Consider the following 56510-nt stretch of genomic DNA (forward strand, 5'->3'; position numbering starts at 1 on the left):
GGTTGGGCGGGTTGTTCACCGCGTCGAACTCGTCGGCGCAGTGCTGCGACCACGGCGACCACGTGCCGTCGTCCCAGACCGTCGCCCCGCGATCGTGGACGTACTTGTCGGTTCCGCACCACACGATCTTCGGATCGTTCGGGTCCGCGTTCGGATCGGGTGCCGGCGCGTCCGTGTAGGGATTCGGACAGATGTCACCGACGCAGTCGAACGGGTTGGGATCGGGCACCGGCGCCGCAGCCGGTGGTGCCTCATCGACCGGTGCAGCTGCGGGAGGCGCGACTGCAGGAGGTGCGGCGACGGGCGGAGCCACTACCCCGCCCGGCTCACTCGGTGCCACATCGACGGCATTGTCCGCAGGTTCCCCGGCCTCGTCCTGATCCGCAGTGGATGTCCCTGCGACGCTGGTCGACGTCCCGGCTGCGACAGTTGTCGTCGCGGTCTCCGCAGCGTCGTTCGATGCGCCACCGTCGCCGCACCCTGCCACTACGAGTCCCAGAGCGACGAACACACCCGCAACGGTTCTTCTCATGTCCAACCCCCTCGAGTTCGGTTACCTCTCCCCCGACGCGCACCGTCGCGCGCTCGAGATGACCATCGGAGGGGTCCGAGGCCGTGTTACGGCCCTGTCAGCGAACTGTGTTGGAACACAATGACTTCGATCCATACGGACAAATCGGCATTCTCGGACGTGCCGTTCGTGGATCTGCCGGGTTGTGACAGGAAATGCCGGCGCTCGAAGGAACTAGGCTCACAGGCGTGTGGCGAACCTGGATCCTCTCCGCAGCGATGGTGGCCGTCGCAGCCGTCGTTCTGCTCACCGGCGCATTCGACGTGACCTCGGTGGTGACGGCAGTACTGCTGCTCGTCCTCGCCTGGGTCGCATCTTCCCTGTTCTTCCCTCACCACGTCGACGACGCGACCGCCCGTCGCGACGCCGCAACCTGCGGCGTTCCGGTGGTGTACTGGCGCCCGGGGTGTACGTTCTGCATCCGATTGCGCGCCACCCTGCGCACCCGCGCGCGTCGCGCGATCTGGGTGAACATCTGGCGGGATCCCACTGCGGCCGCTCGGGTCCGGGAAGTCAACGGCGGGAACGAGACGGTGCCGACGGTGTTCGTCGGCGATGTGTCGCATACCAATCCCGACCCACGTTGGCTTCGCGATCAACTGGTCTGACGAACCGACCCCCGACACGAACGAGGTCCCGGATCCGTGTGGATCCGGGACCTCGTTGATGCAGAGCGGTCAGCGGCGCACGCCCCGGCCGGTGACGGCCTTGACGAGGAACAGCAGGATGACCGCGCCGAGGAGGCAGGTCAGGAAGCTGAAGATCAGTCCGCCGCCTTCGACGTCCACCCCGAAGACCTTCAGCAGGAAACCGCCGATCAAGCCGCCGATGACGCCGACGACGATGTTGAGGAGAATGCCCTGCTGGGCGTCGGTGCCCATGATCTTGCTGCCGATCCAACCGGCGAGACCACCGATGATGATCCAACCGAGGATTCCCAGTCCGAGCATGTGCAGTCCTTTCGTGAACACTGGCTAGTTCGACCCAACTCAGATACCCAGTCGTCCCACCAGTCACACCTCTCACTTCTGACAAGTTCAGAGTGGCACGAATGCGACGCCCGGAAGGTCGGATTCGACGGCTCCGAGCGTGGCACGTGCCGTCTGCCCGACGGGTTCGGCTCGCGCTGGCACACTCGTGCGCATGACCCAGCCTCCCGTCACGATCACCGTCACCGGTCACGCCGAGCGCACCGTCGCACCCAACCGGTGCACGGTGGTGTTGCGGGTGCACGCCGACGGCTCGTCGCGCAAGCAGGCCGCCGAACCGGTGACCGCAGCCGTCGCCACCATCACCGATCTCGTCACCGAACTGCGCAGGCGCACCCCGAGCCCGGTGAAGCGGTGGACCTTCGATCGGGTGCGCCACAGCCGGCGGCGCCCGTTCAACCGCGAAGGCAAGAACCGCCCGTGGGTGTACAACTCGTCGGCGTCGATCACCGTCACCTTCCACGAGTTCGACGCTGTGGGTGCGTTCGTCGAGCAGGTCGCCGAACTCGAGGTGGTCACCGTCGCCGATCTCCAGTGGTGGATCACCCGCAAGGCGCGAAAGAAGCGACTCGCACAGGTCCGCGACCTCGCCGTCCGCGACGCCCTCGACAAGGCGAGGGCGTACACGACGTCATTGGGTCTCGACACCGTTCGTGCGGTGGCCATCGCCGATCCGGGCATGCTCGGCTCCCAGCCCTCACCCGTCCACACGGGCGGCGCTCCGATGATGCGCACAGCGATGCTGCGCTCGGATGCGATGAGCGCACCCGAGTCCGCCGAACCCGAGCTGGTCTTCGAACCCGACCGCGTCACCCTCACCGCCGACGTCGAGGCGCGGTTCGAAGCTTCCCCCTAGCACCGGTGAAACTTCGGTGTTCCGGACCCCGCCCAGCGACGTCGAGAACACCGAAACTCGAGCACCCCCGCTCGATTCCTTGCGCGCCTTGTACAGACGGTGGCACGATGCCAGCACGCCGCCGATCCGCGCGGCCACAATCGAATAAGGCCCGCCAGGAGTTGCAGCTCCCGACGGGCCGGATGTCCGACTAGTTGGGAGTCGAACGTGGGTCAGAATACCCTGGCCGGCGGGGTGCGTCGTGGACCGCGCCTTGCCGCCAACTTCACCGTCCTCAGCAATGCCGTCATCACCGACGAGCGTTTGTCCTTCCGCGCGCGGGGTGTGCTCGTCTGGTTGCTCTCCAAGCCCGACGACTGGCGCACCCGCGCCGACTCGATCGCGGCACAGTCACCAAGAGAAGGTCGCGACGCGATCCGATCCGCTCTGCGCGAGCTCGCCGACCTCGGCTACCTGGTACGCGAGAAGATCCAGAACGAGCTCGGCCAATGGATCACCATCCAGACCATCTACGAACGTCCCGCCACCGACCCGGCGCCTGAGAATCCGACCCGCGGCAGCGCGGACATCGCAGACCCAGGCGCTCTTTCAAGTACCGATAGACCAAGGACGGAAACCAACCGGACACCGCGCGTCGCGAAGACACCGCTCGGTCCGGCGGTGGTCGAGCTTGCGGCAGCCTGCAGGCAGGCCGGGCTCACCGCGACCTTCGTCTACCTCAAACCCGATGCGGCAGCGGTGATCGAAGCACTCGTCGCCACACACGGCGTGCCGACACTGGTCGCGGCGGCGAAATCCGTGCACCGACCGGGCAATCCGATGCGACTGGCGCACGGATGGTTGCCGTTGTGGCGGTCGCTGCCGACGCCCCGTGTCCTCCAACCGAAATGCGACGACTGCGACGAGTACGGGTGGCTTCCCGACGACGAGCAGGGGCGTGCCGTGCGGTGCGGATGTCGCGCGCCGGCTGCGGCCTGAGATCCGATGCAAAGGCGCTCGGCCGAATTCCGTTGACCGATCGGATGGATCGGTTGTCTCATGAGGGGTAGGTGACGTTCTGCGGTAGGCGGGCTCGCCGAGGTACCGACGGCGAGGGTGGTGATGATGTCGGGAACCCGTATCGAAGTGCCCGTCGACGACGGCGTGCTGTCGGGACTCGATTTCGGTGGCCGTGGGCCGGGTGCGCTGTTGGTCCACGGCAGCGGACACAACGCCGTCACTCGTGATCGCCTGGTGTTCATTCGTGCTCAGCAGAATGGCGTAAATTCCATTGCCCCAGTACTCGTCGAGGAGTACTACTGGGCGCTGGCGAGTTTCGAGATCCTCGAGGAGAAACACGGCGATGGCCACCACGATCGAACGGCCGGACGGCACGAGCATTCATGGTCAGGGCAAGCTGTCTGCGGAGCGCTTGCAGCACGAGCTGGCGTTGCGTCGACGTGCGCAACGGATACCGGGACGGCGACGTCACGACGGCAAAGGTGGGCGGCGGCGGCAGCGACGTGCCGCCGCAGGAGCATGGTAACTCCGCCCAGCATCGTCGAGGCTGCGGCGTGATCGATCAGCGGCTCAACAGCGGCGATTCCCGACGATACTGCGCGTCCAGGACGACCGCCCCGTCCTCGACGTGATCGACATCGGACCACGGAACCAGACAGGTACCGCGGTGCCGCCACCGGATCCACCGCGCGAGCAACACCGGTGCGTGCACATCGGTGCGTTCGAATCCGAGGTACGAGCCGCGCCGGCGAGGCGAGAGGAGAATCCCGACGACCTCCGGCGACGGCACTCCCCCACTGTCCGACGCGGTGGGTCGGTCAGGAATGCGGAAGCGCACATCGGACACCCATCCGACGCGGTCGCCGTTGTGATCGTGGACGGGAAGGTCGAGCAGATCAGTCAGGAGCATGACGGCCCCCGGGAATACGACTGATGATCTGGTCCCGCACCCATCGCTCGGGCCACGTCGCATCCAACGATTCGGACCGCACCCGTAGTCGGAGAGTGATGCCGATTTCGGCGACGTCGTCCCACGTGATTCGATGCAAGCGGCTTCGGGGCAGACGACCCCCGAAAATCCGGGTCATCAATGTGGAGCCGGTGAGGATCGTCTCGATACGCGGCGCCGACGAGGTGCCGCCCCCGTCGGATTCGATGCCGCTCAGTTCGATGTCGTCGACCGTGGCAACCGGTACGCCGTCGCAGTCGAGGATCTGCCGGTCCAACAGGTGCAGGCGGGCATCGATCAGCCGACCGCCTCGGTCGGTGCCGGTGGACGGGTGCTCGGATGTGCTCATTGGCCTGCTCCGGTGACGATCATCAACGGTATCGCCGCCGCCGAGGCAGCGACAATGATGACCAGGTAGACGGTACCGATCGCGTTGACGACCGGGCCGTTGACATGCTCGCCCATGTACTGCGGGTCGTTGGAGATGATCAGGACCGGGAGATACGTCAAGGGCAGGGCAATTGCGGAGAACACCACCGAGTACTCGGTGACCAGGATCGGGTCCACTCCCGTCATCAGCACACCGACGGCGACGATCAGCAACACCAGCATGGTCAGGTGGAATCGCGCCGCCTCCACCGGCCGTCGGAACTTGCCCCACGACCATCCCAGGAACTGCGCCAGGGTGTAGCCACCGGACAGCGCAGTTTCGAGCGCCGCGCCGAAGGTGGCCGCCACGATCCCGAGGATGATCACCGCCACCGCCAGTTTCCCTCCCGCCTCGGCCACCGGAATCAGCACCTGCGACAGGCTGGACACCTCTACCCCACTCGGCATCAGCACGATCGCCGACAGTGCGGCGATGGCCACCGAGAGGATGCCGCCGAGGGGAAATCCGACCAGAACGTTGAGCCGGGACTTCGCCAGATCTCGCACCGTCCACTTCTCTTCCACCGCCCCGGAGGAGAAGAAGAACACCTCGTACGGAGTCATCGCCGCACCGAACAACGCGATCGCGTAATACCAATATGCCGCCAGGTTTTCGCCGTCCGACAGGGATGGAGTGAACACCTGGTCCGCGAGCTGCCCCCAATCCGGGCCGAGAAGGAACACCGCCACCGCGAACATGACCAGGCACAGTCCGACCACCCCCGTGACGTTCTCCATCACCGAGAACTTCACCCGCCAGATCACCAGCCACACCGCCAGGGCGGCTACCGGAATCCACATCTTCGGGTTCACACTGCTCGCCAACTGCAACGCCAGCGCGATACCACCGACCTCGGCGGTCAACGTCAACAGGTTGATCAGAAACGACGCGCACAGATTCGCCACCGCCATGCGCGGGCCGAGACGTTCGCGAATGATCTCGAAAGTGGCTCGACCGCTGACAGCAGCAACGCGACCGGACATCTGCGCGAAAACACAGATTCCCAGTACGCCTACCGGCACCACCCAGGCCAGGGACAAGCCGAAACGCGCACCCACCACAGCATTGGTGACCAGATCACCGATGTCGAGAAATCCCCCGATCGCGGTGAGGATTCCGAGAGCGACGGCGAAGAGACGTTTCATCCGGCCGCCTCGAGACGGTCTCCGAGATCGAGCAACTCCGTACCTGCACGTCCGAGCTCGGCCGCAACCGCAGTCAGCTCGGTCTGCTCGCTGACTCCCGCAACGATGTCTCGTCCCCGGATGATCTGTCCGGTAACCGTGTTCGCCGCCTGCTGGACCTCGGCGCGCAGGGCGCCCTGCTCGGGGGTATCCACCTCTCGATCTGCAGTTGCCGAGACCGCCTGGTCGACCTCCTCGAGCATGTCCGACAGTGCGGTGTCCGTGGCAGCGGTGGTGTTGCGACCGTCGGCGAAAACCTGCAGGCTCAGCTGAGCTGAGACCGCCGCCGAACCGATCTGCTGCGCTGCCCGACCGAAATCGCCTTCCACCCCGCCGCGCATCGAAGCGCACCCGGATGCGAAGACACCCAGGAGCAGCGCTACAGCGACCACAGAAAGCAGCACACCCCTGCTCCGGCGTCCACCCGTCTCCTGCGAGACGCGCCGTGAAGACCACGCTTTCCTCACCAACCTCACGATAGAGGCCGCTTTCCGTCGCCGGTCGGTTTCGACAGCCGACACTCGTCGCGCTGTCGACCCGGCGCCTATCGTTGTTCCCATGGATCCGCCCGTGACGCGGTACATCCAGCGCGACGGCAACGCACTGGCGTATCAGGCCGTGGGCGAGGGGCCACATCCGATCGCGTGGTTCTTCGAAGACATGATGCATCCGGACCTGATGTGGACCGATCCGCACTTCCACTACAACTTCGAACGTTGCGCCCGCTTCGCGCGTTCGTTGTTCTTCCAGCGCCGCGGATTCGGACTGTCCGATCCCGTCGACCACGTCCCCACGCTCGAGGAGCAGGCCGACGACGTCGTCGCGGTGCTCGACGACGCCGAGGTCGCTCAGGCCGCGCTCGTCGGCGTGGCCAGCACCTGCGGGCCCCTCGCCTTGGTGGCCGCTCGGTACCCCGACCGTGTTTCCGGACTGGTCCTCGCCCAAGCCTGGTCCGACACCCTGCTGTCCGAGGAGGGCGATCCGCCCCCGGGATGGACCGCCCACGAGCGAGACCGATTCGTCGAGTCGTATCGGGATGCCTACGCATACTGGGGCCACTGGAAACTCACGCCTCTGACGCACCCGACCCTCGATGTCCCGCACAATCGACGCATCATGGCGCTGCTCGAACGCTGCTCCGCCACACCGAGAACTGCCCAGAAACATCTCGAGTGGGCCCTCCGCGCGAACTACTCCTCGGTTCTACCGGCAATCCAATGCCCGACGAAGGTCCTGCACCAGCCGGACACTCTGTTCGCCCGAGAGGCCGGCCGCAGAGTTGCCGAGCATATCCCGAACGGCCGCTTCTACGAGCTGCCACCGATCCCGGTCGGCGCAACGCTGGGTGAAGTGCTGATCCCTGTTCTCGACCACGTGGAGGAGCTCGTCAGCGGCACGGACCATCCGGTCGAGGCCGATCGGTTTCTGGGCGCGGTTCTGTTCACCGATGTCGTCCGCTCCACCGACCTGCTCGCGGAGGTCGGTGACAACCGGTTCGCGAGGTTGCTGGGCGCGCACGACCGTCTCGTGCGTGCGGAGGTCGAGGCCGGCGGAGGCACGCTGGTGGGCATCGCGGGCGATGGGACCCTCAGTGTGTTCGACGGTCCGGTGGCCGCACTGCAGTGCGCGCACCGGATCATCCGATCGACATCGACTCTCGGATTTTCCGTGCGGTCCGGCGTGCATGTCGGGTCGGTGACCCGCGCCGGTCCCGGGTTGACCGGAATGACGGTCCACGTCGGCGCGCGGATCGCTGCCTCCTCCGGGCCTGGCGAGGTGCGGTGCTCACAGGCGGTGCGCGAGCTTGCGGTCGGCGGAGATTTCGATTTCACCGACCTGGGCAGGCATCGGCTCAAGGGTGTGCCCGGTCAGGTGCAGGTGTTCAGGGCGACGGTCGGGGCCCGTCCTGCACAGCCTGCGCTGCCACCACGCCCGACCGTCTCGGACCGGGCAGTATTGACCATGGCGCGCCGGGCTCCCGGCATGCTTCGTGAGCTCGCCCGCCTCGCAGACCGTCGCAACAGAGCAGCGAGGCGTCCACAATGATCGTCGCCGACTAGGCTCGGCACCGTGAGCGTGCGTGCAGGAATCATCGTGACCGGGACCGAAGTGCTGACCGGGAGGATCTCCGACCTGAACGGACCGTGGTTGTCCGACCAACTCCTGAAACTCGGCGTCGACGTCGCCCACATCACGATCTGCGGTGACCGACCCGCCGACCTGACCGCACAGCTGCGTTTCCTCACCGAGCAGGGCGTCGATCTCATCGTCACCAGCGGGGGTCTCGGTCCCACCGCCGACGACCTCACCGTCCCCACCGTCGCCGAGTACTGCGATCGCGAACTGCTGCTCGACCCCGAACTCGAAGAACACATCGCAGGTGTCATCCGCCGGTTCCGCCCGGACACCCCCGATCTCGACACCGGGCCGACGCGTATCGGGATCCGGAAGCAGGCGCACGTGCCCGCCGGTGCCACCGCCCTGCCGCCCACCGGTACAGCGCCGGGCGTGGTCATCCCCGCGGTCGCCGGCGATCGGCCGGTACCGACCATCGTCATCCTGCCCGGCCCGCCCGGTGAGCTGCAGGCGATGTGGCCGAGCGCGGTCGCCTCCCCCGCGGTCGCCGACGTGTTGTCGCGAGCCGACGACCTGCAGCAGCACACCGTGCGCGCCTACGGATTGCACGAGGCACAACTCGCCGAGACGCTGCGCCGGGCCGAAGCAGAGATCGCCGGCCTCGAACGCCTCGAGATCACCACCTGCCTCCGACACGGCGAACTCGACATGGTCACGCGAGTCGCCTCCGGTGACGCGGACATCTACCATCGCCTTCTCGACGTCCTCACCGAACACCATGGACGCCAGATCTTCTCGACCGACGGTTCCACCATCGACGACCAGCTGATCGCCGCCCTCGACGGCCGGACGATCGCGACTGCGGAGTCGTGCACCGGCGGACTCGTCGCCGCGCGGCTCACCGACCGTCCCGGGTCGTCGGCCTATGTCATGGGTGGCGTCGTCTCGTACTCCAACGACGCGAAGTCCGATCTGATCGACGTACCGGCCGAGATGATCGCGGAGCACGGGGCGGTGAGCGAGCAGGTCGCCGCAGCCATGGCCGAGGGTGCCCGACGTCGCCTGAAGGTCGACGTCGCGGTCTCCACCACCGGGATCGCCGGCCCCGACGGTGGAACCGAGGCCAAGCCGGTGGGCACGGTGTGCTTCGGCGTCGCGATCGAGGGACGGCCGACGTACACGGTCACCCGCCGCTTCCCCGGAGACCGCGATCGGGTCCGGACTCTCACCACCACGGCGGCACTGCATCTGGTTGTCGGACAGCTCGGCCGGGACTGAGCCTGCACGCGCGCCCCTCGGCGGCCGTCAGTTCTCCCCCGCCGCCTTCAGCTGAGCCCGAAGAGAATCCACTTCGGCTCGGAGGTCGTTGATCTCGTCGATGTAGGGACGGATCCGGGCGCGGACCGCTTCGTCGGTGTACTGCGGGATCAAGCTCCGTGAGCAGTTCCAGTCGAAGGCCTCGACATCGATGACGATGCTTCGCTCACATCGCGCCGAGATTCTCCGACCGTCACCGAGATCGCGCAGCCGGTCGAGAAGCTGCGGGTCGTCGTCCGCATCGACCACCCGCGCGGTACCGAAGACCTTCAACCGCCTCTTCAGCGGAAAGTCCGCGAGGAACAGCGCGACCCTTCCGTTGTCCGCGATGTTCCCGACCGAGACGAATTGTTGATTGCCTCGGTGGTCCGCGAACCCGATCGTCTGCCCACCGAGGTGGTGCAGGAACCCGACGGGTCCGCTGCGGTACTGGACATAGGGCCATCCGCTCGGGGTCACCGTCGCCATGTGGAACTGGAAGCTTTCGCGTACGAGAGCGAGTTCCCGGTCGCCCAATGGCTGAGGTCCTCGGTCGGGTTCGTCGAGGTCGGCACCATAGGCAACGATGCTGCCCGCAGCTTCCTGACGAGCGACCGCCTCCGGGCCGAACGCCAGATGGTGATACCTCAATCCCATACCGATCTCCTCGCCGATGTCCGTTATGCCGACAGCGAGACAGTGCATCACAATCGACCGCGACCGGAAAGACGCGGGTGTCGACCCTGCAGTTCGCCGAACAGCGGCCGTCTGGTTTACGATACGGAACGTGTCGTATCCGAATGAGCCGTCTGCGCAACGCGGACGTCCACGCGACGCCGAAATCGAGCGTCGGATCACCACCACCGTTCTCGAACTACTGGCCGAGGAAGGCTACGAGGGCGTGACGTTCGAAGCGGTCGCTCGACGTTGCCAGGCGTCGAAGGCAACGCTGTATCGACGTTGGCCGTCCAAGCGCGACATGGTGCTCGCAGCAGTGAAGGACGCCCCTGCGCATCCCTCGGCGGTTCCACTCCGGCGCGGCGACACACTCCGCGACGATCTGCTGATGCTTGCGCAACGCCTCAGCCTCACCATGTCCGCAACCGACAGCAACGCCGCCTTCATGCTGCTCCACGCGGGACTCGAAGACCCGGAGTTGTGTGACGCCATCGAGGAGACCGTCGGCCCGACAGGCGCACGCCTCCCCCAGGCGGTCCTCGACGATGCCGTTGCGCGAGGCGAACTCCCTTCGGGCGCTCAACCATTCGCATACGAGGAGGTCGTGGGCACAGTCCTGCTCCTGCGACGAGCGAACGGTCTCACCGTCGACGACACCTACCTCGAAGCCCTCGTCGACACCGTCATCATTCCCGCGCTCATCGCGTCCGCCGGCCGAACGGACCTGCCCGCCGGCATCTTCTCCGGCCACCCCGAAACCTCCACCACGACTACGACTACGACTACGGAGACCCCATGACCCGCTGCACCATCGAGGACTTCACCTACCGCACGATCCCCGGGGACGACGGCGTGAAGCTCAACGTCGCCATCGGCGGGCAAGGCCCGGCCGTCGTCCTGCTGCACGGTTTCCCGCAGACCCACTACATGTGGCGCCACGTCGCCCGCACACTCGCCGACGACCACACCGTGATCGTCCCCGACCTGCGCGGATACGGTGCCAGCGACCAACCCCCTGCCGACAATCCCGAGTCGTATTCCAAGCGCACCATGGCGAACGACATCATCGCCGTCGCCCGCGAAATCGGTTTCGACCACTTCGGGCTCGTCGGTCACGACCGCGGTGCGCTCGTCGCCGTCCGTGCGGGACTCGACCACCCCGATGCCGTCGACTACCTCGGCATCCTCGACGTCCTTCCCACGATGGACACCTGGGCCGTACTCCAGGGCGTGAACGCGAAGGTGGCTTGGCATCTCTATCTCATGGCCCAGCCCGCAGGGATGCCCGAGAAGATGATCGCCGCCGTCGCCCCGGAGTTCTTCGGCTCGTTCCTCGACGCGTGGGACCCCACCGGAACCACCTTCACGCCCGAGGAGCGCGACCACTACGTCACCAGCTCGATCAACTCCATCGACTCGATCGTGGCCGACTACCGCGCCACCGCCGGCATCGATCTCGACATGGACCTCGCCGACCGCGAACGCGGGGCTCGGCTCACCATGCCCGTCGCGGTCATCTCCCAGGACTGGGGCTCGCAGCTGGGCTTCGACGCCTCGGCCCTCTGGCGGGCGTGGGCACCCGATTTCACCTACCGGGCCACCACCAGCGGCCACTTCATGGCCGAAGAGAACCCCGACGAGATCGCCGCCTTCATCACCGAGCTGGCCTCCCGCATCCCGGCCGAGCAGCCCTGACGGACATGCCACCGGAGTCACCGGTCGGGGGTGACCATGATCACCGAAAAGCGCGCATCCTTAACATGCCGAACAAACGGGACATCGATATCATCGACCTCAATTGTTGTCTGTCGGGGGCACACGAGGAGAATCGCGCATGTCCCGGATCGATCGCAGACGCACACGCACCGTCGGCCTGCTCGCCGCAGGTCTGCTCACCGCAGGACTGAGCGTCGCGGGTCCGGTCGGTTCCGCGTCCGCCGACCCGGTCCGCAACTGCCCCGAGCGGTACGTCCTCGCCGTCGACGGAACCCGCGGCTTCGAGACCCTCGACTCTATCGATCCGGAATCCCCCTTGGCGAAGATCTCCGCTCGGTTCGAGGCTCCCGGCACCGTGGTCGAGCACATCCGCTACCCCGCAGTGGTCGTGCCGCTGCCCGGGACCGGCTCGCACGACGACTTCGACGGCATCGACGACGACGGCACCATCGCCTACGACAGGTCGAAGCAGATCGGGCATCAGCGACTCCGCCAGACCATCACCGTCCGGCACAGCACCTGCCCCGACTCGGACCTGCTGATTCTCGGCTACTCGCAGGGCGCCTCGATCGCCGGCGACGTTCTCGCCGAGATCGCAGCCGACGGGTCCGTTCCCCCCGAACGGATCTCGGGCATCCTCTACTCCGATCCCCGCGACGACCGCGGCGTCGAGACCCTGTTCCCGGGTCCCGTCGCTCCCGGCGTGACGCTCGGCGGCGGCCGGAACGACTTCGGCGAGATCCACGTCGAACGAGTCTGCATCGAAGGCGACGCGGTCTGCGACGGTCGCACACCCGAGGACGGCAAGGACTGGCTCCGGGAGAACGTGACGGGGTACTTCCAGTTGCACACGAAGTACCCCGACTACCAGCCCTGACCGAGGCTGGGAGTCGGCCGCGCGGGTGGAATCGGGTCAGACTCGGTCGCTACCGATAGCAGTAGGAGTCCGAGGACGCGTCGCCACCTTGGAGGCGAACCTGGTGCGCCCGCAGTCCCCGGAAGTCGTCGCCGTGCGGGAAGAAGCGGTCGTCGATCTCCATCCCGCCATGAGGGTCGGTGTGCATCAGTGCCATCCAGGCGCCGACCCCGTCCGGGTAGAACTGGTCGTCCCAGGCCCCGTACAGGGAGTTGGTGACGTAGACCCGCTTGCCGTCCCGGCCGATCTCGACCATCTGCGGACCACCGGCCAGCGGCTCGCTCGGTACCGCCGGATGGGCGCGACGGCCGACGATCCCGCCGAGTCGGACGGATCCGGTCTCCTTCGGATGGGCGGGGTCGCGTACGTCGAACTGCTTGAGCTCGCCGGTGCCCCAGCACGAGACGTAGAGGAACGCGTCGTCGACGGACAGGTCGATGTCGGAGACGAGCGGCGGCACCGCACCGAACGGCTTCAGCGCCGGTGGCAGCAGGTCCGGCTCTGCCGGTTCGGCCGGGATGGTGATCACCTTGTCCACCGCCCAACCGTCGTCACCGCGGTGCCAACGCCAGACCGACGCGGACAGGTCCTCGGTCGAGACGACCACGCCGACGAATCCCCACGTGGCCTCCGGGTCGTGCGACGGGCGCAACTCCAGCGGCATCTGATACTGCGCGCCGAGATCCACTCGCTGCTGATGCGCACCGGTGGACAGGTCCCAGAAGTGGATGGCATGGCCGTACTCGTTCGCCAGGAGCAGCTCGGGCACCAACCCGTTCTCGATCATCGACGGTGTGCCCCACTCGCTGCTGATCAGCGTGTTCCGGTTGAGATGCCACCAGGCGTCGTACGCGAAATACTGCGGCCCCCGGTCGGTTTCCCACTGCCGGAGCACGTCGAACGTGCCGTGGTCGAGCAGGGCGATCCCGCCCGGCCCGTCCGATCCGTCGGCACCACCCAGGCAGGTCATGAAGACCCCGTCCGGTCCACAGTGCAAGGTGTGCGGTCGGGAGTAACCCGCCTTGGCGGCGAGATCGGCGGCGTCCACGACTTTGGCCACGGTGGGTTGGCGCGGGTCGGGCTCGGTGTCGAGTATGTACAGGGACGACGAGCGGATGCCCGGCACAATGAGGTATCGGCGCGCCAACCCCGTCATATCGTGGCCCTCGTGCTTCAACGCGCTGCTACAGGCGTTCCAGCCGAAATGATGCAGTTCGTTGCCCAGCCCGGGCACCTCGGTCCAGCCCACCACCCGGCCGTAGGTGTCCGAGTCGGGATCCACGTCGATCACGCTCATGGCGTCGGGTTTGTCCGCCGCACGATCGAACGCGACCACGTAGGCCAATCGCTCCGGTGGGGCGGCAGCCGCGTCTGCCGCGGTCCGATAGAAGGTCGGGTCTGTGATCGGCTGACTCATTTCCAGCCTCCTTCGTCGAGGAGACCCCACGAGTCAGAGTACGAGGATCGCGCGAGGGACGGAACCGTGGCGAACTCACGGGAGCGAGCAGGGCTCCGGATGATGGTCCGTCTTCACCCGCTGCCGACGAGAACAGCTACATGCGCGCCAGGTCGCTGGTAGAACCCCCGCTCCATACGCGGTATCCGCGCTTCCAGGCGTTGCCTCGTCGGTACGAACAGGAACGCGGACTGTCGCTCGCGACAACACTTCTCGGCCCGTCCGGGGTCCTCGCACTCAAGGTCCCGCTGCGTCCGCCGTGGTTGGTTGCAGCGGCACGGCGAAAAAGTGACGAAATAAGGGGAGGTTCTGTGCGAGTTCTTCACCGGAACCGCACACAACCTCCCCCGAGTTTCGACGACCGCTACTCCTCCTCGACGCCACCAACGGCCCAACGCAAAAGGGAACCCATCCTCAGGTGAGGATGGGTTCCCTCCTCGACGAGTCCCTACAGGAATGTCGTTACTGCTATCCGTGCAGGACTGTTATGCCTGTGCAGCGGCAGGTTCCTCGACATGCTCCACGGGGCCGGCTTCCGTGATGGGGTAGACGGGGTATTCCACACCCGACAGGTACTGGACGGTACGCACCACCTGGCACGAGTAGCCGAACTCGTTGTCGTACCAGACGTAGAGGATGGCGGTGTCGCCGTCGACGATCGCTGCATTGGCATCGATGATGCACGCCGCGCGCGAACCGATGAAGTCGCTCGACACCGCGTCGGTGGCCGAGGTGTAGTCGAGGTTGCGGCGCAGCGCACCGGTGAGCGACTCCTGGTGCAGGTGCTCGAGCACCTCTTCCTTGGTGGTCTCACGAGTCAGCTGAAGGTGAAGGATCGCGACGGACACATCCGGCGTAGGAACGCGGATCGAGTTGCCGGTGATCTTCGCCTTCAGATCGGGAAGCGCCTTCGCGACCGCCGAAGCTGCGCCGGTCTCGGTGAGCACCAGGTTGAACGGCGCGGAACGACCGCGACGGTCGGCCTTGTGGTAGTTGTCCAGCAGGTTCTGATCGTTGGTGAACGAGTGCACCGTCTCGACGTGGCCACGCAGCACACCGAACTTGTCGTCCATGGTCTTCAGCGGCGGCACGATGGCATTGGTGGTGCAGGACGCACACGAGACGATCTTCTCGTCCGGGTCGATGGCGCGGTGGTTGACGCCGTGCACGATGTTCGGAAGGTCGCCCTTGCCCGGCGCGGTGAGCACCACCTTGGCGATACCGGGGCGAAGGTGGTTCGACAGCCCGTCACGATCGCGCCAGATGCCGGTGTTGTCGATCAGGATGGCGTTGTCGATGCCGTACTCGGTGTAGTCGACGCTCGCCGGATCGTTGCTGTAGATGAACTTGATGACGTTGCCGTTGGCGATCAGGGCGTTGTTCTCGGCGTCGACCTTGATCGTGCCGTTGAACTGCCCGTGGACGGAATCGCGACGCAACAGAGATGCACGCTTGGTCAGGTCGTCACCGCTGCCCTTCCGGACCACCACAGCGCGCAGGTTCAGGCCGTTGCCCGAGCCGGCCTTCTCGATGAGAAGACGGGCGACGAGGCGACCGATCCGACCGAAGCCGTACAGGACCACGTCCTGCGGCTTCGCGGGGCTCGTCTGAGCACCGCCGACCAGGTCCGAGAGGGTCTCGGCGACGAACTCCGGGATGGACCGTCCGGCACCCTCGGCCTGATAAGCCGTCACCAGCAGGCCGAGGTCGATCTTCGACGGCTGCAGGTCGAGGTCGGTCAGCGCCTCGAGGAACGGGAACGTCGCCTCGACCGACAGCTCGTCACCGCGGATCTGACGCGCGAAACGGTGCGTCCGCAGAATGCCGATCACCGACTTGTTCACGAGGGAGCGGCTGTGAAGCAAGATCGTGACCGAATGCCGACGGTGCAGACCGCCGATGATCGGGATCATTGCTTCCGCAATAGCCTCTTGCGAGTTCCACTGTGCCAATTCCGGGGTGCTCACTGCGCTCCTCTGCCTTTCCGGCTCGTCTGACACGTCGCAGGCTGTTGGGTGCAGCCCAGACGAGACGCACGTCACTCGCCGGTCGGTGTCCGGATCGGTGGAACCGTACGCGACCGACGCCGATTACGGCGTGCGTACCGGCAAGCATATGAAAGAGCTCTCACGGGTCGACGCCCGGTACGGGAAACGCGCCCGCGCGTGCGTGAAGCTGATCGCTTCTACTCTGATAGGCAGGCATTCGCGGCGCCCCGTGCTGTAGATGAACCAGCGAGCTGCGTGTGTCTCCAGTCACAGCCACAGTGACGGGGTCGCGTGATGGTATCGAGAGTCCCAGTGGGCACCACGTAGATCGACATTACTGGCACACAGGCGTATCCGAATCAGGTCCTGCACCTGACTGCACAGCGGTGACGACCATCATTCGTATCGCCCGTCGACGTGCCCTTTCGAGGTGCAAGCGTCACCTTCGACGGGACACCGCCGCGTCCACGAGCAGACCGATATATCGCTGCCGTGGCTGCCCGTTCGCTGCGTCCCGGCTGCGCCGCCCAGTTCGTACACCGTGCCGCTCCTGACTCAGGAATACCGAACGGCACCGCTCCGGCATCCCTACCGAGGCTCTCGGTGGGGTGGGTTGATCAGTCGATGCATGTACGCCACGCGAGTCGCGCCGCCTCTGCAACCGGTTGAAGCGGTCCTACGCGCCGCTGCTCGACGTGATCTATCGGCCGGATAATAAGAATCTTTTGGATATGGCGACCCAGGTCCTCGTAAAGCACCTAAAGTGAAAACTCTCCACGAACGGTCCATCTCAGCGCGCACCGCGAATCGCATCGTGGATCCTCACCACTTCGCGCACTCGAGGAAATGAACATGACACGCATACCCCGATGTGGCAAGAATATCGGCGCAAACCGAACCGTGGGCGTGCTCGCCGCCGGAATGGTAGTTGCGTTCGGTTCGGTCGGCGTAGCGGGCGCCGCACCTGCGCCTGCGGTCGAGCGCAGCACCGAAACATACACGTATACCTATACGTTCGACGGACCCGTGACGTGCAACGGCGGACCCATGTATACCTTGACCAGCACCGTTACATCTACGGATCATCTTCTCGAGAATCCGGGCGGAAGAAGAGTTATCCGGTCGGATCTCACCGAGAAAATCACTGGCATTCCGCTGGATCCGTCATTGCCCACGGTCACTGCGACGACCGAAGCAAAGCTCGCCGCGAGCACTTCGACACAGGGAGCCTTCGCCAACACATACCATGGGAAAACAGTCGCGACCTACTCGGACGGGAGCACTGAAACTGCCTCGTTCGTCGGACATACGACCGTCAGTCCGTACCATCAGAAAATCTTGAATTTCGACAGATGTCACTGAGTTCCCATTTCGATGACTTTTCGACCGATTCCGGCATTCTCGGAACCCTCGAACCAACCGAGCTACTTGCCATTCCAGACAACTAGGGACAGAGCCCAGCATTTACTCAAGGTGTTCTCCGGACTGCGAAAGTCCGTAGCTCGTGCGTTCCGCTGCCAGGCCCCGGCTGCACGTGGCAACCCGTAAGAAATGACGAGACTGAGGAAGAATTGGTTGCTGGGCGTTGAGGTTTCCTGATTGTTGCGACACAGTCGCAGCCTGCGAGATGGTGCTAGTTCCTGGCTGAAGCCAGAAGATGAGCGGTAACCGCATCCCAGTCGGGGAACTCGGCGCTGCCGAATTTGATCAGTTCACCCGTGAAGTCCTTCGCGCCATTGTGGTCGCGGTCGTCGACCAGGAAGTCTCCATGATTGAGGTTCTTGTGGTGCGACAGAATCAATCGTTTGTAGGCGACGGAGGTGGGCTCGATGCCGAAATGCTTCTGTACCCACAGTAGTTTGTCCGACCACGCTGACGGGTTCTTCCACGGCGCAGTCGAGAGTATGTACGCATCGAAGTGTTCGGCCAGCAGTGTGAATGCTTCGATCGCACCGTCGATGGGATCCATCAACGCGAAGATCCCGGGTGCCTCGTCATAGCGGTCCTGGTACTCATGGAAGTCGGCAGCGCCGAGCCGATCGATTCCGGACTTGAAGTGAACCAGCGTGTTGTCGAGATCGACGTAGAGGATCTTTCTGCGATCAGTCACGTCGTGACGATACCTGCGGCAGCTCACCGCGGAAAGACCGACAAAACCCGGCCTGACAGAACGTCGAATCGAAGAGATCGGCAGGTGGCGACTGCCGGTCGACCGCGAGATGATCGGAGTACTCCGATGCTTCAACCGACGCTCGACCTTACGCACAGAGGAGAAAGCTGTGAGAGTGAGTCACCTTCCCCTGCGTCTGACCACTGGCGCGTTCATCCTCAACTCGGGACTCGGTAAGCGAGCACTTTCCTCCGAAGCTGCCGCCGGGTTACAAGGCATGGCCGCCAACGCTGTTCCCGCCGTCCGCACGATGCGTCCCGAGACTTTCGGAAAGACGCTCTCTGCAGCCGAAACGGCACTCGGTATAGCACTGCTCACGCCGTTCGTGCCCTCCGCGCTTGCTGGGGCCGCACTCGCAGGCTTCAGTGGTGGATTATTGACCATGTACTGGAAAACCCCAGGCATGCACAAGCACGGCTCGATCCGACCCACCCAGGACGGCACCGCCGTGGCCAAGGACGTATGGATGTTCGGGATCGGTGCAGCCCTCGTGATCGACGCACTGGGTCGCAGACGGTAGGTATACGAAGCCCCGTCGTGCTCGTCCTTTTGTTCGAACCGTCAGCGCCCCTGGCGTCGGCGAGCAAGGTGCCTGACACGAGTTGCGGCATTGAACGCCGCCTTCACTGCGCGATCGGCAATCGACCCGTCGGCTGGTAGCAACTGGATCTGGCGGGCGAATTCCATTTGGTCGTAGCGCACAGTGTTGGTGACGACGTGTCCGTTCTCGACGACGAAGTGGTCGAATCCCTCGAGGTCGATGCGACGCCCTGTGCCGGCGATGCCCATGAAGGTTCCGACGTGCTGCCCGGTCAGGTGCCAGTGGACGAGGACATCGTGTTCGGATTCGGCAACCGAGACGATCTCGAGGGTGAAATCGGCGAGAGCGGCAAAGACCTGTTCGAAATAGGCCGCGATTTCGGCGTGACCGTGACACGTCCCGGTAGGGAAATGCACGGTGGTGTCGGCCGTCCAGAAGTTGCGCAGACTGTCGAGGTCCTGGGCGCTGATGCGTCCGATCGCCCACTGCACGAGTTGAGTCTTGGATGCATCGTTCGGCGGTGCGATCGGGGTCGAGGAAATGGTGTGATCGGGCATCTCTGCTCCCATGCACGGTGGTGATACTGCACGGAATCTTCCTCTCCCGAGGCTAACGCTCACCCATCCGAACGCGGACGTGAACGACCGCCCACAACGATGCCGGGTAGCACCGGGAAGGCCACTGGTGTCCCGACGCTACGCCGCGGCGCCCGCCTCGACATCGTGGGAGCGCCGCAGCGTGAATTTGCTACGCGTACAGGGCGTCCCGGAGGAAGGAAACAGCCTGGGCGACTGCGGCCTTCGCAGCGAAGGTGTCGTGCAGAGAGTTGACCATCACGAAGTCGTGAATGATGCCCTGATAGCGCACCGCGGTTGTGGGAACACCTGCCCGACGGAGCTTCGCGGCGTAGGCCTCGCCCTCATCGCGCAGCACGTCGGCTTCGGCTGTGATCACGAGCGCCGGCGGCAATCCGCTGAGCTGGTCAGTGGTCGCGCGCAACGGCGAGGCGGTGATCTGGGCGCGCTCGGCCTCGTCGGTCGTGTACTGGTCCCAGAACCATTTCATGCCCTCACGCGTGAGGAAGTATCCCTCGGCGAACTCGTGGTAGCTGGCGGTGTCGAAAGCGGCGTCGGTGACCGGGTAGAACAGGACCTGGGCGGCGATGTCGATGCCACCACGTTCTTTGGCGAGCAAGGTCAGGGCCGCGGTCATGTTGCCGCCGACCGAGTCGCCGGCGACCCCCAGACGGGTGCCGTCGAGGTTCTTGTCGCCGCCGGCGCTCGCGATCCACTGCGCGGTGGCCCAGACCTGCTCGATCGCGTGGGGGTAGCGCACCTCGGGTGAGCGGTCGTACTCGGGGAAGACGACGGCGGCGTTCGCACCGACGGCGAGGTCGCGCACGAGGCGATCGTGAGTGTGGGCGTCGCCGAAGACCCATCCGGCGCCGTGCGTGTAGACGATGACCGGGAGCGTGCCGGTGGCCCCGGCCGGGCGCACGATGCGGACCTGGACCGTCCCGGTCGGGCCACCGGGGACCTCGACCCATTCCTCATCGATCGCCGGCTTGAAGATCGGCTCGTCCTGCACACCGTCGACAGCTTTTCGGCCGTCTTCGGGGGCGAGTTGGTAGAGGTACGGCGGATTGGCGGTCGCCTCGACGAACGCTTGGGCGGCCGGCTCGAGGGAGATGTTCTTCGGGTTCGCGGACATGACGGAACTTCCTTTTGATCGGTGGAGCCGGAGACCGAGAACGACCGTTCTCGCTCTGATGTCGACTGTAGAGAACGACCGTTCTCAGCGTCAAGAGGGTGTCGAAAATTCTCGTCGGGACCCAGCCCGAGGAGGCGGAACGCCCACAGCCGACGCGGTGGACGAATGCATCGACAGATCCCTTGCCGGGCCGAATGAAGCCTGGAGAACCAGCGTTCTCAGGATGCGTAGACTGGCAGCGTGAACGAGGAGACCCGTACCCGCATCGTCGAAACCGCCGATGCACTCTTCTACAGCCGCGGCTTCGGCCAGGTGGGCATGGACGCCGTGCGCGATGCCGCCGGGGTGTCGCTACGCGCGCTCTACAAGGAGTTCCCCTCGAAGGACGAGTTGATCGCGGCCGTCCTCGCCGGCCGCCACGAGATGTGGACCAAAGGGGTCGAAGCGAAGGTCGACGCGATCGCCGACCCGGCAGCCCGCCTGCTGGCCGTGTACGACTTCCTGAGCGACTGGTTCGCGGACCCTCACTTCCGCGGCTGCGGATTCATCAACGCCTTCGGCGAACTCGGGTCGGCGAACCCGCGCGTCGCCGAGATCGTGCGCGAGCACAAAGCCGATTTTCAGCGGTACGTCGCTCGCCTCGTCGCCGAGGCCGGAGCACCCGACTCGCTCGCTCCCCAGCTCGCCATCCTCGCCGAAGGCGCTCAGACCACCGCGGCCATCGCGGGCACGACGGATGCCGCGGCACAGGCGCGTGCCGCGGCGGAAATCCTCATCAATTCCGCACTGGGGCGGTGATTCCGGCCAGAGTCAGGGTGTCTTCGAACATGGCGCAGGGGTCACCCGCTACGACACCACCCGCTGTCGTGCAACAGCGCCCGACACAGAGTCTCGGTCACACGATTTCGTCGGCAGACCAAGACGTGCAGTCCCCCACATCACGCGCGCGAACATCGTTGGGCGCATCAATGATTCGGGTCGTTCGAGAAGATGGACGACTCGCGCGAACGCAGCTCCGATTCGGGGGTCACCGACGCCGGCCCGATACAACAGGCCGAGGTAGGCGTTCATCAGCCTCGTCTGCACAGACCGATCCCCCGCCACGACGGGCATCCGCAGGTCCGACTCGGCAGACATCGACCACGCCTCGTCGAGGATAGGTTCGATTCCGCGCAGGAACCGGTGCGCAAGCGTGTTCTCGTTCCCAGCACAACACTCGCGAAGACATGAGCATGCCGACCCTGCGGCACACCCCACCGGACACTCGGAGCTTCGGGCAACGTGTCGCGCTCGACGACGATCACTCGATCGAAGCGGTCGCTGAGCGCACGCGCGGCCAACAGACCCCCTACTCCGGCACCGATCACTACCGCAGTCGAGTTCCTGATCTCGGTCATGGCTTCAGTGCGTTGTCACAACAGGGCGAGAACCATCCCTCACTCGGGGGGGGTAATGCGATCCGAGCTTGCGAGCTGCCTGTTGTCAGTTCGACACCAGACGCACGTACAACAACCGGTCGTCCGCGGCGATGACACCGCTCCCGAAGGAATCGATCCGGATCAACTGTTCGCCACGGACGACGCCGAGCACGATCTCGGGCAACTGGCGTGGCGGGAGGCCGACTTCGTGCGGTGCGACCTCACGTTCGGAGACCGCGAAACCGGCCTCCGGGGTCAGCAGGTCCTCGATCATCTCCACCACCGTGGGCGTAGCGGGAGCCAAACCCAGCAACCGGCCTGCGGTCTCGGCCGAGACCACCACCGTATCGGCGCCGGACTGGCGCAGCACATGGGTGTTCTCCGATTCGCGCACCGCAGCAGCGATGCGTGCCTGCGGGGCGAGCTGGCGCGCGGTGAGGGTGACCAGAACGGCGGTGTCGTCCCGGCTCACGGCCACGATGATCGACGCGGCATGCCGCGCCCCGGCCAGTTGCAGGACATCCGACTTGGTGGCCGAGCCGTGCACGGTGACCAGTCCCTGACGCGACGCGGCGTCCAGACTCATCGGATCGGTGTCGACCACCACGATCTCCGAAGGAGGAAGCCCATCGGCGAGTAGGGCATCGACAGCGCTACGGCCCTTGGTGCCGTAACCGACGACCACGGTGTGACTGCGGGTGCGCCGCCGCCACCGCTGGATCTTGAATGCCTGCCGCGAATCCGCGGTCAGCGCCGACAAGGTGGTACCGACCAACACGATCAGGAAGAACACCCGCAAAGGTGTGATGACCAGGACGTTGATCAGCCGGGCCTGCGGTGTCAGTGGCGCGATGTCGCCGTAACCGGTGGTCGACAGTGAGACGCTGGCGTAGTAGATGCAGTCGAGCAGCGAGAGCGGATTGTCCTGCACGTCGCGGTAGCCGTCCCGACCCAGATACACCACGATCACCGCCACCATCAGCGCCGCCAGGGCGTAACCGATCCGGCGTACGATCGCGCGGCCCGGACTGGTGAGCTCCTGCGGTACGCGCAGTACACCCACAAGCGCGAAGTCGGGACGGTCGGTGAGGGTGTCCGGGCGCCCCAGCGGCACCCGCAACTTACCGGGCATGATCGAACGCACCCATCCTTCGGCCGCTCACCGGACTATCCCCGTCATGCCCGTCAGCTTAGGACGATCTGCTCCCCGATGAACGTCGGTCCGCAAGCGGGGCACCCCGGCTGTCGTGTCGGTCATGACGGACGCAGATCCGGCCCGCAGCCCTCCACAGTGCGTCGCGCCGCGTCGGCAACCACATCGGTGAAGGAACCCCCGCTCTCGAGAATGCGACGCTGCCTGATCGCCCCATTACCTCGATCCAGGGTCCCCGAAAGAGCGTCGTGCACGGAGCGGTAGACGTCGAGTTCCTCCAGGATCGGCCGGACCTGAGCGAGCAGTCGCCGGACCAGGTCGACTGCCGGAACCAACTGCTCAGAGCCGAGATCGACACCGCGCCCGGCCAGACCGTCCCGCGCGGCTCTCCAGCACGCCGCGCGCAGCAGCTCCTGGTCGACCGAGGGCGTCGGCTCACCGCGTTCGATCGATGCCGTCGCCTGGGCGACCAATGCATACACCAAGGTGGCCAGCGTGACGGTCTCCTCGACGGTCGCGGGAACATCCGCGATGCGGATCTCGAGGGTCGGATGATGCGCGGAGATCCGCACATCCCAATAGACCATTCGAGGGTCCAGGATCGTGTCGGTGGTGAGCAGCGATTCGACCGCCGCGTCGTAGTGCGCAGCCGAGGCGCACTGCGGGGGCAGTCCCGCGCTCGGCCAGCGCCCCCATCGCAGGTATCGCCAGCTGGCATAACCGGTGTCCCGACCGTCGGCGAGCGGGGAATTCGCGGTCAGCGCCAGCAGAGTGGGAAGCCACGGACGCAGATGGTTGATCAGCTGGGCCGCGCGGTCACGATCGTCGACACCGATATGCACGTGGCATCCGCAGATCACGCCGTCGGCGACGCCACGATAGTGCTGTGCCATGCGTTGGTAGCGAGGCGTGGCGGTGACCGATCCGCTCGGAGGTTCGAAGATCGGTGTGCCGACCGCTACGAGCCGGCATCCTGCGCGCGCTGCGGCGTCGGCGGCCGTCGCGCGGGAGCGGCGCAGCTCTTCGCGTAGGTCCTGCGGGTGTGCACATACCGCGGTGGCGGTCTCGACCTGACACGGGGAGAGCTCGACCTCGAGCTCGATGCCGAGCGTGCGTCCGGCCGCGAGCACGTCGAGACTGCGCAGGAGGGGACGACCGGTACGGGGATCGACCAGGACGAATTCCTCTTCGACGCCGATCGTGGCCGCCGCCCCGCCGCGCACAGGAGAGGTGTCGGTCGGTCCTGTGGCGGCCATGGCGTTCTCCCCACTCGAGATCTTTCACTCTACGAAGGAAGAGCGGCCGGCGTGGGTGTACTGCAGTCGGGATCCGTCTTACCGGACGGTGCGTGTGCGTTGCCGGTTGGCGGCGTGGCGGAGCTGCAGGATCCGCAGACCCCCGGCGAGTCCGACGATCACCGCTCCGGCGATCGCAGCGAACAGCAGTGCGACACCCAGCGGCAACGAGAAGTCCCACGCGAACAGTTCGAGGGTGACGCTGTCCAGGTTCTGCAGGATGAACACCAACAGCAACAGCAGGATCAACACACCGACGATCAGGGCGGTCCACAACGCCCCGGTGCGGGTGCCTCTGATGCCTTTGCCCCGGGCGACGTCGGGATGCAGCCTGCTGGGAGCGTCCGGATCCGGTGTCGCCCCGGATGGGGGTACCGGAGTATCGCTACGTCGCGCGGGCGGCGAGAAGTCGGGGTTCGGATCACCGGGGCCCCTCGAGCTGGTCGTCATGCTCGATCGGGTACCCCGGCCCTGTTCCGGTTATCCCACCGGCAGAATCTTCGCGGTCAGTTCACGTCCCGGCTCCGGACCAGAATCCCTGTGGTTACGACCGCGACGACGATGTAGGCCGTCACGGTGATGAGTGCCCTCGGTCCCGAGATCACATCCACCACCCCGGGTGTGCCCTCCCCTCCCCCGGTGACCGCTCCGACGAGCGATCCGGCTGCGGTTCCTGGCAGGAAGGCCGTCACGTCCTCGACGAGCTGCAGCGCGGAGCCGACGCCTCTCAGCAGATTCTCGACGACGAGCGTCCACACCAGACCCAGGCCGACCGACAGCGCCGCACTGCGGGCGTAGGTGCCGAGCGCGAAGCCGATCGTTCCCCACATCATGAACACGAGGTACGCCGTACCCGCGGAGCGAAGAAATGTGCCGGCGGACGGCATCGTGAGCGGTTGTGATTCGATCGCGGCGAGCGAGACGGACACGATCGTGCACAGCGCAGCGGTGACGACCACCATCGCGGCAACGATCACCGCAAGCGCGAGCAGGGCGCCGATCGTGGGGCGCAGACGGCCATGGGTGAACACGGTCTTCCACGTCCCCCAGCTGTATCCGTTCCCGGCGATGAGGGCACCCAGGACGAGTACGAGCGCGCCACCGAACAACGGTGTGCCCTGAACCAGGACGTCGGGGATCGATTCGGGCAGGACGCTCTGCAGCAACGCTTCGGTCGGCTCCCCTTCCGTGGAGAACCCGGCCGTCCCGGTCGTGTAGGAGACGTACGGGAACACGTAGCCGAAAACCATCGCGAGCAGGAACCACGTTCCGACGGTCGCCCACATCGCCGGCCATGCACGCAACCGGTACAGCTCGGCACGCAAGCTCCGAGCAACGGTGTTGTGCCGTGCGGCAAGTGAGGTGGAATCGGAGTGCGAACGGAGTGTCGAGGCGGACATGTCACGCCCCCTTCGTGGGTGTGGAACCAGTGGTCATTTCGAAGAACACGTCCTCGAGGGTGCGTTCGGCCGGTCCGACCGACGACACATCCACGCCGTCGGCAACGAGCGCGCGGACGACCTCGGGGGCGCGATCGGGCGGCAGATCCAACAGCACCGAGTCGCCGTCGATTTCGAACCCGTTCTCTCCGGCGAGATCCGATGCGATCGAGACCACCCGATGCACGGGCGTGCCGCGAACCTTCAGCACCGCGTCGCCGAGCAGGGTGGAGACGGTCGATTCGCGCACCAGGCGCCCGTTCGCGATCACACCGACGCGGTCGCAGATCTCCTGGACCTCGCCGAGCAGATGACTCGACAGAATCACCGTGTGCCCGGACCGCGCGAGTTCGACGATGAGAGCCCGCATGTCGGCCATGCCGCTCGGGTCGAGCCCGTTCGTGGGTTCGTCGAGCACGATCAACTCCGGGTCGCCGAGCAGGGCCGCGGCCACTCCGAGACGTTGCTTCATCCCCAGCGAGTACGACTTGTACGCGTCACCGCCGCGGTGGACGAGGCCGACCCGAGCCAGCACCTCCTCGACGGATCGGTCGCTCAGCCCACGGTGGCGTGCGAGGGTGCGGAGGTTCCCTCGTCCCGACAGGTACGGGAAGAAGCCGGGACCTTCGATGAGAGCGCCCGTGGACGCTGATGCTTCGCGCGATCCGGCCGGCTTGCCGAGAACCCGGACGGATCCGGAGGTCGGGTGGATCAGGCCGAGGATCATGCGGAGTGTGGTGGTCTTCCCGGCGCCGTTGGGCCCGAGGAATCCGTAGATCTCGCCACGTCGGACGGTCATGTCGACGGAGTCGGCGGCGGCGCGGTCGCCGTAGCGTTTGGTCAGGGCCGAGGTCTCCACGACGATGTCGGTCTCGGTGGAGTGCACCCGGCCGGGCGGGTCGGTGGTGGTGATTCGGGTGTCTTCGGTCATGCTCCGATCGTGGTCAGGAAAGGCGCCGTCGTCGTCCGCCGACGGGCGTGATCGAGCTACGCAGAATTGCGTAGAGAATGCGCACCGCGTCGATCGGCCGCCGCGGCTAGCGTCGAAAGATGTGGGAATCGATCACAGCCGTGCGGTCGCCGACCCGGTGATGCTGCGCGTCGGGTTCGCGGTCACTCTCGCTGCCCTGGTCACCGTGGCGACGCTCGGGGCGAACAGCATGCGACCGCTGCCCGCCATGATCGGTGAGGGGGTACTCGCAGCGGCATGCGTCGGGGTCGCGCTGACCGCTCCCAGATGGCCCCGAACAGCCCTGATCGCGGCTCCTGCACTCGTGGGCTTGTACTTCGCGACGGGCGGCGCCGACGGGCCGATCTTCCTCCTACCCGCACTGACGGCGTTCGGTGCGGCGAGTGTGAGGCCGGTCCGAGAGCTCACTACCCCGGGCCTCATCGCAGGTCTCGTGCTGGTCGCCGGGATGACGGCGCGGGTCGTCGTCACCGGATATCCCGCACGGGTCGCGATGTGGCAGACGCTCGGCACCGCGGCCCTCGCCGTCGCCGCCGCTGCGGTGGGCTTCTGGCGGTCGGCGCGGCGGGATGCGAACGCCGAACGGGTCCGCCGCGCCGCGACCGAGGAACAACTACGGATCGCCCGCGACCTGCACGACGGCGTCGGGCACGGACTCGCAGTGATCGCGATGCAGGCCGGCGTCGCACTGCACGTGCTCGAGCGCGATCCCGACGCGGTGCGGGACGCGCTGGTCGCCATCCGCGACACGAGTCGCGATGCGCTCGGTGAGCTGCGCGCCGAACTCACGACCCTCACCGGAGACACCGCCGAGCGCCGCCAGCAACGCGGTCTCGCCGACCTGCCGGTCCTCGTCGACCGGATCCGGGCTGCCGGACTCGACGTCGACGTGAAGGTGCCGGCGCGTCGACTGCCCGCCGACGTCGATCACGTCGCGTACTCGATCGTCGCGGAGGCGATGACCAACGTTCTGCGGCACGCGCGAGCAAATACGGTGATCGTCGAAATCGCGTGTGAAGGGCAGACGGTGACCGTGCGGGTCGCCGACGATGGGCGCGGCCGCGCGACGGACGCATCCACCGGCGGACTCGGACTTCGTGCGATGGAGGATCGCGCGGCAGCCCTCGGCGGAACGCTCGTCGCCGAGCCCGGACCCGATCGCGGATTCGTGGTGCGGGCGGTGCTCCCCGTCGGTGCGTCCGAGCGTGTGGAGGACTCGCTGTGACCATCCGGGTGGTGCTCGTCGACGATCAGGCCCTCGTCCGGGTGGGCCTGCGGACGTTGTTCGCTTCCGAACCGGATATCGAGGTCGTCGGCGAGGCGGCCGGCGGCATAGAAGCACTCGCAGTCGTGGCGCACACCCGCCCCGACGTCGTTCTGTGCGACATCCGGATGCCCGCACCGGACGGTCTCGAGGTGTTGCGCCGGATCACCGCCGACCCTGCGCTGCGAGATGTCCGCGTCGTGATGCTCACGACCTTCGAGTTGGACGAATACGTCTTCGAGGCATTGCATGCCGGCGCGAGCGGATTCCTGCTCAAGGACGCGGAGCCGACGGCCCTGCTCGATGCAGTGCGCATCGTCGCCGACGGCGGATCGCTGCTCGCACCGTCGGTCACCCGGCGCGTGATCGAGCACTTCGTCCACACGCAGGACACCGCGCAACCGCACCCCCGGATCGGGGAACTCACGGCGCGGGAACGTGAGGTCGTCGCGTGGGTCGCGACGGGGCGCTCGAACAAGGAGATCGCCGACGAGCTGGTCGTCAGCCCCGACACCGTGCGCACGCACGTCTCGCGCGCGATGCTCAAACTCGGCGCTCGCGACCGGGCACAGCTGGTCGTGTTCGCGATCCGATCGGGCCTGCAGCCGTGACGGCGCCGGTTCTCTCCGAACAGCAAGCGACTCCGCATAAACAGCGCTCATCTACCCGGCACGAGGTCGGCAGGAGCCCTGGACAAGGGTCCTAAAATTATCGGTATCACCGCCCCGGAATCAGGGGCGACGAGCGGTTTCCGTCCGTCTGCGTCGGGAGGCAGCATGCCCAACACCACCAGCGACGATCTCGAAACCCTGCGCAGTGCGATGCAAGGGGTGGTGCTCGGACCCGGCGACGACGGGTACCACGAGGCACGCCGCGTCTGGAATGCCGACATCGATCGTCGGCCGGCTGCGATCGCCCGGTGCCGCAGCACCGACGATGTGAAAGCCGCGGTCGCCTTCGCGCTCGAACACGACCTGGAACTCGCAGTGCGCGGCGGCGCGCACAGCGGCGCGGGGGCCTCGGTGGTCGACGACGGCCTCGTCGTCGATCTCGGTGCCCTCAACAAGGTGACCGTCGACCCGGTGAACCGATTGGCACGGGTAGAAGGTGGCGCTCTGCTGAGCGATGTCGACGCCGCCACCCAGGTGCACGGATTGGCTGTGCCGGCGGGGCTGATCAGTCACACCGGAATCGGGGGCCTGACTCTGGGCGGTGGCATGGGTTGGCTCACCCGGCGCGCCGGATTGACCATCGACAACCTCGAGTCCGCCCGCATGGTCACCGCCGACGGCCGACTCCTACATGTGACGGCGCATGAGAATCCGGATCTGTTCTGGGCGATCCGCGGTGGGGGTGGCAACTTCGGCGTGGTTACCGAATTCGAGTTCCGATTGCACGAGGTCGGTCCCCTCGTCTCGGTCGGTCTACTGTTCTGGGAGCTCGAACACGGCCCGCAGGTCCTGCGGCTCGCCCGGGACACCATCGAAACCCTTCCCCGCGACTTCAATATCGTCATCGCCGCGCTCAATGCTCCACCGGCGCCCTTCGTCCCCGAGCAGTACCACCTGCGCCCCGGCTACGCGCTGATCGTCGTCGGGTTCGGCGCCCTTGAAGCGCACGAGGAGCTTGTGGCACGGCTCCGCAGTGCTCTGCCCCCGCTGTTCGACTTCGCCACCCCGATGCCCTTCGCCGATGTGCAGAAGCTGTTCGACGAGGCCAACGCCTGGGGTTTTCACACCTACGACACGGGCTGCTATCTCGACAGTCTCTCCGACGACGCCATCGCCGCGGTCGTCGAGCATGTCCCACAAAGGAACTCACCGCTGTCCGCGCTGCTGTTCTACCGCCTGGACGGCGCGTACTGCGAGGTCGCGGACGACGACACCGCATTCGGCGGTACCCGCACGCCCCGCTTCGCTGTCTTCTTCGCCTCGATCTGCCCCGCCCCGGACCTGCTGCCCGGCGAACGGTCCTGGGCGCGCGAGTTCTGCCGGGATCTCGGCCGGCAGTCGGCACTGTCCGGGGCGTACGTGAACGTGATGAGTGAAGCCGACACCGAACAGACGCACGGTACCTACGGTGACAACAAGTATGCGCGCCTGGCCGCGGTCAAGGCAAAATACGATCCCGGCAATGTCTTTCATCGAAACGTCAACATCACCCCGGTGAGTTCACCGACCTGAACCGACCGATCCCACGAGGCGATCGACGGCCCGACCGATTCTACGAGAAGGAATCGGCGCAGCGTTCGCCGAACATGACGGATGGGGCGTTGAGTCGGCACGCGGAATCCGAGGCAGAACCGAGACGTCGGCGACGCGCAGGCTCTCGACTCCACGAACACGGCGTTTCTCGTCGAGGGGACTGTCGGCCTCGCTGCCCATCGCGACACTGCACGACGGATGATTCATCGTCATCGCGGTGCTCCTGAGGTGCATCTCGAGATCCGTGCCGGGGCCGGGAAGAAGTTCGCGCTCGACGTTGGACGCGATCGGGTCGGTCGCGATGATCTCGCGCGTCCGCTCGAATGCCGGTACGAGCGCGTCCACGTCGCCGCGTTCGACCAGGAGGTTCGTCCGGATGGCCCGCGGAGTCGCGGGATCGGATGAGCGGATCAGCACGGTTCCTCGACTCTCGGGCGTCCAGTACGAAGACAACTCGAGTGACACACTCTCACCGAATGTCCCACCACGGGCGCCGCTTCTGCAGGAACGCTGTCATCCCCTCCGCGGCTTCCTCAGAGCCGAACATCCGTGCCGAACGTGCTGCCAGGTCATCTCCGTAACGATCGAAATCCTCGAGGATCCGCTGCGTGACGAGGCGTTTCGATTCGGCCAGACCCTGCGGTGAGCATGCACGGATCTCCGCGAGTAACTCCACCAGGACAGCTCCGGCATCGGCCACCGAGAGGGTGACGAGACCCTCGGAACATGCCTCCTCGGGACCGAACCGTTCGCCGGTCAGGAAGTACCGTGCAGCCGCGCGCGGCGACAATCGCGGGAGCACGGTCAAGGAGATGATCGAGGCGGCCAGACCGAGCCGTGCCTCGGTGAGCGCGAACGTCGACGCCGGCCCGGCGACCACGATGTCGCAGGCACCGATCAGCCCCATGCCGCCGGCGCGGACGTGCCCGTCGAGGCGGGCCAGGACCGGCTTGGGGAGCTCCAGGATCTGCCGGAGCAAGGCCGTCATGTCGCGGGTGCGTGCGGCAGCCGTCTCCTGCGCGGATCCGGAAGACCCGCTCAGATCTGCTCCGGCGCAGAACGTTCCACCGGTGTGGGTGAGGACGACCGCGCGGACGTCGGGGTCGGCGGCCGCGTCGGCGAGTCCGCCGCTCAGTTGGGTCAGCAGCGGTACGGACAGGGCGTTGCGGTTGTGCGGGGAGTCGAGGGTCAGTGTCGCAGCGCCGTGGTCGACGGCGTAGCGCACCACCACCGGATCGGGTTCGGTCATGACAACTCCTCGATGTGGTTGCCCCCTTCGCTGTCGGGACTCTCGACCAGTGCGGACACGTCGTGCGGGGTGACGACAGCGAGGACGGTGCCGACGGCGACCTGATCGCCGACTTCGACGGCGAGCGTCGTGAGCGTGCCGGCAGTGGGTGCGGTGACGGTGTGCTCCATCTTCATCGCTTCGAGCCACACGAGAGGTTGGCCCGTGTCCACCACATCGCCGACGGCCGCGCCGAGCCGGATCACCGATCCCGGCATGGGTGCGAGCAGTGATCCTTCAGCAATTCGGGCGGTGGGGTCCACGAAGCGCGGCACCGCGGTCAGGCGCACCGGTCCGAGTGACGAGTCGACGTGCACCGCGTCGCCGTATCGCGCCACAGCGAAATGCCGGCGGACATCGTCGACGTCCACAACCACGCGATCCGGTGTGAAGCCGACGACGCCGAGGTCGTCACGGCCGTCGACGTGGACACCGTCGCGCGTGAGCCGGTAGCGCACGTCGTGGTCGTTGTGGACGCCCGTGAATCGTTTGACCTGCGGCTGCGAGGGCAGATTCCGCCATCCCGAGGGCAGGCCCGCATTCACCGTGGCAGCGGCGCGATTGGTGGCCGACTCCGCCAGAGCAGCGGCGATCGCGGAGAGTGCTTCCGCGTGCGCTGAGGCGAGCGGGGCGGACAGTTCCGTGAGTCCGTGGGTGTCGAAGAAGGCGGTGTCGGTCTCCCCCGCACGGAAGGCGGGGTGTTTCAGCACCGCGACGAGGAGGTCCCGGTTGGTGACGATGCCGTGGATCTCGGTGCGCGTCAGCGTCGACGCCAGCAGACGCACCGCCCGGTCGCGGGTAGGCGCGTACGAGATGACCTTGGCGAGCATCGCGTCGTAGTGGACCCCGACCTCCGATCCCGCGACGACACCCGAGTCGACGCGCACACCGGTGCGCCGGAGCACGTCGAACTCGCGTGCCTCGTGCGGCAGCGCGAAACGGTGCAGGGTGCCGGACTGCGGTTGCCAGTCCCGGCCAGGGTCCTCGGCGTAGAGCCTGGCTTCCACCGAGTGGCCGTGCACGGGTGGCGGTTCGGGGTCGAGAGGGTCACCGTCGGCGATGCGGAACTGGAGGTCGACGAGATCGAGCCCGGTCGTGCATTCGGTGACGGGATGCTCGACCTGCAGGCGCGTGTTCATCTCCAGGAAGTGGAACTGCCCCGAGCGGTCCGCGAGAAACTCGACGGTGCCGGCACCCTCGTACCCGATGGCCTGGGCAGCGCGCCGGGCGGCGTCGAACAGGCGTGGACGCATCCCCTCGATCGCGTCGACGAGCGGCGAGGGGGCTTCCTCGATCACCTTCTGGTGGCGACGTTGGATCGAGCATTCGCGTTCGCCCACCGCCCACACCGTGCCGTAGTGGTCCGCGAGGATCTGGACCTCGACGTGCCGCCCGTTCTCGAGATACCGCTCGCAGAACACCGTCGGGTCGCCGAACGCCGACGCGGCCTCCCGGCGGGCAGCATCGAGTTGCCCCTGCAGGTCGGCCAATGTCCGCACCACCCGCATTCCGCGCCCTCCACCGCCGGCGGATGCCTTGACGAGCACCGGGAGATCGGCGTCGGTGATGTCGGCGGGGTGGAGTTCGGCGAGAACCGGGACACCGGCGTCGGTCATGATCTTCTTGGCCTCGACCTTCGAGCCCATCCGTTCGATCGACTCGGGGCGCGGTCCGATCCAGATCAACCCAGCGTCGAGCACCGTACGCGCGAATCCGGCGTTCTCGGAAAGGAATCCGTAACCCGGATGGACCGCATCGGCACCCGCCGCCAACGCTGCCGCGACGAACTTCTTCGCGTCGAGGTAGGTCTCGGAAGGGGTGACTCCCGCAAGTCGCACGGCGGCATCGGCGTCGCCGACATGCGGACTGTTCGCGTCGGCATCGGAGAACACCGCGATCGCCCCGAGTCCGGCCCGACGACACGACGCGAACACGCGGCGGGCGATCTCCCCGCGATTCGCCACGAGCACCGTGGTGATGGTCGATTCGGTCACGGGAACCTCACATCCGGAAGACGCCGAAGGATTCGGCACCTCTGATCGGGGCGGTGGCAACAGCCGACAAGCACAGTCCCAGCACGGTGCGGGTATCGCGGGGGTCGATGATGCCGTCGTCGTAGAGACGACCGGACAGGAACATCGGCAGTGATTCGGCTTCGATCTGGTTCTCGACGGCCGCGCGCATCGCCTCGTCGGCGGCTTCGTCGAAGGCCTGGCCGCGCGCCTGCGCCGCTGCGCGGCCCACGAGAGAGATGACCCCGGCCAGTTGGGCACCGCCCATGACCGCAGATTTGGCGCTGGGCCACGCGAACAGGAACCGCGGATCGAAGGCACGTCCGCACATGCCGTAGTGACCGGCGCCGTAGGACGCGCCGATCAGGATGGAGATGTGCGGCACCGTCGAGTTGGCGACCGCGTTGATCATCATCGCCCCGTGCTTGATCATGCCGCGTTCCTCGTATTCCCGACCCACCATGTACCCGGTGGTGTTGTGCAGGAACAACAGCGGCGTATCGGCACGGTTCGCGAGTTGGATGAACTGCGCCGCCTTCTGGGACTCCTCGTTGAACAGCACGCCGCGCGCATTGGCGAGAATCCCGATCGGATAGCCGTGCACCTGTGCCCACCCGGTCACCAGCGACGACCCGTAGAGCGGTTTGAACTCGTCGAAGTCGGAATCGTCGACGACGCGGGCGATGACCTCACGCGGATCGAAGGGTTGCCGAAGATCCTCGGGGACGATCCCGAGCAGCTCCTCGGCGTCGTACCGCGGTTCGCGTACGTCCGTCCGGGGTGCCGGGCCGGCCTTGCGGTGGTTGAGGCGTCGCATGATGCTGCGACCGATGCGCACCGCGTCCTGTTCGTCGACCGCGAAGTGGTCGGCCAGACCCGAGATACGCGCGTGCATCTCGGCGCCGCCGAGTGACTCGTCGTCGGATTCCTCACCGGTGGCCATCTTCACCAGCGGCGGGCCGGCGAGGAACACCTTCGACCGCTTCTCGATCATCACGACGTGGTCGGACATGCCGGGGATGTATGCGCCGCCGGCGGTCGAATTGCCGAAGACCACTGCGATCGTGGGGATGCCTGCCACCGACAACCGGGTCAGATCGCGGAAGAGCCGGCCACCGGGAATGAACACTTCCTTCTGCGTCGGAAGATCCGCGCCACCGGATTCGACGAGGGAGATCAGCGGCATCCGGTTCTGCAGCGCGATGTCGTCGGCGCGCAATGTCTTGCGAAGCGTCCACGGATTACTGGTTCCCCCGCGCACGGTGGGGTCGGTGGCCACGATGACACATTCGACGCCTTCGACCACGCCGATGCCCGTGACGACGCTGCCGCCGACGGGAAACTCGGTGCCCCAGGCCGCGAGCGGTGAGAGCTCGAGGAACGGCGAGTCGGGGTCGAGGAGCAGTTCGATCCTCTCCCGCGCAAGCAACTTGCCTCGGTCGTGGTGTCGCCGGACGTACTTTTCTCCCCCGCCGGCGAGGGCCCCGCCGTGTTCTGTGTCGAGTTCGGCCAGGCGAGCACGCATCGTCTCGGCGGCTGCGCCGTACTCGGTGGAGCCGGGATCGAGGGTCGAGATCAAGGTGCTCACGTGTGCTTCTCCAGCAGGACGGTGGGGATATCGATGTATCTCGCGCGCAACCATTCACCGAGGCCCTTGGCCTGGGGGTCGAAGCGGGCACGGGAGGCGACGCCGCGACCGAGAATTCCCTCGATCACGAAGTTCACGGCTCGCAGGTTCGGGAGCAGATGACGCGTGACGGACAAGGGTTCGATCTCGGGGAGCAGACCCTTCAGCGTGTCGACGGTGAGAGTGTTTGCAAGCCATTGCCATTCGACGTCGGATCGGACCCACACCCCGATGTTGGCGTCACCGCCCTTGTCGCCGCTGCGGGCACCGGCGATCGTGCCGAGCGGAACGCGACGAGTATGTCCGGGCGACAGCGGCGCGGGCACACTCGGGTCCGGCAACGGTTCGAGCGCCCGGGTGGTCGCCGCGGCCGGGATGTCGACGCGGGCGCCGTCGGGCATTACCGCGACGTGCGGCACGCGCGTCGCTTCGACGTACTCGGCCGTGTAGACACCGTAGGCGGTGCCCGGACCGGGCGGAGCGGTGACGAAGAACCCGGGATAGCTGGCAAGGGCGAACTCGACGGCCGTGGAGGTGAATGCGCGTCCGACGACGTCGGGGTCAGGATCGCGCGCAGTGCAGCGCAGCAGAGCGCTCGCGGTTTCCTCGGTGTCGGCATCGGCACGGTCGGTGCGGGCGAGAGTCCATTCGAGTTCGGCAGGCCGTCTCGGCAGGTCCGATTCCATCTGAGATCGCACCAACTGGGCCTTCGCGTCGATGTCGAGTCCGGTCAGGACGAAGACGACCTCGTTGTAGAACCCGGCGAGCGCGTTGAGACACACCTTCAGGGTCGGTGGGGGCGGCTCGCCCTTCACCCCGGTGATGCGGACACGATCGGGTGCTTCCCGGCTCAGCGTGACAGTGTCGATGCGCGCGGTGACGTCGGGGTTCGCGTAGCGTCCGCCCGTCACCTCGTACAGCAGTTGTGCGGTGACCGTGCCGACGGTGACGGCTCCTCCCGTGCCCGGGTGCTTCGTGATCGTCGCCGCGCCATCGGCCTCGATCTCAGCGATGGGGAATCCGGGGCGGACGAGGTCATCGAGTTCGGTGAAGAACGCATAGTTTCCGCCGGTGGCCTGGGTACCGCATTCGATGATGTGACCGGCGACAACAGCACCCGCGAGTGCGTCGAAGTCTTCGGGTGCCCAACCGAAGTGGGCGGCGGCGGGACCGACGATCACCGATGCGTCGGTGACGCGCCCGGTCACGACGATATCGGCTCCGGCATCGAGGCACCGCGCGATGCCCCATGCACCGAGATACGCGTTGGCGGTCAGCGGGCGCGGGTCGGCGTCGAAACCGAACTCGTCGATGCGAGCGAGGAGATCGTCGCCTTCGACGTGGGCGATGCGTGGTGACAGACCGAGCCGATCCGCAACCGTGCGCAGCGCCGAGGCCAGACCCGCAGGGTTGAGACCTCCGGCGTTCGCGACGATCTGCACCCCCTTGTCGAGGGCGAGACCCATGCAGTCCTCGGCCTGCCGCAGGAACGTCTTGGCGTAACCGAGCTCCGGATTCTTCAGACGGTCGCGGCCGAGGATGAGCATCGTCAGTTCGGCGAGGTAGTCGCCGGTCACATAGTCGAGTTCGCCGCCTTCGAGCATCTCGCGCATCGCCGACAGACGGTCGCCGTAGAAACCGGAGCAGTTGCCGATTCGCACGACGCGGTTCACGCGATCCGCTCCTGGACCGGTTTGCGTGCCCGCTGAAGAACGAGCGGAGAGAGACCGTCGAGAAGCTCGCGCAACTCCACCATGTGGTCAGCGTCACATGTCGCTGCTCTCGGAGCAAGCACTCATGACTGTTTGGCGCGGCCCATGTTCATAACCCGCCGGGCCAAGAGTGGAATCACCGCTGTGTGCGGCGACGACGCCTTCCATCCGGCACGTCGGATTGTCCGGCCGGCTCTGCGGCTCCTCGACTGCTCCCGAACTCGACGGCATCTGCGTCCGCACCTCGGCCGGTCAGTGCCTGCACCACCATCTCGAGGTCGTGCAGCGTCACCTCATCGGCCGATGAACGGCCTTCTTCATCTCGAACGGAACGGGCCATGACAACTCCTGACAGAAGAACCACCGACCGCACCGTCGACCGTCGCAACACGAACAGAACCATCGCCACACGAACCGGCACCGGCAAGGCACCGGGCCCGACATCATCGGCAGGCCTGCGGCACCGCAAGTCTAATCCCGCCCGGAGGTACTTTTCGCCGCGATCGGTCGCGCGCACGTAACTTGCCAGGACGACGAACCTCGAAATCGTCACGACTCCTCGTTCACGACTCCTGCCTACCCCGCGGCGGATACCGTGGATGCATACTTCACCGAGGTCAGGAGTTGCCGTGCCGAAGCTGGAGATCAAGCAGAAGGCCGAACTTTCCCGAAAGCAGGCGTCCGAGCGATTGATCGCGCTCGGCCGCGCCTTGGCGACGGGATCCGAAGTGGAACTGGACTCGGGCGGTGACACCATTTCGCTCGTCGTCGCCGACCGACTCGAATGGGAACTCGAAATCGAGGTGGACGGCGACCAGGTCGAGATCGAGGTCGAATTCAGTTGGCGCGACGCCCCATCCGACAGTCCACAAGTCGAAGCGGACGACGAGGAGGAAGACGACGAACCGGACGAAGAAGCGGACACCGCCGAAGGTTCGGATCAGGACCCGGATGAGGACGAGGACGAAGGCGAGCCGCAGCAAACCGAGCCGCGGCGGAGAGCCCCGGTCAAGAAGACGGCGCGGCGTGGCCGGCCACGCAAGCGCGCCGCCGACTGATCGATGCACAGCCCCTGCGCCGTCCCTCCTCTCTCGTCGCCGTAGGGACGATGCAGCGCAGAGTCACCATTGACAGCTACTTCATCTCATTTGATACTTCGGAATCATGCTGCACATCAGGTAGGTGATGGATGTGGCGGTCGAGGGAGGGAAACTTCTCGCACGTGCCCTGGAGCCCGCCGAAGTATCGGACGCCTTTGCACCACGCAGAGGTCGCCTGGATGCATTCCGGACCACCGTCCTCATGCCGCATCGTGGAACCATCGCACAGTCCAGGTTGCACCGATGAAGGCCGTCAGTTGCCATCGCGCGACGCTGTCGGTCGTCGACATCCCTACCCCCGGACCCAACCGAGGACAATTGCTCCTCTACGTTGTGCGTTGCGGCATCTGTGGATCGGATCTGCACGCAAGAGACCACATCGACGAGCTGACAGAGGCGATGTCTGCACTCGGTGTCAAACATGCTGCCGGCAGCGACATGCCGTTCGTCTTCGGGCATGAGTTCTGCGGTGAGGTGGCTGAGCGTGGCCGCGGCGTAAGTGGACGGTTCAAACCGGGCTCCAGGGTCGTATCGTTTCCGCTGCTGCGGGACCGCAACGGTGTGCACATGACAGGTCTGTCCCCGGCAGCGCCAGGAGCCTACGCAGAACAGGTATTGGCAGAGGCTGCACTTAGTTTCGTGGTACCCAATGGTCTGAGTCCCGACATCGCGGCACTGACCGAGCCCATGGCTGTCGCGCTCCACGCCGTACGGCGCAGCGACATTTCGCGTCGTGATACCGCCATCGTGGTCGGTTGCGGTCCGGTAGGTCTAGCGATCGTGTGCCACCTGAAGGCGCGAGGGGTGGAAACGATCGTCGCTAGCGACCCGTCTCCCGGCCGCCGAGAACTCGCCCGACGATGCGGCGCGACCCTCGTCGTCGACCCCACGCAAGACTCGCCGTATGCGGCAGCACCTGGAGTGACGTCAGGTACCGAACTCTACGAGCTGGGTATGACTTCCATGGAGAAGTTACGGCGTCTACCCGGATGGGTGCCGCTCTACCGCATCGCTGAGAAGCTCGGCACGACCACACCGAAGCGTCCGGTCATTTTCGAATGCGTCGGCAACCCGGGCATGCTCCACTCGGTCCTGACATCGGCACCGTTCCATTCCCGTGTCGTAGTGGCCGGGGTGTGCATGAACACCGACCGGTTCCGGCCGATGTTGGCCACCGGCAAGGAGATCGATCTACGATTCGTCTTCGCCTACACGCCTCTGGAGTTCCGCGATACCTTGCATCTGCTCGCCGACGGCAAAGTCGACGCAGCAGCGATGGTCACCGGAACTGTCGCTCTACACGATGTGCCCTCCATATTCGAGGCCCTGCGCACTCCCCAGGACCAAGCCAAAGTGTTGATCGACCCGTCCCTGGGTTGACCCCGGCACCGTCCGTCTACCAGATGTACAGCGGGTACTCGGGAGTGCCGTTCAGGCGGTTGACAACAAGGCCGACGAGTACGAGCACCGAGGCAGCGGATCCTGCAAGGAGGATGAACTCCCAGCCGGGGACGGTTGTCGCGGTGGTCCCGATGACCGCAGTCGCCGCGGCCGGGGAATGTGGCACACGAGCGAGCATCATCGCAGCCAGAGCCAGGGCGCCGGCGAGCGCGCCGAGCCACAACGATTGGCCCAGCAGTCCGACCGAAGCGCCGACTGCGGCAGAGATGATTTGGCCGCCGACCACGTTGCGAGGTTGGGACAACGGAAGTTTCGGCGCCCCCACGACCAGGGCCATGCTGGCCGCCATCGAGGGGATGAGGAATGGACTTCCTGTCACCTCGGTCAGCGCGGCGAGCCCCAGAAGCCCGAGGGCCGCAGCAATCAGTGCGAGTGCGACCGTGCGCAGGGCCGGTCGTGGCGACGCGGAGGAGCTCCACCAGGGGCGACGAGCTGCGTCGAGGACGGGAGGGGACGACATGGACGGCGACGAATCGGCGACTGGGGCCTGCTGGGAGAACGTCCGAATCCTAACTAATGGTTAATGCATTAGCCCGGACTCTAGAGGTAGATTGAAGTACATCGCAAGCACGAATGCACGCAGAACCCGATCGGGAGAGGACCGACCATGCGGACGCAGTACATCGAGAACGGCGTCCTGGTCCGGCCGCTCGAACCACCGTCCACCAATTTCCTGAGCAGCCGCTACTACGACGGTCGCGGCGTCACCGACCTGTTCGACTCACCCGACCGGGCCCACGCGTGGATGCAGACACTCAATGAAGAGATCAGTTTCCCTCGATCACCCTTCACACCGACCGAGGACCAGCTCCAGCAACTCCAGCAACTCCGCGACACGCTCGGCTCCGTCTACCGCGAGACGCTCGACGGCGATCCGGCCCAGGCAGCGGCCCACCTGCGCTCGGTGCTCGATCGCACACGCATCACTCCCGGCATCGTTGTCGGTGACGATCGCCTCCACGTCCGCTGGACCACGGACTCCCACGACCTGTTCGAGGAATTGATCGCCGAGATCGCCGTATCCGCAATCACAGCGGTAACCGGTCACGCGGCAACCTTGCTGTGCAAGTGCGAGGCACCACGGTGCGTGCTGTACTTCACCCGACTCAACGCACGTCAGCACTGGTGCAGTGACGTGTGCGGCAATCGCGCACGTGTCGCTCGCGCCGCGAGGACGCGCCGGAAATCGCATCCCGCAGAAGGCACACAACCGAAAAGCGAGGCTCACAACCCTGGTGGTCGACCCTCCGGGTTGTGAGCCTCACTTGTGCATTGTGAGCCTCCCGTCGAACGCCATCTGCGGTCAGCGGGTGTAGCGGTCGGCGAGCTCGGCTCCGATCCGCACCAGTTCCTCCTGCACCGAGACCAACTCGAGGACCTCGACATCGTCGACTCGGTGAAGGTCGTCCGAGATACACCTCGCGACGGACGGGCGCCCACCGACCCCGGCGACCGGCGACCTGCACCCGCCTCGCTACGCTCCAGCTCATGAGTGAGCCGACTTCGACCTACGCCAACGTGACGCTCGACCCGCGTGCCAACGTCTACTTCGACGGTAAGTGCGTCAGCCACAACTTCCATCTGGCAGATGGAACCCGCAAGTCGGCCGGCGTGATCCTGCCCGCGACCCTGAACTTCGGCACCGCTGATCCCGAGGTCATGGAGCTGCACAGCGGCGCGTGCCGCGTCCGGCTCGCCGGCAGCGAGGACTGGACCTCCTACGGCGCAGGCGACTCCTTCTCGGTGCCCGGCGACTCGTCGTTCGACATCGAGGTCACCGAAGCCGTCAGCTACGTCTGCCACTACGGCTGACCACACTCCCGAGCGAACGAGAACGCTCCCACCGAGTCCTGCTCGGTGGGAGCGTTCTTCCGTTCGCGGCGACCGGGCCACTACATACGAACCCGACTCAGCCGGTGACCTCTGCGCGGTCGGCCGAAGTGCCGGCCTGCGCCTTCCGCTGCGACGAGGCGTGGCCGACGAACATCGCCGACGCCACGATCCCGATGATCAGAACCGAGGCGGGCAGGAGCATCGACTGGCTCAGCGCGGTGCTGAACTTCTCGGCGATCTGCTCCGGGAGACCGGCTCCCATCGCGGCTCCGCCGCCCTCACCGGCCTGCACCTCACCCAATCCTTGGGCGGCCATCCGCGACGAGATCAGAGCACCGATCGCGGCGCTGCCCAGCACCGAACCGACCTGGCGGGTGGTGTTGTAGATGCCGGCACCGGCGCCCGCCTGGTGGATCGGCAGGTTGTGCGTTGCGGTGGAGGCCAGCGGCGCCCAGATGCACGAATTGGACAGGCCGGCGATACCGGCGATGAGCAGGAACAGCACGATGGGGCTGTCCGGCGTCATGAGCACCGCGAACCCGAAGATCGTCGCGGAGAAGAGCGTGAAGCCGACGGTAGGCAGCACCCGGGGCGGCATCCGGTCGGAGAACTTGCCGATGAGCGGTGCGGTGAGACCGGTGACGATCGCCATCGGGGCGAAGATCAGGGCGGCTTTCGTGGGTGAGAATCCGCGGACCGTCTCGAGATAGAAGTAGGCCGGAACCATCAGGGCCGTCATGGCTGCGCCCATCGACGAGATCGCGATGTTCGACATCGAGAAGTTCCGGTCGCGGAACAGGGCCAGGGGCACCAACGGTTCGCCCTTGTTGCGCGCCTGGTTGAACACGAACAGCACCATCACCGCGATACCCGCGACGATCATCGTCCAGGTCCAGACGTCCCAGTCGCGGCTGGAACCTTCCTGGATTCCGAAGACCAGCAGGAACAGTCCGACGCCGCTGAGGATCACGCCGACGACGTCGAACTTGTGCGGTTGGGTCTCGAGGCTGGGCACCAGCCATGCCGCCAGCACGAAGGCGATGATGCCGACCGGGACGTTGATGTAGAAGATCCAGTTCCAGCCCTGCCAGTCGACCAGCACACCGCCGACGAGGGGCCCGAGCAGCGAGGCCAGACCGGCGACCGCGCCCCACAGACCCATGGCCGCGCCGCGCTTGTCGGGCGCGAAGGTGCGGGTGATGATCGCCATCGTCTGCGGCGTCATCAGCGCCGCGCCGAGTCCCTGGACGGCGCGGGCGGCGATGAGCATCTCGATGGTGCCGGAGGTCGCGCACCACAGCGATGCCGCGGTGAACACCACCAGGCCCGCGAGATAGACGTGCTTGGGTCCGAACCGGTCGCCGAGACGACCGGTGAACAGCAGAGGCACCGCATAGGTGAGCAGATAGGCGCTGGTCACCCAGACGACCTGATTGATGTCGGCCTGCAGGTCGGCCATGATCGCCGGGTTTGCCACCGCGACGATGGTCAGATCCAGCAGGATCATGAAGAACCCGACCACCAGGGCCGACAGGCCCCACCACGGATTACGTTCGGTTTTCATCGATTTCGTTCCTGTTCGTACCGGTCGAGCACGACCGGCGATCTATTGGGTCAAGGTGTCCCGGTTCGGTCGATGGACTACGGCCGCCCGGGAGCACTACTTCCCGCACCGCTCCTCCGCAGTTCGGCAAGAGTCTCGTCCGTCAGCGCCGCACCCCAGTCGCGGCCGAGATCGTGGGGCGGGTCCGGAATTTGTCGATCCGCGGCGTCGAAGCTCTGCCACACCAGGGAGCCGTCGCGGATCTCCTCGATCAGTCCGCGCAACCAGTCCGCTTCGTGGGCGGTCCTGTCCCGGAGGAAGTCGACGGCCACCCAGTAGCGACGCGGCACGCCGTTGTCCGCGGCCCACGTGCGGATCGCGTCGAATTCGACGAGCTCTTCCTCGAGCCGGTCGATGCGTTCGCCGAGGAGGGCGACGACCTCGTCAGCCGGAAGGTTGTGCGATTCGGCGAGGCCGAGGGGAAAGATCGGATACTCCCGCACCGGGCGACGGATGACCTCGGCGAGGCGGGCCCGCACGGCCGCGGCGCCGGCCGCGGTGATGCTGTAGGTGGTGCGCTCGGGCCTGTTGCCTGCGCGTTCGGTGCCTTCCTGCCGGATCAGTCCGCTTTCCGCGAGGCGGGAAACGGTGTGGTACAGCGAGCTCGGCCGGAGCTTGATCAGGTTGTCCTCGCGGCGCCTGAGCAGAAGCTGGTGCATCTCGTAGGGATGCATCGGCCGTTCCTCGAGCAGCCCGAGTACCGCGACCGCCATAGGCGTCAGGACGGGGATGCGGGGCTGATCGGACACCGGTCTCGATTTCCTTCGATCGTCGGGAGGCGTTGCGATTCTGCGACTGGTTCGCTTCGAATAGTCGGCGCCGAATATACGGCGTGGAATAGCGGACGGACAAGCAGGTCGGGTCGCTCGACATCGGCACGTTCGAGCGTCCCCGGAATCGGCGCGTCCGGGTGGCAGACTCCCCTCGTGGACAGTCGCGTCGAACTCGGAGTCATCGCAATCTTCGCCGGCCTACTCGTCGGTGCGGTGCTGTTCGTGCCGTTCGTCGCGGTGAGCTATCGACGCCGCGGCCGCCTCTCACTCGGACGGCTGGCACTGTTCGTCGCGGCTCTCGTCTACTTCTGGGCGCTGTGGGCGTACACCCTGCTGCCACTCCCCGACCCGCAGATGCTGGTGTGCGCCGGGACCAACACCGATCCGCTCGCCCTCGTCGACGACCTGCGGGGTGCGTGGTCGAACACCGGCAGTCCCACCGCATTCCTCCGCGACACGGCGGTCCTGCAACTGGCGCTGAACGTGCTGCTGTTCGTTCCGCTCGGATTCTTCGTCCGCGCGCTCGGGGGCCGCGGAATCCTCGTGGCGATCGCGGCCGGGTTCGCGACGTCGCTGTTCGTCGAACTCACCCAACTGACCGGCATGTGGGGTGCGTACGACTGCGCGTATCGGGTGTTCGACGTCGACGATCTGCTCACCAACACGGTCGGCGCGGCGCTGGGTTCACTGTTGGCACGTGCGGTTCCGCGCGGATTGTCGGATCCATCCGCTGATGTCGCCCCGGGAGCACCGCGCCCGGTCACCGTCCCACGCCGATTGCTCGCGATGCTGTGCGACTGGCTCGGCTACATGTTGACGACCTTCACCGTGGCGGTCGCGGTGCGGGCCTACCTGATCTATCTCGCCGACGATCGCGTGACTGCCGTCGAAGGCCCCGTGTCGTCGATCATCGGCGGCAGCGTCACCCTCGCGGTGTGGTTGCTCGTCATCCTCACCACGGGCCGGTCTCCCGGTGACCACGTCGTGCGGCTCCGGTACGCGGGTGGGTCGATGCCCGGGGCGGTCTCGCGGCTCCTGCGGTTCCTCGCCGGCATCGGCGGATACGGTCTGCTCGATCTTCTTCCCGAGGATTGGAGCATCCTGGTCACGATCTTCGCAGGTGTCGCGGTGGTGACGGCCCTGTTCACCCACAGCGGCCGCGGTCTGCCGGGCGTGCTGACCGGCCAGGAACTCGTCGACAGCCGTGCGCTCCCGCGGCCGGCGGTGGAGGTCGATTCGACGACGCGCACGTGATGGGCGCGTCCGAAAGGAGGAGTTTCGAGTAGTCCGCTACGCATGATTCCGCAGCACCCGAGCGTGAAGCTTCGTTCGAAGCACTTTTCGGCGCAGGAAAGGATCCGTCATGGCCGACCTGGACTCCCCGTCGACCCGCGAGGTCTGCGGAACGATGGCTGTGCACCACAAATTGCTGTTGCAGAGCCCCAGCTACAAGCAGCGCTGCGAGATGTTCGAGAACCGGGTGTTCGCCTACCGGACAGGACGGCGCGCACCGGCCCCGACAGGTGTCGTGACCGTTCCGGTCGTCGTTCACGTCGTGCACGATCCCGCGTCGCCGTCCCAGAACATCGGTGAAGACCAGATCCGGAGCCAGATCGACGCCCTCAACCGGGACTTCCGCGCCACCAACCCCGACCGTACAAAGGTGCCGGAGATCTGGAAGGACCTCGTCGCCGACATCCGGGTCGAATTCCGGCTCGCGACCGTCGATCCGGACGGCGCACCGACCGACGGGATCACCAGGACCCCGACGACGAAAGAGTTCTTCACGGCGGACGAGGACGACATCAAGTCGTCCGACACGGGCGGCGCCGACCCCTGGCCGAGCGACGACTACCTCAACATCTGGCTGTGCGACGACCTCCGCGACTCGATCGGTCGGCAGATCCTCGGCTACGCCCAGTTCCCCGGCGGACCGGCAGCAACCGACGGTGTCGTCATCGCCCACTCGTGCTTCGGGACCACCGGCACAGCGCGACCTCCCTTCCATCTCGGTCGCACCGCGACACACGAGATCGGCCACTGGCTGAGCCTGCGCCACATCTGGGGCGACGACGGCGACGGCTGCTCGGGCACCGACTTCGTCGACGACACCCCGAACCAGGCGGGCCACAACTTCGGCAAGCCGCGATATCCGCGGGTGACCTGCAACAACGGTCCACACGGCGACATGTTCATGAACTACATGGACTACACCGACGACGAGGCGATGTTCATGTTCACCGCCGGGCAGGCGCTCCGCATGCGAGCGTGCCTGGAAGGACCGCGGGCGTCGTTCCTGCTCGGGGCGCTGGAACCGGCCCGGACGGAATCGGTCGCACTCGGGCCGTCCGGCAACGATGAGACACGAGCCGACTCCGCAGCACGTGCGTCGCTCGCCGGCGAGGTGGACGAGTTGCGACGTCAGATCGCGTCGCTCCGGTCGCTTCTCGACCGCATCGGCGGAATCCTGGACCATGCCGGTTGACCACCCCACGGACCCGTCAGGACGCACTGTGAGCGACCCGTCTTCGATCATCGGTACCTGGTTCCATTCCTACGAGGAGGACACCGACACCGCGAGGGTCTACCGCCCTCGCGGGTTTCCGTTTCCTCGCTCGCGCGGACGACCCGGATTCGAGTTCCGGCAGGACGGCACCTACGTCGAATACGACGGCGGTCCCGACGATCGTGGTCGCGCGCGTGTCGGACAGTGGCAGGATCTGGGCGACGGTCGTGTCCGCACCGTCCTTCCCGAGGCGGACCCGAATCCCCATGTGCACACGGTGCTCTCCGTCGACGACGAGATCCTCACGTTCGAATCGGGGCAACCATGAACCTGAGATGAGGGGTTCCGGCCGATGCCACGCACCGGCCGGAACCCCTCGCTCGAGTACGGTCACGATCTGTGCAACCACACACCGGCGCTGCCGAACCCGATGATGTCGGCGCGACCGTCGCCGGTGGTGTCCGCCAGGAACCGCGGATGCTGGTCGACCCGCCACCCACCGGCGTCGTAACCGAAGTTGGTGACGATCAATCCGGGCGCGTCGAACCCGCCGTTGCCGAGTGCCCGCGACACGTAGACGCCGGCATTGCCGAACCCGACGATGTCCGCCCGGCCGTCACCGGTTGTGTCCGCCAGGAACCGCGGGTGCCGATCGATCCGCCATCCTCCGGCGCTGTAAGCGAAGTTGTCGACGACGCGCGTGACCGGCCCGTACGTCCCATCGGCTCGCGCCAGGGAGACATACACACCCGCCTCGCCGAATCCGACGATGTCGGCCCGGCCGTCCCCGGTGATGTCCGCGAGGAACCGTAGATGCCGCTCCACGCGCCAACCACCCGCGTTGTACCCGAAGTCGTCGACGACGCGCGTGACCGGACCGAACGTCCCGTCCGCCTGCGCCCGAGACACGTACACCCCGGCATCACCGAATCCGACGATGTCCGCCCGGCCGTCACCCGTGGTGTCGGCCAGGAACCGCGGATGCCGATCGACCCGCCACCCACCGGCAACGTAGCCGAAATCGGCGACCACCCTCGTCACCGGACCGAACGACCCATCGGCCTGAGCCCGCGAGACATACACCCCGGCATCACCGAACCCGACGATATCGGCCCGACGGTCCCCGGTCGTATCCGCCAGGAACCGCGGATGCCGCTCCACCCGCCACCCACCGGCAACGTAGCCGAAATCGGCGACCACCCTCGTCACCGGACCGAACGACCCGTCCGCCTGAGCCCGCGAGACATACACCCCGGCATCACCGAACCCGACGATGTCCGCCCGGCCGTCCCCGGTCGTATCCGCCAGGAACCGCGGATGCCGCTCCACCCGCCACCCACCGGCCTGGTAGGCGAAGTCCTTGACGACGAGGCGTGGTGTCTCGAAGCGTCCGTTGGGCTGGGAGCGCGACACGTAGACACCGGCATCACCGAATCCGACGATGTCGGCGCGGCGGTTGCCCGTGGTGTCGGCGAGGAACCGCGGATGCCGATCGGTACGCCACGATCCGGCGTTGTACCCGAAATTGTTGACGGCGAGCTGCGGCGCCCATCCGAGGTGCCCGGGAGTGAAGCCGCAGACGGTGAACGTGTTGCCCTTCATCAGGCACGGGACGCCCCCTTCGGCCGCGCAGTTCTCGCAGTTGCCGTTGGCGAGTCCGTATCGTCCGAAGGCACCGCCGCACGTGCACCCGCTGTCCGCGTACTCGTCCGGACATCCGAAGATGTGCCCGGTCTCGTGCGCGAACACCCGGTCGATGTTGTCCGGGCCCCAGCCGTCGTTGTTGTAGTCCATGACGACCCGTGGCGCACCCGCGTACGCGAAGTGACCGAGTGGATACTTCGTGAAGAAGGCGCAGTACGTCCAGCGGGTTCCGTAACGGCTGCGGATGTCCTCGACGTAGGCGCCCACGCCGTTCCAGTCGGCGTTGTATCCCAGCGCGCCCATCGCCGGATCACGCCAGTGCGCCTCGAGGTCGGCGGCGGACGGATCCGCCTGCACACTCAGGTTCACGTTCTGGATGTCGTACGAGAACGAAATGCCCGCCAAGGGGTTTGCGGTGGCGAGCCAGCCCAGACCGTTCTGGACCTCGGCGACCACCTTCACCACCTCGGCCTCGGAGAAGCTCAATGCCGCAGTCGGTCCCTGAACGATGACGATGCCGACCGCCACCGACCCCTCGAGATAGGAACTCGTCGGTCCCGCTTCCTGCTGACTGTCGCGCTCTGCCACCTGGGGCGGGACGGGCACGACCGACGTGCAGTCCCCCATGTCCCACTCTTGACCGGCGCGGGGTCGGTTCTCCTTCGCACGACGGTAGTCGGCGGATCGGCGCAGCCGTTGCGCCGCGAGGCCCAGTGTCTCGACCTCGGTGGGGTCGTCGACGAGGTCCCGCATGTCTCCGATCTCCGAGACGGATTCCTCCGCGGACTCCCCCGGAGCGGCAAGGATGGCGATCCGCCCGTAGCGGTGGATCGTTCGTTCCTGTGCCTCGTCGCTCGGATCGGCTGCGCGTACGTCGTCTGCACGTACGACGCGTTCCGTGATGTTCAGGTCGCCGGTCATGTCATGCTCCTGATGTCGAGAATGGTGTGCAAACCGGTCCGGTGTGGGTCACCGGCCGGGGATATCCGGCGGTTCGAATCCGGGAGTGTCCCAGTTCGAGCCCTCTCCGGGGCGCGTCTTCGGCGCGCGTCGGGCGGCCCAGGCGTCCACGAACAACTGCTCCTCGGGCGACAGACCGAGTGGTTCGCTGTCGGGGGCGGTGCCGTAGACACCGAGGACGCCGGGGATTCTTCGAATGTTGTCCCTCGCATCGGGATCCGCGAGGACGAGAAGCAGCCGTGGCCGGAGCAACTGGGTCACCGGGGCCGCTGCCTCGATGCCGGCAAGGGCCGCCTCGGCCTGCTCGGAGGCAAGGACGACCAGGTGCTCTCGGGGTGTTTCCACCATCGATGTCTCCCCGTCCTCCGAGGTGCCCCCTCGTTGCGGATTCGTGGCGTGCGAGCAGGCCGTCACCGACACCAGGACTACGACCGACAACACCGCCAGGACGACGGAGGCCTTGCGCATCGGGTACCGACTCACGGTGCGGTGGCCAACCCCGCGCCCGCATCGGTCTGCGGCAACGGCAGCACCTCGGCCCCGTCGACCAGCGTCTTCCAGAGTTCCTTCCCGGTCTTCGCTGTGCTCTGCACGATGAGCGCCGCCAATCCGGCCACGTGCGGCGTGGCCATGGACGTGCCGCTGATCGTGTTGTAGCGGTCCGGCATCGGCCACGACGAGTACACATCGACACCGGGTGCGGCGATGTCGATCGCGCCGCCCGGGACCACGGTGGCCCTGGCCGAGAACGCCGCCATCCTCAGGTCGGACGCCAGCGCCGCGACCGCCATGATCGACGGCGAGTTCGCGGGACTTCCGACGAATCCGGGGTCCGCGGGCCGACGCGCGTTGTTCCCCGCGGCCGCGATGATCAGTGTCCCGGCGGCCAGTGCGCGCTGTCCGACGGCCTCGTAGGCCATCACCGGCTGAGGAACGTTGGCGCCCAGCGACATCGAGACGACCTGGCACCCGTTGGCCAACGCCCACTCGATCCCGGCAAGGATCGTGGAGTCGGACCCACTGCCCTGATTGCTCAGCACCTTCCCGACGAAGATCGCCGCCTTCGGCGCGACGCCGTAACCCCGCGCGTTCGGTAGATTCCTCGGTCCACAGGACGTGCCGACACAGTGGGTGCCGTGTCCGTTCCCGTCCTGGACCGCCTGGCCTGCGATGAACGACTTGCTGATGATCGTCCGGCCCGCGAAGTCGGGATGGTTCAGGTCGAATCCGGTGTCGAGCACGGCCACTCGAACACCGGAGCCGTCGAACTGCGACGCGAGCGCACGGGTGGCCTGCAGACCCCAGGTGTGCCTGCGGCCGTCCGCCAGATGTGTCTCCATGGCGAGCGGTGCCGCCAGGGTATGGACGACATGTTCGGGTTCCACGGCCACGATCGCCGGATCCTGCCGTGCGACCTCCTCGAGCGATTCGACCTGCGACCCGTCGACCGCGGCGACAGCCACCCCGAGTCGTTCGAAGATGGTCGCGTCGGCGGATTCGAGTTCGTCGGCGGGTACCGCTTCCGGTCCCGTCTCGTCGCTGGACGCGATCGAGGTCACGCCGCTGATCGATTCGAGTGCGGCCACCCGTTCCTCGTGCGTGCTGTCCTCGGTGAAAGTGATGATCTGCCGGCCCGTGGTCTCGGCTTCGACGGGGCCGTCGACATCGTCCGTCATCATGATGGTTTCCTCTGATCCGAAGGGTGACAAGAGATGCGGGAGGACCCCGCGGGATCAGTATGGGAATCGGCCGATACCGGCGCCTGCGTAGACGACTACCCCATTTCGACCGGGCGGGTCGCGTCACTGGTGCGTAGCCGTTCTCGATTTCGGTGTTCCCGACCGCGCTGAGCGATGTCAGGAACACCGAAATCGCATCCGGTCACCGCGGGTGCGACCGCTCCGCGACGGGGCGGAACCACTCCCCCACACGCGACATCAGTGCGGGATGACCTGCGGCCGTGACAGATCCGTCCCGGACAGCACGAGACCAATCACTCCGACCGTGGGCGAGCGCCAGCAGTGCCGGGATCGACGACTCGAGATACACGTAGCGAGCCGGGTCCAGCAGCGGATCGGTGAGGTATCCGTACGGTGGCGCGCCGCGCTGCACGACCAGCCAGTACCTGCGGTCGCACCGCTGGTGGAGCCGGAACTCGAGGACGACCGGCCGGGCCGGACAGTGGCAACTACGAGTTCCCACGCTGATGATCTGGGGTGATCACGATCCTGTGGTCCCGGTGAAGGACGCGCAGGCCGTCGCGGCACTCGTACCGCACGCGCGCCTGGAAGTGCTGGCCGCGGGGCATGTACCGCAGCTCGGTCATCCCGCCCGGGTGGCGGCGCTGATCGAGGAGTTCGCCCATTCGATTCCGTGAGCGGCCCGCGGGACGCGATCAGCGCTTCGGACGTTGCAGCCGTTCGTGTTCCGACAATCCACCCCACACTCCGTGCGGTTCGCCGCTGAGTATCGCGTGGGTGCGGCACTCGGCCAGCACCGGGCAGTTCGCGCAGATGCGTTTCGCGACGACCTCGCGCCGCCTGCGGATGCTCGGTGGCTCGCCCTCCGGGGCGAAGAAGAAGTACTCGTCGGAGGTCCGGCAGTTGGCATGCTGTTGCCATCCGAGTCGTGGCCGGACACGCTCGGTCAGCACGGTCATCCGATCATCACCACCTCCAGAGTGCGGGGGCCGTGCACGCCCTCGACGCGTTCGAGTTCGATGTCCGACGTCGCGGACGGTCCACTGATCATGGTGATAGCCCGTTCCGGGACGAGCCGGGCCAGCGCTTCGGGCACTCCCACCTCGACATCGCTCATCGCCACCACGCACACGTGCAGGTCGGGGACGAGCGTGAGCGCGCGTCGCCCCTGGTCGGGGCTGCCGTCGAGGAAGATCGTGCCTGTCTCCGCGCAGGTGACGGCCGAGCCGGTGACGACCCCGTCGAGATCACCGAGGTCGGCTGCGGGCCGGTCGATGGAGTCGATTACCACCTCGCCACCGAACTCCGCCAACCACGAGCGATCCAGGCCCTCCGGGATCCCGACGCGGCGCACCCCGCGATCCGTGAGGATCTTCGCCAGCACGACGGGCAGATCCTCCGGTGTGCTCTCGTGCACGTGGGCCTTGTAGTCGACCAGCCGGTCGACCAGCAGCTCACGCCGCTCGGCGTCCGGCAGGGTGCGTCCGAGACGGTAGTCGCGCGGTACCTCGACCGGTGTCGGCGGTGCCAGAGTCTGCGCCGAACGGATCCGGCCGAGAATCGCGTCGCGGCTGCTCATCGCTGCTGTCCTTCCTCGCGTGCCTTCGCGAGTGCGGCACGTCCTTCGTCGGAGGCCCACCATTGCCGGAAGGTCTGTTTCGGCGGGGCCGGCATGTCGCGGGCGTCGGTCCAGCCGGCGAGCGGACCGGGCAGATTGGTGATCTTCCCCTTCTTGCCGGCGAGGACGCGGCCGAGACCGGCGGCCTTCTGCGCGGCCGTCCAGCGTCGCGAGGACGACATCGCCAGCGATGCGGCCTTCATCGCCGCGGCCTCGGGTCCGAAGCGGGCGTGTTCGACCTTCTGGTGGCGTAGTTCCACCAGCAGTGAGGGGATGTCGATCTTGACGGGGCAGGCGTCGTAGCAGGCACCACACAGGCTCGACGCGAACGGCAGGCTGGCGTTGGGGTCGTCGGGTTCGTCCATCCCGGCCAATTGCGGGCTGAGGACGGCGCCGATCGGGCCCGGATAGGTCGAGCCGTAGGCGTGGCCCCCGGTGCGCTCGTAGACCGGGCACACGTTCAGGCACGCCGAACACCGGATGCAGTGCAGCGCTCCGCGTCCGATCTCGTCGGCGAGCGCGGCGGTGCGGCCGTTGTCCAGCAACACCAGGTGGAATTCCTGCGGGCCGTCACCGGGGGTGACACCGGTCCACATCGAGGTGTAGGGGTTCATGCGCTCGCCTGTGGACGAGCGCGGCAGCAGCTGCAGGAACACCTCGAGGTCGCGGAAGGTGGGCAACAGCTTCTCGATGCCCATGACGGTGATGAGTGTCTGCGGCAGCGTCAGGCACATGCGGCCGTTGCCCTCGGATTCGACGACGGCGAGGGTGCCGGTCTCGGCGATGCCGAAGTTCGCACCCGATACCGCGACCGGCACCGTCATGAACTTGTGTCGCAGGAACTTTCGTGCCGCGGCGGCGAGATGGCGGGGGTTGTCGTCGAGGTCGGGGTCGACGTCCGGCATCTCACGCAGGAAGATCTCGCGGATCTCGGCGCGATTGCGGTGGATGGCGGGCACGAGGATGTGCGAGGGCTTGTCGTGGCCGAGTTGGACGATGAGCTCGGCGAGGTCGGTCTCGTAGGCCGCGATCCCCTGTTCCTCGAGGTGCTCGTTGAGCCCGATCTCCTGGGTGGCCATCGATTTGACCTTGATGACCTCGTCGGATCCCGTCTTCCGGATCAGCTCGGTGACGATGGCGTTGGCCTCGGCGGCGTCGGCCGCCCAGTGCACCACGCCGCCCCGCGCGGTCACCGCCTCCTCGAGCTGGGTGAGCAGGTCCGGGAGGCGGTTGAGCACGTCGGTCTTGATGGCGGCGCCGGCGTCGCGCAGTTGTTCCCAGTCGGGCAGTTCCCCGGTGACGTTCAGTCGCTTGGCGCGGATGGTGTGGGTGGCCTTGCCGATGTTGCGCCGCAACTGGGGGTTCGCGAGTTCCTGGTGCGCGGCGTCGGGAAATGCCTTGATACCGCGCAGATTTCCGGATCCTCGTGGCGGGACGACGGGCATACCGAGTGCGGTCACGCGGGCACTCCCTTGGGGGCGACGGCCGGTTCCACGGAGGCGAGGATCTCGGCGAGGTGGATGGTGCGGGTACCGGTGCGCAGGCGCGTGAGGCCACCGCCGATGTGCATCAGGCACGACGAGTCGCCGGCGCTGCAGTATTCGGCGCCGGTGGCGGCGACATTGCTCAGCTTGTCGGCGAGCATCGCGGTGGAGGTCTCGGCGTTCTTGATCGCGAAGGTGCCGCCGAAACCGCAGCACGAGTCGGCCTCGGGCAGTTCGACGAGGTCGATCTCGCGTACGGCACGCAACAGCTGGAGCGGCTTCTCCCCCACCCGCAGCATCCGCAACGAGTGGCAGGTGGGGTGATAGGTCACCCGGTGCGGGAAATAGGCGCCGACGTCGGTGACTCCGAGGACGTCGACGAGGAATTCGGACAACTCGTACGTCTTGGCCTTGACGGTGTCGACCCGCCCGCACAACGACGCGGAACCGTAACGGGAGGCGACGATTTCGTGCTGGTGACGGACGGATCCGACGCACGATCCGGAAGGGGCGACGACGGCGTCGATGCTGCTGTCGTCGAAGGCGTCGACGTAGTTCTCGACGAGCGGCAGCGCGTCGGGTTGGTAGCCGGTGTTGACGTGCATCTGGCCGCAGCAGGTCTGGCGTTCGGGGAAGACGACGTCGTGCCCGAGCCGGGTGAGGAGCAGGGCGGTGGCCGAAACGGCCTTCGGGAACATCGTGTCGCCGAGGCACGTCGCGAACAGGGCGATTCGCATGGAGATCTCCGCATCGGGGGTGTGGTCTGACCACATTGAACCACACGTTCCGGAGATCCGCCGCACATTTTCGGACAGTGACCGCAAATTCCGTCACGGGTCGACTGTGACGCGGACCATGGTGTACTTTCACGTGGTCTGACCACATCGGTCGAAATCAGATCCGCCGCCAACAGCGGCGCAACCACAGGAGTTTCGTGTGGCAACCCGGATATCGGCGGTGACATTCACACCCGCCACTGACGCCATCGCAGGCAGCCTCACCGCATCGGCTCTCGTGGGCCTTGCGCCGCTGCTGACCTTCTTCGTCCTGCTCGCCGGCTTCAAACTCAAGGCCTGGTATTCCGGACTCGGCGCCCTCGTCGTCGCGCTCGTCGTCGCGATCATCGGCTTCGACATGCCCGCGCCACTGGCCGGCCTGTCCGCTCTGCAGGGCATCACCTTCGGGCTCTTCCCGGTGATGTGGATCGTGATCACTGCGATCTGGTTCTACGAACTCACCGTCGTCAGCGGCCGGTTCGAGGATCTGCGGCGCATCTTCAACTCGATCGGTCACGGCGACATGCGGATCCAGGCGATGCTCATCGCCTTCTGCTTCGGCGGCATGCTCGAAGCACTCGCCGGATTCGGCGCGCCCGTCGCGATCACCGGCGCCATGCTCGTCACCCTCGGCATGCCCGCCCTGCGGGCCGCGGTCACGGTCCTGATCGCCAACACCGCACCGGTCGCCTTCGGCGCCATGGCCATCCCGATCACCACCGCCGGCGCCCTGACCGACATCCCCGCCACCGAGATCGCCGCCGTCGTCGGCCGTCAGACACCGATCCTGGCTCTCTTCGTGCCGTTGTTGCTGCTCTTCCTCGTCGACGGTCGTCGCGGTGTCCGGCAGGCCTGGCCGATCGCACTGGTCACCGGCACGACCTTCGCGCTCGCCCAGTTCTGGTGCTCGAGCCACTTCTCGTACGAACTCACCGATGTCGTCGCCTCGCTCGCCGGTCTCACCGCGGCCGTGCTGATGCTGCAGGTCTGGAAGCCGCGGACCCCCGAGGACCAGCTCTCGCGCACCCGCACCGATACCATCGCGGTCCAGGCCGGCACGGAGGGACCCGGAGCCGCTCGTGCTCCGCAGCGTCCCGTCGCCGACGAGTCGCTGACCACCTCGCGCGTCGTCATGGCCCTGTTCCCGTACCTGCTGGTCATCACCGTGTTCGGCATTGCGAAGCTGTGGACCGTCGGTGTCGATCTGCCGGAGCGTCTCGCCGCCACCGACGTCAAGATCGAGTGGCCCGGCCTGTACGGCAATCTGCTCACAGGCAACGGCGCCGCGTCGAGCAGCGCGGTCTACACCTTCTCGTGGCTGTCGTCGCCGGGAACACTGCTGCTGCTCAGCGGCGCGATCGTCACCCTCGTCTACGCACGGTGGGACAGCGGCGGTATGTTCCCGCTGACCGTCCGTAGGGCCGCGGCCACCTTCGGCACCACCGTCGTGCGGATGAAGCTCGCCATCGCCACGGTGGCCACCGTCCTGGGCCTGAGCTACGTGATGAACCAGTCCGGCCAGACCGTCGCGATCGGCACGTGGCTCGCCGGCACCGGCGCGATCTTCGCCCTGTTCTCCCCGATCCTCGGCTGGCTCGGCACCGCCGTCACCGGCTCGGACACATCCGCCAACGCCCTGTTCGCCCGCCTGCAGCAGGCCGCCGGGCAGACCGCCGGCATCGACCCGACCCTGCTGGTCGCGGCGAACACCTCCGGTGGTGTGGTCGGCAAGCTGATCAGCCCGCAGAACCTCACCATCGCCGCCACCGCCGTCGATCAGCCGGGCAGCGAATCGGTGTTGTTGCGCAAGGTGATCGGCTACAGCGTCGCGATGCTCGTCATCCTCTGTGTGCTGGTCTACCTGCAGTCCACGCCGGTGTTGTCCTGGATGCTCCCCTGATCCGGAATCGACTAGGCTCTGAAGTCATGTCGTCGTCCGAGGGTCGTGCGTGGGAGCAGGTACTGAACCACTTGGAGCAGATGCTGGTCTCGGGAGAACTCGGCCCGGGCCAGCGTCTGCCCCCGGAGCGCACGCTCGCCGCACAACTCGGCGTCGGCCGGTCTTCGGTTCGTGAGGCACTGCGGGTGATGGAGGCCCTCGGGCTGCTCAGCACCCACACGGGGTCCGGGCCGAACGCCGGCGCG

At 66.4% G+C, this 56510-nt stretch carries 57 protein-coding genes and 2 pseudogenes (1 of these 59 running past the window's edge); 25 read left to right on the forward strand and 34 right to left on the reverse strand.

All coding sequences use genetic code 11. The features are described from left to right. A pseudogene (locus B9C99_RS25650) lies at positions 1-532 on the reverse strand (hypothetical protein); the annotation flags it as partial. A 227-nt stretch (positions 533-759) separates the two neighbouring features. Between B9C99_RS25650 and B9C99_RS20570 the strand changes: the two are divergent. Further along, a complete protein-coding gene (locus B9C99_RS20570) occupies positions 760-1179 on the forward strand; it encodes a glutaredoxin domain-containing protein (RefSeq protein WP_088899164.1) in 420 nt (139 codons plus the stop codon). A 69-nt stretch (positions 1180-1248) separates the two neighbouring features. Here B9C99_RS20570 and B9C99_RS20575 read toward each other — a convergent pair whose 3' ends face one another. Continuing rightward, a complete protein-coding gene (locus B9C99_RS20575; protein ID WP_019289453.1) occupies positions 1249-1521 on the reverse strand; it encodes a GlsB/YeaQ/YmgE family stress response membrane protein in 273 nt (90 codons plus the stop codon). Positions 1522-1714: 193 nt separating this feature from the next. Here B9C99_RS20575 and B9C99_RS20580 point away from each other — a divergent pair, with 193 nt between their 5' ends. From B9C99_RS20580 to B9C99_RS26030, 3 genes are all read left to right on the forward strand, one after another. After that, positions 1715-2416, forward strand: a complete 702-nt coding sequence (locus B9C99_RS20580) for an SIMPL domain-containing protein (protein WP_088899165.1) — start codon at positions 1715-1717, stop codon at positions 2414-2416. A gap of 207 nt (positions 2417-2623) precedes the next feature. Then, positions 2624-3394 carry a helix-turn-helix domain-containing protein gene (locus B9C99_RS20585; RefSeq protein ID WP_088899166.1) on the forward strand — a complete coding sequence of 257 codons (771 nt, stop codon included), beginning with the start codon at positions 2624-2626 and terminating at the stop codon, positions 3392-3394. A gap of 117 nt (positions 3395-3511) precedes the next feature. Beyond that, positions 3512-3973 (forward strand): hypothetical protein, encoded by a 462-nt coding sequence (locus B9C99_RS26030; protein ID WP_216359313.1) that lies wholly within the window; start codon positions 3512-3514, stop codon positions 3971-3973. Positions 3974-3977: 4 nt separating this feature from the next. Here B9C99_RS26030 and B9C99_RS20595 read toward each other — a convergent pair whose 3' ends face one another. Genes B9C99_RS20595 through B9C99_RS20610 form a run of 4 tightly spaced genes read right to left on the reverse strand, consistent with a single transcriptional unit; the run spans position 3978 to position 6382 of the window. Beyond that, a complete protein-coding gene (locus B9C99_RS20595; RefSeq protein ID WP_088899167.1) occupies positions 3978-4325 on the reverse strand; it encodes a PRC-barrel domain-containing protein in 348 nt (115 codons plus the stop codon). Continuing rightward, positions 4312-4713 (reverse strand): hypothetical protein, encoded by a 402-nt coding sequence (locus B9C99_RS20600; RefSeq protein WP_088899168.1) that lies wholly within the window; start codon positions 4711-4713, stop codon positions 4312-4314. Before B9C99_RS20600 ends, B9C99_RS20595 begins: the two co-directional genes overlap by 14 nt. Continuing rightward, complete coding sequence (locus B9C99_RS20605) at positions 4710-5939, reverse strand: Nramp family divalent metal transporter (protein ID WP_088899169.1); 1230 nt, start codon at positions 5937-5939, stop codon at positions 4710-4712. The genes B9C99_RS20600 and B9C99_RS20605 overlap by 4 nt, the downstream gene beginning before the upstream one ends. Beyond that, positions 5936-6382, reverse strand: coding sequence for a hypothetical protein (locus tag B9C99_RS20610; protein ID WP_253250151.1), 447 nt, complete (start codon positions 6380-6382; stop codon positions 5936-5938). Before B9C99_RS20610 ends, B9C99_RS20605 begins: the two co-directional genes overlap by 4 nt. A 154-nt stretch (positions 6383-6536) precedes the next feature. On the opposite strand from B9C99_RS20610, the gene B9C99_RS20615 reads away from it, so the two are divergent. Both B9C99_RS20615 and B9C99_RS20620 read left to right on the forward strand, forming a co-directional pair. Next, a complete protein-coding gene (locus B9C99_RS20615; protein ID WP_088899171.1) occupies positions 6537-8024 on the forward strand; it encodes an adenylate/guanylate cyclase domain-containing protein in 1488 nt (495 codons plus the stop codon). A gap of 24 nt (positions 8025-8048) precedes the next feature. Further along, complete coding sequence (locus tag B9C99_RS20620; protein ID WP_088899172.1) at positions 8049-9332, forward strand: competence/damage-inducible protein A; 1284 nt, start codon at positions 8049-8051, stop codon at positions 9330-9332. A gap of 27 nt (positions 9333-9359) precedes the next feature. On the opposite strand, the gene B9C99_RS20625 is transcribed toward B9C99_RS20620, so the two are convergent. Next, positions 9360-10007 (reverse strand): pyridoxamine 5'-phosphate oxidase family protein, encoded by a 648-nt coding sequence (locus tag B9C99_RS20625; RefSeq protein WP_253250152.1) that lies wholly within the window; start codon positions 10005-10007, stop codon positions 9360-9362. A gap of 130 nt (positions 10008-10137) precedes the next feature. On the opposite strand from B9C99_RS20625, the gene B9C99_RS20630 reads away from it, so the two are divergent. From B9C99_RS20630 to B9C99_RS20640, 3 genes are all read left to right on the forward strand, one after another. After that, positions 10138-10827: a TetR/AcrR family transcriptional regulator gene (locus B9C99_RS20630; RefSeq protein ID WP_088899174.1), complete on the forward strand. Its 690-nt coding sequence runs from the start codon at positions 10138-10140 to the stop codon at positions 10825-10827. Then, complete coding sequence (locus tag B9C99_RS20635) at positions 10824-11723, forward strand: alpha/beta hydrolase (RefSeq protein WP_088899175.1); 900 nt, start codon at positions 10824-10826, stop codon at positions 11721-11723. Before B9C99_RS20630 ends, B9C99_RS20635 begins: the two co-directional genes overlap by 4 nt. Before the next feature lie 139 nt (positions 11724-11862). After that, entirely contained in the window at positions 11863-12621 is a 759-nt protein-coding gene (locus B9C99_RS20640) for a cutinase family protein (RefSeq protein WP_016696388.1), read from the forward strand. Positions 12622-12670: 49 nt separating this feature from the next. Here B9C99_RS20640 and B9C99_RS20645 read toward each other — a convergent pair whose 3' ends face one another. Together B9C99_RS20645 and B9C99_RS20655 are read right to left on the reverse strand one after the other, a co-directional pair. After that, positions 12671-14077, reverse strand: coding sequence for a selenium-binding protein SBP56-related protein (locus tag B9C99_RS20645; RefSeq protein ID WP_088899176.1), 1407 nt, complete (start codon positions 14075-14077; stop codon positions 12671-12673). Between the two features lie 524 nt (positions 14078-14601). Further along, positions 14602-16083 carry a glyceraldehyde-3-phosphate dehydrogenase gene (locus tag B9C99_RS20655; RefSeq protein ID WP_088899177.1) on the reverse strand — a complete coding sequence of 494 codons (1482 nt, stop codon included), beginning with the start codon at positions 16081-16083 and terminating at the stop codon, positions 14602-14604. An 873-nt stretch (positions 16084-16956) separates the two neighbouring features. Between B9C99_RS20655 and B9C99_RS25655 the strand changes: the two genes are divergently transcribed. Next, the gene (locus B9C99_RS25655; RefSeq protein WP_143543577.1) at positions 16957-17466 is read left to right on the forward strand and encodes a hypothetical protein; all 510 of its coding nucleotides are present in this window, start codon (positions 16957-16959) and stop codon (positions 17464-17466) included. A gap of 271 nt (positions 17467-17737) precedes the next feature. Here B9C99_RS25655 and B9C99_RS20660 read toward each other — a convergent pair whose 3' ends face one another. Next, positions 17738-18214, reverse strand: coding sequence for a hypothetical protein (locus B9C99_RS20660; RefSeq protein ID WP_016696393.1), 477 nt, complete (start codon positions 18212-18214; stop codon positions 17738-17740). 169 nt (positions 18215-18383) lie between these two features. Here B9C99_RS20660 and B9C99_RS20665 point away from each other — a divergent pair, with 169 nt between their 5' ends. Next, complete coding sequence (locus tag B9C99_RS20665) at positions 18384-18794, forward strand: hypothetical protein (RefSeq protein WP_088899178.1); 411 nt, start codon at positions 18384-18386, stop codon at positions 18792-18794. A gap of 41 nt (positions 18795-18835) precedes the next feature. Here B9C99_RS20665 and B9C99_RS20670 read toward each other — a convergent pair whose 3' ends face one another. Continuing rightward, positions 18836-19372: an ester cyclase gene (locus B9C99_RS20670; protein WP_088899208.1), complete on the reverse strand. Its 537-nt coding sequence runs from the start codon at positions 19370-19372 to the stop codon at positions 18836-18838. Between the two features lie 190 nt (positions 19373-19562). Beyond that, positions 19563-20525, reverse strand: a complete 963-nt coding sequence (locus B9C99_RS20675; protein ID WP_088899179.1) for an alpha/beta hydrolase — start codon at positions 20523-20525, stop codon at positions 19563-19565. A 240-nt stretch (positions 20526-20765) separates the two neighbouring features. On the opposite strand from B9C99_RS20675, the gene B9C99_RS20680 reads away from it, so the two are divergent. Beyond that, positions 20766-21323 carry a TetR/AcrR family transcriptional regulator gene (locus B9C99_RS20680; RefSeq protein ID WP_088899180.1) on the forward strand — a complete coding sequence of 186 codons (558 nt, stop codon included), beginning with the start codon at positions 20766-20768 and terminating at the stop codon, positions 21321-21323. A gap of 428 nt (positions 21324-21751) precedes the next feature. Here B9C99_RS20680 and B9C99_RS26380 read toward each other — a convergent pair. The 6 genes and pseudogenes from B9C99_RS26380 to B9C99_RS20710 form a co-directional block, all read right to left on the reverse strand. Then, positions 21752-21922: pseudogene (locus tag B9C99_RS26380) on the reverse strand (NAD(P)-binding protein); the annotation flags it as partial. An 85-nt stretch (positions 21923-22007) separates the two neighbouring features. Then, positions 22008-23075: a TrkA family potassium uptake protein gene (locus B9C99_RS20690; RefSeq protein ID WP_024100965.1), complete on the reverse strand. Its 1068-nt coding sequence runs from the start codon at positions 23073-23075 to the stop codon at positions 22008-22010. Between the two features lie 122 nt (positions 23076-23197). Beyond that, positions 23198-24352, reverse strand: coding sequence for a glutamate--cysteine ligase (locus B9C99_RS20695; protein WP_016696400.1), 1155 nt, complete (start codon positions 24350-24352; stop codon positions 23198-23200). A gap of 78 nt (positions 24353-24430) precedes the next feature. Beyond that, complete coding sequence (locus B9C99_RS20700; protein ID WP_080597815.1) at positions 24431-24841, reverse strand: lipopolysaccharide assembly LapA domain-containing protein; 411 nt, start codon at positions 24839-24841, stop codon at positions 24431-24433. A gap of 56 nt (positions 24842-24897) precedes the next feature. Then, the gene (locus B9C99_RS20705; RefSeq protein ID WP_016696402.1) at positions 24898-25791 is read right to left on the reverse strand and encodes a hypothetical protein; all 894 of its coding nucleotides are present in this window, start codon (positions 25789-25791) and stop codon (positions 24898-24900) included. 1 nt (position 25792) lies between these two features. Then, positions 25793-26761 carry an ABC transporter ATP-binding protein gene (locus B9C99_RS20710; protein WP_088899182.1) on the reverse strand — a complete coding sequence of 323 codons (969 nt, stop codon included), beginning with the start codon at positions 26759-26761 and terminating at the stop codon, positions 25793-25795. A 121-nt stretch (positions 26762-26882) separates the two neighbouring features. On the opposite strand from B9C99_RS20710, the gene B9C99_RS20715 reads away from it, so the two are divergent. The 3 genes from B9C99_RS20715 to B9C99_RS20725 all read left to right on the forward strand — a co-directional run bounded on the left by B9C99_RS20715 (position 26883) and on the right by B9C99_RS20725 (position 30247). Continuing rightward, positions 26883-28025: a sensor histidine kinase gene (locus B9C99_RS20715; protein WP_172415037.1), complete on the forward strand. Its 1143-nt coding sequence runs from the start codon at positions 26883-26885 to the stop codon at positions 28023-28025. After that, positions 28022-28675, forward strand: coding sequence for a response regulator transcription factor (locus B9C99_RS20720; RefSeq protein WP_088899183.1), 654 nt, complete (start codon positions 28022-28024; stop codon positions 28673-28675). Before B9C99_RS20715 ends, B9C99_RS20720 begins: the two co-directional genes overlap by 4 nt. Before the next feature lie 165 nt (positions 28676-28840). After that, positions 28841-30247 carry an FAD-binding oxidoreductase gene (locus B9C99_RS20725; RefSeq protein ID WP_088899184.1) on the forward strand — a complete coding sequence of 469 codons (1407 nt, stop codon included), beginning with the start codon at positions 28841-28843 and terminating at the stop codon, positions 30245-30247. Here the strand turns inward: B9C99_RS20725 and B9C99_RS20730 are convergent. The 6 genes from B9C99_RS20730 to B9C99_RS25665 form a co-directional block, all read right to left on the reverse strand. Beyond that, positions 30236-30685 carry a GMC oxidoreductase gene (locus B9C99_RS20730; RefSeq protein WP_172415038.1) on the reverse strand — a complete coding sequence of 150 codons (450 nt, stop codon included), beginning with the start codon at positions 30683-30685 and terminating at the stop codon, positions 30236-30238. The genes B9C99_RS20725 and B9C99_RS20730 overlap by 12 nt on opposite strands. A 52-nt stretch (positions 30686-30737) precedes the next feature. Beyond that, entirely contained in the window at positions 30738-31517 is a 780-nt protein-coding gene (locus B9C99_RS20735) for an enoyl-CoA hydratase family protein (protein ID WP_088899186.1), read from the reverse strand. After that, the gene (locus tag B9C99_RS20740) at positions 31514-33550 is read right to left on the reverse strand and encodes a biotin carboxylase N-terminal domain-containing protein (protein WP_088899187.1); all 2037 of its coding nucleotides are present in this window, start codon (positions 33548-33550) and stop codon (positions 31514-31516) included. Before B9C99_RS20740 ends, B9C99_RS20735 begins: the two co-directional genes overlap by 4 nt. A gap of 7 nt (positions 33551-33557) precedes the next feature. Then, complete coding sequence (locus B9C99_RS20745; protein WP_088899188.1) at positions 33558-35156, reverse strand: acyl-CoA carboxylase subunit beta; 1599 nt, start codon at positions 35154-35156, stop codon at positions 33558-33560. Then, a complete protein-coding gene (locus B9C99_RS20750; protein WP_088899189.1) occupies positions 35153-36868 on the reverse strand; it encodes an acyclic terpene utilization AtuA family protein in 1716 nt (571 codons plus the stop codon). Before B9C99_RS20750 ends, B9C99_RS20745 begins: the two co-directional genes overlap by 4 nt. Before the next feature lie 175 nt (positions 36869-37043). Then, complete coding sequence (locus B9C99_RS25665) at positions 37044-37460, reverse strand: hypothetical protein (protein ID WP_143543578.1); 417 nt, start codon at positions 37458-37460, stop codon at positions 37044-37046. A 76-nt stretch (positions 37461-37536) separates the two neighbouring features. On the opposite strand from B9C99_RS25665, the gene B9C99_RS20755 reads away from it, so the two are divergent. Together B9C99_RS20755 and B9C99_RS20760 are read left to right on the forward strand one after the other, a co-directional pair. Then, on the forward strand, positions 37537-37965 hold the full coding sequence (locus B9C99_RS20755) for an amphi-Trp domain-containing protein (RefSeq protein WP_088899190.1): 429 nt from the start codon (positions 37537-37539) through the stop codon (positions 37963-37965). A 285-nt stretch (positions 37966-38250) separates the two neighbouring features. Beyond that, positions 38251-39387 (forward strand): zinc-binding dehydrogenase, encoded by a 1137-nt coding sequence (locus B9C99_RS20760; protein WP_088899191.1) that lies wholly within the window; start codon positions 38251-38253, stop codon positions 39385-39387. A gap of 16 nt (positions 39388-39403) precedes the next feature. Here B9C99_RS20760 and B9C99_RS20765 read toward each other — a convergent pair whose 3' ends face one another. Continuing rightward, positions 39404-39928, reverse strand: coding sequence for an HPP family protein (locus B9C99_RS20765; protein WP_088899192.1), 525 nt, complete (start codon positions 39926-39928; stop codon positions 39404-39406). A 147-nt stretch (positions 39929-40075) separates the two neighbouring features. Here B9C99_RS20765 and B9C99_RS20770 point away from each other — a divergent pair, with 147 nt between their 5' ends. Next, positions 40076-40726: an ABATE domain-containing protein gene (locus tag B9C99_RS20770; protein ID WP_088899193.1), complete on the forward strand. Its 651-nt coding sequence runs from the start codon at positions 40076-40078 to the stop codon at positions 40724-40726. A gap of 230 nt (positions 40727-40956) precedes the next feature. Next, entirely contained in the window at positions 40957-41280 is a 324-nt protein-coding gene (locus B9C99_RS20775) for a pyrimidine/purine nucleoside phosphorylase (protein WP_019289422.1), read from the forward strand. Positions 41281-41377: 97 nt separating this feature from the next. Here B9C99_RS20775 and B9C99_RS20780 read toward each other — a convergent pair whose 3' ends face one another. After that, positions 41378-42865, reverse strand: a complete 1488-nt coding sequence (locus B9C99_RS20780; RefSeq protein ID WP_088899194.1) for a DHA2 family efflux MFS transporter permease subunit — start codon at positions 42863-42865, stop codon at positions 41378-41380. Positions 42866-42942: 77 nt separating this feature from the next. Continuing rightward, on the reverse strand, positions 42943-43653 hold the full coding sequence (locus tag B9C99_RS20785; RefSeq protein WP_088899195.1) for a PadR family transcriptional regulator: 711 nt from the start codon (positions 43651-43653) through the stop codon (positions 42943-42945). 177 nt (positions 43654-43830) lie between these two features. Here B9C99_RS20785 and B9C99_RS20790 point away from each other — a divergent pair, with 177 nt between their 5' ends. The 3 genes from B9C99_RS20790 (at position 43831) to B9C99_RS20800 (ending at position 46511) form a co-directional block, all read left to right on the forward strand. Beyond that, a complete protein-coding gene (locus B9C99_RS20790) occupies positions 43831-44931 on the forward strand; it encodes a VanZ family protein (protein ID WP_253250153.1) in 1101 nt (366 codons plus the stop codon). Positions 44932-45040: 109 nt separating this feature from the next. Continuing rightward, positions 45041-46162 (forward strand): zinc metalloprotease, encoded by a 1122-nt coding sequence (locus B9C99_RS20795; RefSeq protein WP_216359314.1) that lies wholly within the window; start codon positions 45041-45043, stop codon positions 46160-46162. Between the two features lie 28 nt (positions 46163-46190). Continuing rightward, on the forward strand, positions 46191-46511 hold the full coding sequence (locus B9C99_RS20800; protein ID WP_088899197.1) for a hypothetical protein: 321 nt from the start codon (positions 46191-46193) through the stop codon (positions 46509-46511). 62 nt (positions 46512-46573) lie between these two features. Here the strand turns inward: B9C99_RS20800 and B9C99_RS26035 are convergent, their stop codons facing one another. From B9C99_RS26035 to B9C99_RS20815, 3 genes are read right to left on the reverse strand one after another with little or no spacing between them, the layout of a single operon-like run. Next, complete coding sequence (locus B9C99_RS26035) at positions 46574-48748, reverse strand: VCBS repeat-containing protein (protein WP_216359315.1); 2175 nt, start codon at positions 48746-48748, stop codon at positions 46574-46576. A 48-nt stretch (positions 48749-48796) separates the two neighbouring features. Beyond that, on the reverse strand, positions 48797-49255 hold the full coding sequence (locus tag B9C99_RS20810; protein ID WP_143543579.1) for a hypothetical protein: 459 nt from the start codon (positions 49253-49255) through the stop codon (positions 48797-48799). An 11-nt stretch (positions 49256-49266) separates the two neighbouring features. Further along, positions 49267-50466 (reverse strand): S8 family serine peptidase, encoded by a 1200-nt coding sequence (locus tag B9C99_RS20815; RefSeq protein ID WP_088899199.1) that lies wholly within the window; start codon positions 50464-50466, stop codon positions 49267-49269. Positions 50467-50864: 398 nt separating this feature from the next. Here B9C99_RS20815 and B9C99_RS25670 point away from each other — a divergent pair, with 398 nt between their 5' ends. Further along, complete coding sequence (locus B9C99_RS25670; RefSeq protein WP_143543580.1) at positions 50865-51164, forward strand: alpha/beta fold hydrolase; 300 nt, start codon at positions 50865-50867, stop codon at positions 51162-51164. An 18-nt stretch (positions 51165-51182) separates the two neighbouring features. On the opposite strand, the gene B9C99_RS20825 is transcribed toward B9C99_RS25670, so the two are convergent. From B9C99_RS20825 to B9C99_RS20840, 4 genes are read right to left on the reverse strand one after another with little or no spacing between them, the layout of a single operon-like run. Further along, on the reverse strand, positions 51183-51446 hold the full coding sequence (locus B9C99_RS20825) for a WhiB family transcriptional regulator (RefSeq protein WP_016691381.1): 264 nt from the start codon (positions 51444-51446) through the stop codon (positions 51183-51185). Beyond that, a complete protein-coding gene (locus tag B9C99_RS20830) occupies positions 51443-52066 on the reverse strand; it encodes an LUD domain-containing protein (protein WP_088899201.1) in 624 nt (207 codons plus the stop codon). The genes B9C99_RS20825 and B9C99_RS20830 overlap by 4 nt, the downstream gene beginning before the upstream one ends. After that, the gene (locus tag B9C99_RS20835) at positions 52063-53565 is read right to left on the reverse strand and encodes a LutB/LldF family L-lactate oxidation iron-sulfur protein (RefSeq protein WP_088899202.1); all 1503 of its coding nucleotides are present in this window, start codon (positions 53563-53565) and stop codon (positions 52063-52065) included. Before B9C99_RS20835 ends, B9C99_RS20830 begins: the two co-directional genes overlap by 4 nt. Next, positions 53562-54326 (reverse strand): (Fe-S)-binding protein, encoded by a 765-nt coding sequence (locus tag B9C99_RS20840; protein ID WP_026060979.1) that lies wholly within the window; start codon positions 54324-54326, stop codon positions 53562-53564. Before B9C99_RS20840 ends, B9C99_RS20835 begins: the two co-directional genes overlap by 4 nt. A gap of 199 nt (positions 54327-54525) precedes the next feature. Between B9C99_RS20840 and B9C99_RS20845 the strand changes: the two genes are divergently transcribed. Both B9C99_RS20845 and B9C99_RS20850 read left to right on the forward strand, forming a co-directional pair. Beyond that, the gene (locus B9C99_RS20845) at positions 54526-56265 is read left to right on the forward strand and encodes an L-lactate permease (protein ID WP_088899203.1); all 1740 of its coding nucleotides are present in this window, start codon (positions 54526-54528) and stop codon (positions 56263-56265) included. Between the two features lie 26 nt (positions 56266-56291). Further along, positions 56292-56510, forward strand: the beginning of a protein-coding gene (locus B9C99_RS20850; RefSeq protein ID WP_016692220.1) for a FadR/GntR family transcriptional regulator. It continues 492 nt past the right edge of the window; the window shows 219 of its 711 coding nt (coding positions 1-219); the start codon lies at positions 56292-56294; its stop codon lies off the right edge, out of view.

Source organism: Rhodococcus sp. BUPNP1 (genome assembly GCF_002215235.1).
Classification (GTDB): Bacteria; Actinomycetota; Actinomycetes; order Mycobacteriales; family Mycobacteriaceae; genus Rhodococcus.

What these genes read in the sequence shown, in the direction of transcription:
- B9C99_RS20575 (WP_019289453.1), bottom strand. Translation starts at nt 1,521, where the DNA reads ATGCTCGGACTGGGAATCCTCGGTTGGATCATCATCGGTGGTCTCGCC.
- B9C99_RS20580 (WP_088899165.1), top strand. Translation starts at nt 1,715, where the DNA reads ATGACCCAGCCTCCCGTCACGATCACCGTCACCGGTCACGCCGAGCGC.
- B9C99_RS20595 (WP_088899167.1), bottom strand. Translation starts at nt 4,325, where the DNA reads ATGCTCCTGACTGATCTGCTCGACCTTCCCGTCCACGATCACAACGGC.
- B9C99_RS20600 (WP_088899168.1), bottom strand. Translation starts at nt 4,713, where the DNA reads ATGAGCACATCCGAGCACCCGTCCACCGGCACCGACCGAGGCGGTCGG.
- B9C99_RS20605 (WP_088899169.1), bottom strand. Translation starts at nt 5,939, where the DNA reads ATGAAACGTCTCTTCGCCGTCGCTCTCGGAATCCTCACCGCGATCGGG.
- B9C99_RS20615 (WP_088899171.1), top strand. Translation starts at nt 6,537, where the DNA reads ATGGATCCGCCCGTGACGCGGTACATCCAGCGCGACGGCAACGCACTG.
- B9C99_RS20625 (WP_253250152.1), bottom strand. Translation starts at nt 10,007, where the DNA reads ATGGGATTGAGGTATCACCATCTGGCGTTCGGCCCGGAGGCGGTCGCT.
- B9C99_RS20635 (WP_088899175.1), top strand. Translation starts at nt 10,824, where the DNA reads ATGACCCGCTGCACCATCGAGGACTTCACCTACCGCACGATCCCCGGG.
- B9C99_RS20640 (WP_016696388.1), top strand. Translation starts at nt 11,863, where the DNA reads ATGTCCCGGATCGATCGCAGACGCACACGCACCGTCGGCCTGCTCGCC.
- B9C99_RS20645 (WP_088899176.1), bottom strand. Translation starts at nt 14,077, where the DNA reads ATGAGTCAGCCGATCACAGACCCGACCTTCTATCGGACCGCGGCAGAC.
- B9C99_RS25655 (WP_143543577.1), top strand. Translation starts at nt 16,957, where the DNA reads ATGACACGCATACCCCGATGTGGCAAGAATATCGGCGCAAACCGAACC.
- B9C99_RS20670 (WP_088899208.1), bottom strand. Translation starts at nt 19,372, where the DNA reads ATGCCCGATCACACCATTTCCTCGACCCCGATCGCACCGCCGAACGAT.
- B9C99_RS20675 (WP_088899179.1), bottom strand. Translation starts at nt 20,525, where the DNA reads ATGTCCGCGAACCCGAAGAACATCTCCCTCGAGCCGGCCGCCCAAGCG.
- B9C99_RS20690 (WP_024100965.1), bottom strand. Translation starts at nt 23,075, where the DNA reads ATGCCCGGTAAGTTGCGGGTGCCGCTGGGGCGCCCGGACACCCTCACC.
- B9C99_RS20695 (WP_016696400.1), bottom strand. Translation starts at nt 24,352, where the DNA reads ATGGCCGCCACAGGACCGACCGACACCTCTCCTGTGCGCGGCGGGGCG.
- B9C99_RS20700 (WP_080597815.1), bottom strand. Translation starts at nt 24,841, where the DNA reads ATGACGACCAGCTCGAGGGGCCCCGGTGATCCGAACCCCGACTTCTCG.
- B9C99_RS20705 (WP_016696402.1), bottom strand. Translation starts at nt 25,791, where the DNA reads ATGTCCGCCTCGACACTCCGTTCGCACTCCGATTCCACCTCACTTGCC.
- B9C99_RS20710 (WP_088899182.1), bottom strand. Translation starts at nt 26,761, where the DNA reads ATGACCGAAGACACCCGAATCACCACCACCGACCCGCCCGGCCGGGTG.
- B9C99_RS20725 (WP_088899184.1), top strand. Translation starts at nt 28,841, where the DNA reads ATGCCCAACACCACCAGCGACGATCTCGAAACCCTGCGCAGTGCGATG.
- B9C99_RS20735 (WP_088899186.1), bottom strand. Translation starts at nt 31,517, where the DNA reads ATGACCGAACCCGATCCGGTGGTGGTGCGCTACGCCGTCGACCACGGC.
- B9C99_RS20760 (WP_088899191.1), top strand. Translation starts at nt 38,251, where the DNA reads ATGAAGGCCGTCAGTTGCCATCGCGCGACGCTGTCGGTCGTCGACATC.
- B9C99_RS20765 (WP_088899192.1), bottom strand. Translation starts at nt 39,928, where the DNA reads ATGTCGTCCCCTCCCGTCCTCGACGCAGCTCGTCGCCCCTGGTGGAGC.
- B9C99_RS20770 (WP_088899193.1), top strand. Translation starts at nt 40,076, where the DNA reads ATGCGGACGCAGTACATCGAGAACGGCGTCCTGGTCCGGCCGCTCGAA.
- B9C99_RS20775 (WP_019289422.1), top strand. Translation starts at nt 40,957, where the DNA reads ATGAGTGAGCCGACTTCGACCTACGCCAACGTGACGCTCGACCCGCGT.
- B9C99_RS20780 (WP_088899194.1), bottom strand. Translation starts at nt 42,865, where the DNA reads ATGAAAACCGAACGTAATCCGTGGTGGGGCCTGTCGGCCCTGGTGGTC.
- B9C99_RS20795 (WP_216359314.1), top strand. Translation starts at nt 45,041, where the DNA reads ATGGCCGACCTGGACTCCCCGTCGACCCGCGAGGTCTGCGGAACGATG.
- B9C99_RS26035 (WP_216359315.1), bottom strand. Translation starts at nt 48,748, where the DNA reads ATGACCGGCGACCTGAACATCACGGAACGCGTCGTACGTGCAGACGAC.
- B9C99_RS20810 (WP_143543579.1), bottom strand. Translation starts at nt 49,255, where the DNA reads ATGCGCAAGGCCTCCGTCGTCCTGGCGGTGTTGTCGGTCGTAGTCCTG.
- B9C99_RS20815 (WP_088899199.1), bottom strand. Translation starts at nt 50,466, where the DNA reads ATGATGACGGACGATGTCGACGGCCCCGTCGAAGCCGAGACCACGGGC.
- B9C99_RS20825 (WP_016691381.1), bottom strand. Translation starts at nt 51,446, where the DNA reads ATGACCGTGCTGACCGAGCGTGTCCGGCCACGACTCGGATGGCAACAG.
- B9C99_RS20830 (WP_088899201.1), bottom strand. Translation starts at nt 52,066, where the DNA reads ATGAGCAGCCGCGACGCGATTCTCGGCCGGATCCGTTCGGCGCAGACT.
- B9C99_RS20840 (WP_026060979.1), bottom strand. Translation starts at nt 54,326, where the DNA reads ATGCGAATCGCCCTGTTCGCGACGTGCCTCGGCGACACGATGTTCCCG.